53 protein-coding genes and 1 pseudogene (2 of these 54 running past the window's edge) are annotated in these 56,034 nt (G+C 66.5%); 28 read left to right on the forward strand and 26 right to left on the reverse strand.

Going from position 1 to position 56,034, the window contains the following annotated elements:
• Positions 1-1,784 carry the 3' portion of an extracellular solute-binding protein gene (locus DTQ71_RS17120; RefSeq protein WP_109565523.1) on the forward strand. The gene continues 52 nt to the left of window position 1, outside the view, so only the last 1,784 of its 1,836 coding nucleotides appear in the window; its start codon lies beyond the left edge, outside the window; the stop codon is at positions 1,782-1,784.
• A 112-nt stretch (positions 1,785-1,896) separates the two neighbouring features.
• Here the strand turns inward: DTQ71_RS17120 and DTQ71_RS17125 are convergent, their stop codons facing one another.
• From DTQ71_RS17125 to DTQ71_RS17135, 3 genes and pseudogenes are all read right to left on the reverse strand, one after another.
• A complete protein-coding gene (locus DTQ71_RS17125) occupies positions 1,897-2,694 on the reverse strand; it encodes a DsbA family protein (protein ID WP_170125475.1) in 798 nt (265 codons plus the stop codon).
• Positions 2,691-3,122, reverse strand: coding sequence for a c-type cytochrome (locus DTQ71_RS17130; RefSeq protein ID WP_109565525.1), 432 nt, complete (start codon positions 3,120-3,122; stop codon positions 2,691-2,693). The genes DTQ71_RS17125 and DTQ71_RS17130 overlap by 4 nt, the downstream gene beginning before the upstream one ends.
• Positions 3,123-3,154: 32 nt before the next feature.
• Positions 3,155-5,602: pseudogene (locus DTQ71_RS17135) on the reverse strand (heavy metal translocating P-type ATPase).
• A gap of 530 nt (positions 5,603-6,132) precedes the next feature.
• Here DTQ71_RS17135 and DTQ71_RS17140 point away from each other — a divergent pair.
• The 4 genes from DTQ71_RS17140 to dusA all read left to right on the forward strand — a co-directional run bounded on the left by DTQ71_RS17140 (position 6,133) and on the right by dusA (position 9,477).
• Complete coding sequence (locus tag DTQ71_RS17140; protein ID WP_109565526.1) at positions 6,133-6,963, forward strand: penicillin-binding transpeptidase domain-containing protein; 831 nt, start codon at positions 6,133-6,135, stop codon at positions 6,961-6,963.
• Between the two features lie 167 nt (positions 6,964-7,130).
• Positions 7,131-7,520 carry an antitoxin Xre-like helix-turn-helix domain-containing protein gene (locus DTQ71_RS17145; protein ID WP_109565527.1) on the forward strand — a complete coding sequence of 130 codons (390 nt, stop codon included), beginning with the start codon at positions 7,131-7,133 and terminating at the stop codon, positions 7,518-7,520.
• Complete coding sequence (locus DTQ71_RS17150; RefSeq protein WP_109565528.1) at positions 7,517-8,206, forward strand: RES family NAD+ phosphorylase; 690 nt, start codon at positions 7,517-7,519, stop codon at positions 8,204-8,206. Before DTQ71_RS17145 ends, DTQ71_RS17150 begins: the two co-directional genes overlap by 4 nt.
• Before the next feature lie 281 nt (positions 8,207-8,487).
• On the forward strand, positions 8,488-9,477 hold the full coding sequence (dusA, locus tag DTQ71_RS17155) for a tRNA dihydrouridine(20/20a) synthase DusA (RefSeq protein WP_109565529.1): 990 nt from the start codon (positions 8,488-8,490) through the stop codon (positions 9,475-9,477).
• Here dusA and DTQ71_RS17160 read toward each other — a convergent pair.
• The 3 genes from DTQ71_RS17160 to ccmI are packed head-to-tail and all read right to left on the reverse strand — an operon-like array spanning position 9,474 to position 11,376.
• Entirely contained in the window at positions 9,474-9,707 is a 234-nt protein-coding gene (locus DTQ71_RS17160; RefSeq protein ID WP_109565530.1) for a DUF1289 domain-containing protein, read from the reverse strand. The genes dusA and DTQ71_RS17160 overlap by 4 nt on opposite strands.
• Positions 9,704-10,180, reverse strand: a complete 477-nt coding sequence (gene ruvX, locus DTQ71_RS17165; RefSeq protein ID WP_109565531.1) for a Holliday junction resolvase RuvX — start codon at positions 10,178-10,180, stop codon at positions 9,704-9,706. The genes DTQ71_RS17160 and ruvX overlap by 4 nt, the downstream gene beginning before the upstream one ends.
• Positions 10,177-11,376, reverse strand: coding sequence for a c-type cytochrome biogenesis protein CcmI (gene ccmI, locus DTQ71_RS17170; protein WP_170125476.1), 1,200 nt, complete (start codon positions 11,374-11,376; stop codon positions 10,177-10,179). The genes ruvX and ccmI overlap by 4 nt, the downstream gene beginning before the upstream one ends.
• 185 nt (positions 11,377-11,561) lie before the next feature.
• Here ccmI and DTQ71_RS17175 point away from each other — a divergent pair, with 185 nt between their 5' ends.
• The 8 genes from DTQ71_RS17175 to DTQ71_RS17210 all read left to right on the forward strand — a co-directional run bounded on the left by DTQ71_RS17175 (position 11,562) and on the right by DTQ71_RS17210 (position 18,980).
• The gene (locus DTQ71_RS17175) at positions 11,562-12,806 is read left to right on the forward strand and encodes a sarcosine oxidase subunit beta family protein (RefSeq protein ID WP_109565533.1); all 1,245 of its coding nucleotides are present in this window, start codon (positions 11,562-11,564) and stop codon (positions 12,804-12,806) included.
• 154 nt (positions 12,807-12,960) lie between these two features.
• Entirely contained in the window at positions 12,961-13,143 is a 183-nt protein-coding gene (locus DTQ71_RS17180; RefSeq protein WP_109565534.1) for a hypothetical protein, read from the forward strand.
• 36 nt (positions 13,144-13,179) lie between these two features.
• Positions 13,180-13,488: a sarcosine oxidase subunit delta gene (locus DTQ71_RS17185; protein ID WP_109565535.1), complete on the forward strand. Its 309-nt coding sequence runs from the start codon at positions 13,180-13,182 to the stop codon at positions 13,486-13,488.
• Positions 13,485-16,433 (forward strand): sarcosine oxidase subunit alpha family protein, encoded by a 2,949-nt coding sequence (locus DTQ71_RS17190; RefSeq protein WP_109565536.1) that lies wholly within the window; start codon positions 13,485-13,487, stop codon positions 16,431-16,433. Before DTQ71_RS17185 ends, DTQ71_RS17190 begins: the two co-directional genes overlap by 4 nt.
• Complete coding sequence (locus DTQ71_RS17195) at positions 16,426-16,914, forward strand: sarcosine oxidase subunit gamma (protein WP_109565537.1); 489 nt, start codon at positions 16,426-16,428, stop codon at positions 16,912-16,914. Before DTQ71_RS17190 ends, DTQ71_RS17195 begins: the two co-directional genes overlap by 8 nt.
• A gap of 59 nt (positions 16,915-16,973) precedes the next feature.
• Complete coding sequence (locus DTQ71_RS17200; RefSeq protein WP_109565538.1) at positions 16,974-17,573, forward strand: superoxide dismutase; 600 nt, start codon at positions 16,974-16,976, stop codon at positions 17,571-17,573.
• 733 nt (positions 17,574-18,306) lie between these two features.
• Positions 18,307-18,528 carry a hypothetical protein gene (locus tag DTQ71_RS17205; protein ID WP_109565593.1) on the forward strand — a complete coding sequence of 74 codons (222 nt, stop codon included), beginning with the start codon at positions 18,307-18,309 and terminating at the stop codon, positions 18,526-18,528.
• Complete coding sequence (locus DTQ71_RS17210) at positions 18,525-18,980, forward strand: host attachment family protein (RefSeq protein ID WP_109565539.1); 456 nt, start codon at positions 18,525-18,527, stop codon at positions 18,978-18,980. The genes DTQ71_RS17205 and DTQ71_RS17210 overlap by 4 nt, the downstream gene beginning before the upstream one ends.
• On the opposite strand, the gene DTQ71_RS17215 is transcribed toward DTQ71_RS17210, so the two are convergent.
• Positions 18,977-19,510, reverse strand: coding sequence for an LOG family protein (locus DTQ71_RS17215; RefSeq protein ID WP_109565540.1), 534 nt, complete (start codon positions 19,508-19,510; stop codon positions 18,977-18,979). The two genes, DTQ71_RS17210 and DTQ71_RS17215, sit on opposite strands and share 4 nt — an antisense overlap.
• Before the next feature lie 99 nt (positions 19,511-19,609).
• On the opposite strand from DTQ71_RS17215, the gene DTQ71_RS17220 reads away from it, so the two are divergent.
• Both DTQ71_RS17220 and DTQ71_RS17225 read left to right on the forward strand, forming a co-directional pair.
• Positions 19,610-21,166 (forward strand): LysM peptidoglycan-binding domain-containing protein, encoded by a 1,557-nt coding sequence (locus DTQ71_RS17220; protein WP_109565541.1) that lies wholly within the window; start codon positions 19,610-19,612, stop codon positions 21,164-21,166.
• A gap of 54 nt (positions 21,167-21,220) precedes the next feature.
• On the forward strand, positions 21,221-23,029 hold the full coding sequence (locus DTQ71_RS17225; protein WP_109565542.1) for an ABCB family ABC transporter ATP-binding protein/permease: 1,809 nt from the start codon (positions 21,221-21,223) through the stop codon (positions 23,027-23,029).
• Between the two features lie 248 nt (positions 23,030-23,277).
• Here DTQ71_RS17225 and DTQ71_RS17230 read toward each other — a convergent pair whose 3' ends face one another.
• From DTQ71_RS17230 to DTQ71_RS17270, 9 genes are all read right to left on the reverse strand, one after another.
• Positions 23,278-23,643: a hypothetical protein gene (locus DTQ71_RS17230; RefSeq protein ID WP_109565543.1), complete on the reverse strand. Its 366-nt coding sequence runs from the start codon at positions 23,641-23,643 to the stop codon at positions 23,278-23,280.
• Positions 23,640-24,026, reverse strand: coding sequence for a response regulator (locus DTQ71_RS17235; protein WP_109565544.1), 387 nt, complete (start codon positions 24,024-24,026; stop codon positions 23,640-23,642). The genes DTQ71_RS17230 and DTQ71_RS17235 overlap by 4 nt, the downstream gene beginning before the upstream one ends.
• Entirely contained in the window at positions 24,017-24,856 is an 840-nt protein-coding gene (locus DTQ71_RS17240) for a CheR family methyltransferase (protein ID WP_109565545.1), read from the reverse strand. The genes DTQ71_RS17235 and DTQ71_RS17240 overlap by 10 nt, the downstream gene beginning before the upstream one ends.
• A complete protein-coding gene (locus DTQ71_RS17245) occupies positions 24,853-25,356 on the reverse strand; it encodes a chemotaxis protein CheW (RefSeq protein WP_245947634.1) in 504 nt (167 codons plus the stop codon). Before DTQ71_RS17245 ends, DTQ71_RS17240 begins: the two co-directional genes overlap by 4 nt.
• Complete coding sequence (locus DTQ71_RS17250; RefSeq protein WP_170125477.1) at positions 25,353-27,548, reverse strand: chemotaxis protein CheA; 2,196 nt, start codon at positions 27,546-27,548, stop codon at positions 25,353-25,355. The genes DTQ71_RS17245 and DTQ71_RS17250 overlap by 4 nt, the downstream gene beginning before the upstream one ends.
• Before the next feature lie 8 nt (positions 27,549-27,556).
• Complete coding sequence (locus DTQ71_RS17255) at positions 27,557-27,928, reverse strand: response regulator (RefSeq protein ID WP_109565547.1); 372 nt, start codon at positions 27,926-27,928, stop codon at positions 27,557-27,559.
• Positions 27,928-28,245, reverse strand: a complete 318-nt coding sequence (locus tag DTQ71_RS17260; RefSeq protein ID WP_109565548.1) for an STAS domain-containing protein — start codon at positions 28,243-28,245, stop codon at positions 27,928-27,930. Before DTQ71_RS17260 ends, DTQ71_RS17255 begins: the two co-directional genes overlap by 1 nt.
• Before the next feature lie 65 nt (positions 28,246-28,310).
• A complete protein-coding gene (locus tag DTQ71_RS17265) occupies positions 28,311-29,267 on the reverse strand; it encodes a glucokinase (protein WP_109565549.1) in 957 nt (318 codons plus the stop codon).
• Positions 29,268-29,396: 129 nt separating this feature from the next.
• Complete coding sequence (locus DTQ71_RS17270) at positions 29,397-30,428, reverse strand: LacI family DNA-binding transcriptional regulator (RefSeq protein ID WP_109565550.1); 1,032 nt, start codon at positions 30,426-30,428, stop codon at positions 29,397-29,399.
• 217 nt (positions 30,429-30,645) lie between these two features.
• Between DTQ71_RS17270 and DTQ71_RS17275 the strand changes: the two genes are divergently transcribed.
• The 6 genes from DTQ71_RS17275 to DTQ71_RS17300 all read left to right on the forward strand — a co-directional run bounded on the left by DTQ71_RS17275 (position 30,646) and on the right by DTQ71_RS17300 (position 38,772).
• Entirely contained in the window at positions 30,646-32,001 is a 1,356-nt protein-coding gene (locus tag DTQ71_RS17275) for an ABC transporter substrate-binding protein (RefSeq protein WP_109565551.1), read from the forward strand.
• A 105-nt stretch (positions 32,002-32,106) separates the two neighbouring features.
• A complete protein-coding gene (locus DTQ71_RS17280) occupies positions 32,107-33,084 on the forward strand; it encodes a carbohydrate ABC transporter permease (protein WP_109565595.1) in 978 nt (325 codons plus the stop codon).
• A gap of 1 nt (position 33,085) precedes the next feature.
• Positions 33,086-34,228 carry a carbohydrate ABC transporter permease gene (locus tag DTQ71_RS17285; protein WP_109565552.1) on the forward strand — a complete coding sequence of 381 codons (1,143 nt, stop codon included), beginning with the start codon at positions 33,086-33,088 and terminating at the stop codon, positions 34,226-34,228.
• Positions 34,229-34,236: 8 nt separating this feature from the next.
• Positions 34,237-35,895 (forward strand): alpha-glucosidase, encoded by a 1,659-nt coding sequence (locus tag DTQ71_RS17290; protein ID WP_109565553.1) that lies wholly within the window; start codon positions 34,237-34,239, stop codon positions 35,893-35,895.
• Between the two features lie 63 nt (positions 35,896-35,958).
• The gene (locus tag DTQ71_RS17295) at positions 35,959-37,077 is read left to right on the forward strand and encodes an ABC transporter ATP-binding protein (protein WP_109565554.1); all 1,119 of its coding nucleotides are present in this window, start codon (positions 35,959-35,961) and stop codon (positions 37,075-37,077) included.
• Positions 37,078-37,143: 66 nt separating this feature from the next.
• Entirely contained in the window at positions 37,144-38,772 is a 1,629-nt protein-coding gene (locus tag DTQ71_RS17300) for a hypothetical protein (RefSeq protein ID WP_109565555.1), read from the forward strand.
• Here DTQ71_RS17300 and hpt read toward each other — a convergent pair whose 3' ends face one another.
• A complete protein-coding gene (gene hpt / locus DTQ71_RS17305; protein WP_109565596.1) occupies positions 38,773-39,306 on the reverse strand; it encodes a hypoxanthine phosphoribosyltransferase in 534 nt (177 codons plus the stop codon).
• A gap of 70 nt (positions 39,307-39,376) precedes the next feature.
• Here hpt and DTQ71_RS17310 point away from each other — a divergent pair, with 70 nt between their 5' ends.
• Complete coding sequence (locus tag DTQ71_RS17310; protein ID WP_109565556.1) at positions 39,377-39,820, forward strand: type II toxin-antitoxin system RatA family toxin; 444 nt, start codon at positions 39,377-39,379, stop codon at positions 39,818-39,820.
• Here the strand turns inward: DTQ71_RS17310 and DTQ71_RS17315 are convergent.
• The 3 genes from DTQ71_RS17315 to DTQ71_RS17325 are packed head-to-tail and all read right to left on the reverse strand — an operon-like array spanning position 39,811 to position 41,872.
• Positions 39,811-40,272, reverse strand: a complete 462-nt coding sequence (locus DTQ71_RS17315) for a CinA family protein (RefSeq protein WP_109565557.1) — start codon at positions 40,270-40,272, stop codon at positions 39,811-39,813. The genes DTQ71_RS17310 and DTQ71_RS17315 overlap by 10 nt on opposite strands.
• On the reverse strand, positions 40,269-40,751 hold the full coding sequence (locus DTQ71_RS17320) for a phosphatidylglycerophosphatase A family protein (RefSeq protein ID WP_109565558.1): 483 nt from the start codon (positions 40,749-40,751) through the stop codon (positions 40,269-40,271). The genes DTQ71_RS17315 and DTQ71_RS17320 overlap by 4 nt, the downstream gene beginning before the upstream one ends.
• A complete protein-coding gene (locus tag DTQ71_RS17325) occupies positions 40,748-41,872 on the reverse strand; it encodes a bifunctional 2-C-methyl-D-erythritol 4-phosphate cytidylyltransferase/2-C-methyl-D-erythritol 2,4-cyclodiphosphate synthase (RefSeq protein ID WP_109565559.1) in 1,125 nt (374 codons plus the stop codon). Before DTQ71_RS17325 ends, DTQ71_RS17320 begins: the two co-directional genes overlap by 4 nt.
• Before the next feature lie 249 nt (positions 41,873-42,121).
• Here DTQ71_RS17325 and dusB point away from each other — a divergent pair, with 249 nt between their 5' ends.
• From dusB to ntrX, 5 genes are all read left to right on the forward strand, one after another.
• The gene (gene dusB, locus DTQ71_RS17330) at positions 42,122-43,072 is read left to right on the forward strand and encodes a tRNA dihydrouridine synthase DusB (protein WP_109565560.1); all 951 of its coding nucleotides are present in this window, start codon (positions 42,122-42,124) and stop codon (positions 43,070-43,072) included.
• Complete coding sequence (locus DTQ71_RS17335) at positions 43,069-44,148, forward strand: two-component system sensor histidine kinase NtrB (protein WP_109565561.1); 1,080 nt, start codon at positions 43,069-43,071, stop codon at positions 44,146-44,148. The genes dusB and DTQ71_RS17335 overlap by 4 nt, the downstream gene beginning before the upstream one ends.
• A 17-nt stretch (positions 44,149-44,165) precedes the next feature.
• Positions 44,166-45,533, forward strand: coding sequence for a response regulator (locus DTQ71_RS17340; protein ID WP_109565562.1), 1,368 nt, complete (start codon positions 44,166-44,168; stop codon positions 45,531-45,533).
• Positions 45,534-45,638: 105 nt separating this feature from the next.
• Positions 45,639-47,828, forward strand: a complete 2,190-nt coding sequence (locus DTQ71_RS17345) for a sensor histidine kinase NtrY-like (protein WP_407066413.1) — start codon at positions 45,639-45,641, stop codon at positions 47,826-47,828.
• Positions 47,829-47,830: 2 nt separating this feature from the next.
• Positions 47,831-49,234 (forward strand): nitrogen assimilation response regulator NtrX, encoded by a 1,404-nt coding sequence (gene ntrX, locus DTQ71_RS17350; protein ID WP_109565564.1) that lies wholly within the window; start codon positions 47,831-47,833, stop codon positions 49,232-49,234.
• On the opposite strand, the gene choV is transcribed toward ntrX, so the two are convergent.
• The 4 genes from choV to DTQ71_RS17370 all read right to left on the reverse strand — a co-directional run bounded on the left by choV (position 49,231) and on the right by DTQ71_RS17370 (position 52,372).
• Positions 49,231-50,277 carry a choline ABC transporter ATP-binding protein gene (gene choV / locus DTQ71_RS17355; RefSeq protein WP_109565565.1) on the reverse strand — a complete coding sequence of 349 codons (1,047 nt, stop codon included), beginning with the start codon at positions 50,275-50,277 and terminating at the stop codon, positions 49,231-49,233. The genes ntrX and choV overlap by 4 nt on opposite strands.
• Positions 50,274-51,113, reverse strand: a complete 840-nt coding sequence (gene choW, locus DTQ71_RS17360) for a choline ABC transporter permease subunit (RefSeq protein WP_109565566.1) — start codon at positions 51,111-51,113, stop codon at positions 50,274-50,276. Before choW ends, choV begins: the two co-directional genes overlap by 4 nt.
• Before the next feature lie 32 nt (positions 51,114-51,145).
• Positions 51,146-52,066: a choline ABC transporter substrate-binding protein gene (locus tag DTQ71_RS17365; RefSeq protein WP_109565567.1), complete on the reverse strand. Its 921-nt coding sequence runs from the start codon at positions 52,064-52,066 to the stop codon at positions 51,146-51,148.
• Between the two features lie 114 nt (positions 52,067-52,180).
• Positions 52,181-52,372, reverse strand: coding sequence for a hypothetical protein (locus tag DTQ71_RS17370; RefSeq protein WP_342768137.1), 192 nt, complete (start codon positions 52,370-52,372; stop codon positions 52,181-52,183).
• A gap of 231 nt (positions 52,373-52,603) precedes the next feature.
• Between DTQ71_RS17370 and DTQ71_RS17375 the strand changes: the two genes are divergently transcribed.
• A complete protein-coding gene (locus tag DTQ71_RS17375; protein ID WP_109565597.1) occupies positions 52,604-54,208 on the forward strand; it encodes an ABC transporter permease in 1,605 nt (534 codons plus the stop codon).
• A gap of 149 nt (positions 54,209-54,357) precedes the next feature.
• On the opposite strand, the gene DTQ71_RS17380 is transcribed toward DTQ71_RS17375, so the two are convergent.
• Together DTQ71_RS17380 and DTQ71_RS17385 are read right to left on the reverse strand one after the other, a co-directional pair.
• A complete protein-coding gene (locus DTQ71_RS17380) occupies positions 54,358-55,368 on the reverse strand; it encodes an extracellular solute-binding protein (RefSeq protein ID WP_109565569.1) in 1,011 nt (336 codons plus the stop codon).
• Positions 55,369-55,622: 254 nt separating this feature from the next.
• A protein-coding gene (locus tag DTQ71_RS17385; protein WP_109565570.1) for a FecCD family ABC transporter permease crosses the window boundary here: on the reverse strand, positions 55,623-56,034 show its 3' portion. Its footprint extends 629 nt past the window's final position; the window shows 412 of its 1,041 coding nt (coding positions 630-1,041); its start codon lies beyond the right edge, outside the window — the gene reads right to left on this strand; it ends in the stop codon at positions 55,623-55,625.

A 56,034-nucleotide genomic window follows, 5' to 3' on the forward strand; every position in this document is an offset into this window, starting at 1 on the left:
GGGCGGAGGTCACGGTCAGCCACGGCTACTCCGCCTTCGGCGGTCTGAAATACGGGCCCGATTTCACGCATTTCGACTATGCCAACCCGGACGCGCCCCAGGGCGGCACCATGAGCCAGCGCCAGCTCTACGGCACGCCGACCTTCAACAGTCTGAACGCTTTCATCATCAAGGGCGACAGCGCGCCCGAGGTCACCCACCACGTCTATGACACCCTGATGGTGCGGGCCAATGACGAGCCGGACGCGGTCTATGGCCTGATTGCGGAGACGATCGAATATACCGACGACCTGTCCTACATCGCCTTCGAGATGCGCCCCGAGGCGCGGTTCCATGACGGCTCTCCGGTCGAAGCCTCCGACGTGGTTTTCACGATCGACGCCCTCAAGACGGACGGGCATCCTTACTACCGCAACCTGCTGGGCAACGTGGAAGCCGTGGTCGCCGAGGGACCCCATCGCGTGCGCTTCGACCTCGCTCCGGGCGCGGGCAGCGCCCTGCCGGCCGATATCGCGACCCTGCCGGTGCTGCCGGAGCATTTCTACGACGAGAACCCGTTCACCGAGACCTGGCTCACCGCGCCGCTGGGCTCGGGGCCCTATGTTCTCGATAGAGTCGACGCGCCCCGGACGGTCCGGTTCTGCAAGGATCCGGACTACTGGGCCGAGGACTTGCCCGTGAACGCGGGCAAGAACAATTTCGAGTGTATCGCTTACGAATATTTCGCCGACGATCTCGTCGGGCTGGAGGCCTTTTCCGCCGGCGAATACATGTTCCGGGTCGAGTATCGCTCCGCCTCCTGGGCCGAGGGCTACGACTTTCCGGCGGTGCGGAATGGCTGGGTCAAGAAGATGGAACTGCCCGACGGTCGCCCCGCCAACGCCCAAGGCATCTGGATGAACATGCGGCGGCCCGTGTTGCAGGACATCCGGGTGCGGCAGGCGCTGGACTATGCGTTCAACTTCGAATGGACGAACGAGACGCTGTTCTTTGGAGCCTACAAGCGCACCGACAGCTTCTTCGAGAACACGTCGATGCAGGCTGAGGGCGTGCCTGCGGGCGCGGAACTCGCCCTGCTGGAGCCGTTCCGCGACCAGCTTCCGCAGGAGGTCTTCACCGAGCCGCCGCACATCCCCTATGCCGGAACCGCGACGCTGCGCGACCGCGCGGCTCTGCGCCGGGCGGGCCAGCTTCTCGACGCGGCCGGGTGGACGGTGGGCAAGGACGGGCGGCGCCGGAACGCGGCGGGCGAGGTCCTGACCCTCGACCTGCCCGAGGACAGCCGGAGCATGCAGCGCGTGCTCGTCCCCTTTGCGGAGAACGCCGAGGCCCTCGGCATCGACCTCAGGGTGAACCTGATCGATCCCGCCACCCAGGCCGAGCGGCGCCGGCAGTTCGATTTCGATCTGGTCGTCGGCGCCTGGAGCGTGAAAGTGACCCCGGGCGCGGAGTTGCGCGCCTTCTACGGCTCAGCCGCCGCCGAGGCCGAGGGCTCAAACAATCTCAGCGGTCTCGCCGATCCCGTGGTCGATGCGCTGATCGAGGCCGTCGTCGAAGCCGAGAGCCGCGACCAGCTGGAGCTGGCCGCCCGCGCGCTGGATCGTGTGCTCCGCTCCAAGCAGATCTGGGTGCCGAACTGGCATTCCGCCACGCATCGGATCGCCGTCTGGGACATCTTTGGCATCCCCGAGACGCCTGCGCCCTACGATTTCCTGCGCAATGTCGAGTTCTGGTGGCTCGATCAGGAAAAGCTGGACGCGCTGGAGGCCCAAGGGGCGCTTTGAGCGCCGCCGTGCGGGACGCGGAGCGCGCGGGCGATGATGAGGGTGCGGCGTGGCCAGGAGCTTCGCGCCGTGGGGCGGCCGATCGCGCAGATTCCCTGGCGTCCGAGCGCCCTCACACCCGGCACACGGGCGGCGGGCCCTCCCGCCGCTCTTGGTCCAGAAGGGCAGCGAGGACGGGCTCCGAGACGGCGCCGACCACGACCGTCCGTCCCACGACCAGAGCCGGCGTCCCGACGAAGCCGAAAAGCCGCGCGAGGGCGCTCGTGATGCGCAGACGCTGCGAGACGGCGTCGCTCTCCATATCGGCCCGCAACCGATCGCCGTCCACGCCGATCTCCCGGGCCAGCGCCTGGAGGTATTCGGGCGTCGGAACGAACCGGCTCCGCATCAGCCGCCTGTGGAACGCCGCGTAAGCGCCCTGCATGTCGGCGGCGAGCGCGGCGCGGGCGGCGGCGACCGATGCCGTCCCCAGCCTCGGCCACTCATGCCAGGTGACCCGGACGCCGCTTTCGGAGCGGGCCTGGAGATCCGAGAGACGCTCGGTCAGAACGCGGCAGAACGGGCAATTGTAGTCCGAGAAGGCCGCGATCGGCACGGCCCCGGCGGGGGACGGACCGCCGAACAGGCTTCCGCAAAGATTGGCGCGCAGTTCCGCCGGGGGGAGGGGGCTGTCTGCCGCGCCTGGCGCCTCCAACCCGATAAAGGGCTGTGCGATGCCGCTGGTCTCGCCTGCCGCGATGCGGCGGAAGCCTGGGGGATCGTCCAAAGGTTCGAAATCGAAAACGCCGACGAAATGAGGCGCGATCCTCGGCCAAGCCCACCAGGCCCCGACCGCCGCCGCCGCGATTGCGAGCAGCGCGCCACGACGGGGCAGGGGGCGCGGCGTGTCTCCCGCCGGGTCCACGCTCATTGGGACGCTTCGTCTTGTGCGGTGACAAAGCGCTGATGGGCCCGCTCGCGCTCCGGCCATTGCGTCTTGATCCATTCGAGAACGTCGCGGAGTTCGGCTTCGGAATAGCTCTCGCCGAAGCCGGGCATGTTGCTCTGGTAGCCGCCGCCGACAACCGCCGCCGTGCCGCGCATGGTGATCTCCAGAAGGACGCGGTCGGAATGGTGCCATGTATGGCCCGTCGCATCGTGGGGCGGAGCCGGCAGCTTTCCGTCGGGGCCGGGAAAGCGCCAGTCCGGTTGCCCTGCGAGATCAGCGCCGTGGCAGGCGGCGCAGGCCTCGGCGTAGATCGCTTCGCCGCGGGCAAGGTCGGCGGTGGGGAGCGGGGGGCCATCGGCCCCGCGCGTCGCGCCGCTCCAAAACCAGACCGCCGTGGCCGCCCCGGCCAGGAGGCCGAGCGCCGCAAGAGACTATCGTTGATTCACAGTTTCATTGCCCGTAGCCGCAAGGAATTTCCGATCACCGACACCGAGGAGAGGCTCATGGCCGCCGCCGCGATCATCGGCGACAGAAGGACGCCGAAGATCGGGAACAGGATGCCTGCCGCCACCGGGACGCCGGCCGTGTTGTAGATGAAGGCGAAAAACAGGCTCTCGCATATATTGCGCATCGTGGCCTGCGCCAGCAAGCGGGCGCGGAGGATGCCGCGCAGATCGCCCTTCACCAGCGTCACGCCTACGCTTTCGACTGCGACATCCGCGCCGGTGCCCATGGCGATGCCCACATCGGCGGCGGCAAGCGCTGGCGCGTCGTTGACGCCGTCCCCGGCCATGGCCACCGAAAGGCCCTTGTCCTTCAGACCCGTGATCAGGTCCGCCTTGTCCTCTGGCGACACGCCTGCGCGCAGCTCGTCGATGCCCAGTTCGCGGGCGACCGCTTCGGCGGTGCGCTGGCTGTCGCCGGTGACCAAGACGATGCGCAGACCAGCGGCGTGCAGGTCGCGGATCGCGTCGGGTGTCGTCTCCTTGATGCGATCTGCGACGGCGACGATCCCCGCCAGTAGGCCCTCGACGGAGAGCAGCATCGCCGTCTTCCCCGCGTCTTGAAGATCTGAGACCTGCGCCGCCGCCGCGGCCATGTCGATGCCGAGCTCTTCCATCAGCCGTGCGTTGCCCAGGGCGACCGCGGCGCCGTCGACCGTGCCGCGCACGCCTTTGCCTGTCACGGCATCGAAGTCGCGCGCGTCGAGCCGGGGCGCGCCGCGGTCTTCGGCGCCCGCCAGGATCGCTTCGGCCAGCGGATGCTCCGAGCCCCGCTCCAACGCCGCCGCGATGGCTAGGATGCGGGCTTCGTCCTGCGCGCCGAAGGCCACCACGTCGGTCAGGCTGGGTCGTCCCTCGGTCAGCGTGCCGGTCTTGTCGAGCACCAGCACATCGACCTTGGCGAAGCGCTCCAGCGCCTGCGCGTCGCGGATCAGCACGCCCGCCCGTGCCCCGCGCCCCGTGGCCACCATGATCGACATGGGCGTGGCCAGCCCAAGCGCGCAGGAGCAGGCGATGATGAGCACGCTGACAGCCGCGACGACGGCATAGCCGAGCGCGGGCGACGGCCCGAAGGCCAGCCAGAGGACGAAGGCCAGAGCGGCGATGCCGATCACGGTCGGGAGGAAATAGCCGGCCACCCGGTCGGCCAGCGCCTGGATTGGCGCGCGCGACCGCTGCGCCTGCGCCACCATCGACACGATGCGGCTGAGCACCGTATCGCTTCCCACCGCCTCGGCTGTCATCACGAAGGAGCCGGCCTTGTTCAGCGTGCCGCCGGTCACGGCATCGCCCGATGTCTTTTCGACCGGGACCGGCTCCCCCGTGATCATGCTTTCGTCGACCGAGAATCGGCGCTCGGCGACGGTGCCATCAACGGGAGCGGCCTCTCCGGGCCGCACGCGCAGGCGGTCGCCGGCTTTGACGGCCTCCAGAGGCACGTCTTCCTCGCCCGTCTCGGTCACGCGCCGCGCGGTCTTGGGCGCAAGGTCCATGAGCGCCCGGATCGCGTCGCCGGTGCGGTCGCGGGCGGTGAGTTCCATGACCTGGCCGACCAGCACCAGGATCAGGATGACCGCCGAAGCCTAGAAATGGAGCGGCGGGCCGTGATGCCCCTGCAATTCCGCCGGAAAGATGCCGGGCAGCAGCAGCGACACCAAGCTGAAGCCATAGGCGGCGCCGGTCCCGATCGCGATAAGGGTCCACATGTTGAGATTGCCGGTCACGATCGAGGTCCAGCCGCGCTTGAAGAACGGCTGGGCCACCCAGACCACGACCGGCGTGGCCAGCAGGAATTGCAGCCATCGCACCGTTGCGCCCCCGAACCACTCGGCCCAGGGCTGGCCCATCATGCCGGCCATCTCCAGCAGCAGAACGGCAAGCGCCAGGGGGCCGCCGATCCAGAGCCGTCTGCGAAAATCGACGAGCTCGGGGTTCGGGCCCGCATCGGCCGTTGGCAGCATCGGCTCCCGCGCCATGCCGCAGATCGGGAAGTCGCCCGGTCCCTCCTGCACGATCTCGGGATCCATCGGGCAAGTGTAGAGCGTCCCCTCGGGCATCGGTTCGGGCGCGGGCCGGTCGCCGAGATAGTCTTCGGGCGCAGCCTCGAACTTCTCCCGGCAGCGGCCAGAGCAGAAGTAGAACCGGTCGCCCGCATGCTTGGTCATATGGCGCGCGGTGGCGCGGGTGACGGTCATGCCGCAGACCGGGTCCTCCGCCTCAATATAAGCGCCTGGATCGGCGGCGAACTTCTCCCGGCAGCCGTCGCTACAGAAATGATAGAGATGGCCGCCATGGTCGAGGCGCGGCTTGCCGGCCTCTGGGTCGACGATCATACCGCAAACGGGGTCGCGGGTGATGACCTCGGCCTCTTGCGGTCTCTCGGGCATGGGTATCACCCTTCCATCGGTAAGATGGTAGGGCTTCGAGTTACTGGAAGGTCAAGGGTGTCTCGGCTCTCGGTCCAGCCGATCGGCGTCCTGTCCCTCGAACGGGCTTCAAGGCGGAAGCTTCGCGCTGCCCTCCGGCGACGTCAGGACCGGCAGCGGGCCACCCTGGACATCCGCTCCTTCGATTTCTGGGTGCCGAGTGATGTTAGCAACGGGCGCAATGCCGCCTGTCAAAGGGACGTGGACGCCTTGATCTGACGGCTAGCCCGACGTGACGCAACCGTCCGAGGGCAGCGAAAGATGGCCCGCGCCCGCCGGACCCGCCTGGGCTTGGCGGCTGGGCCGACCCGACTGCGGTGCGGAGCCTCAGGGACCGAAGACGCCCTGAGCGCCTGGGCAATCCTGGACGGGGTCAAGGCCCGGCCCTCCCTTTCTGGTGAAGCGATCCAGATGCCGTTTGCATCCGTCTGACACGAGCGGGTAAGGCCGGCAGACTAACCGGGCAGAATGCCCCTATTGCATTGGGAAAAATGACATTGAAAGCAGGACGACATATCCTCATCGCCGCTCTCTTGGTGATTTCGGCGCAGGCCGCGTTTGCGGAGACGCGCAGTCTCGATCCGGACGCCCTCAGCCCCGCTCTCGAAGGGCGAACCTCGGATTTCCTGGCGGTCGATCTTGGCGATGGCACGCGTTGCGAGCTTGCCGGGAGCGATCTGACGCGCCGCCACGCCCCGTGGTCGACGTTCAAGATTCCGAATTTCGTCAACGCGCTTGAGACGGGCGTGGCGTTGGGCCCGGACCATTGGCGGGACTGGGATCAGGATCGTCGCCCGGCGGCCGCATACTGGCCCCGGGCCTGGCGCCAAGGTCAGACGCTTGCGGCCGCGTTTCAGCGATCGGCCGCGTGGTATTTCCAGGACGTGGCCCTGGATGTCGGCGAAGGCCGGTATCGGCAGATCCTCGAAGCCTGGGCGTATGGGAACGCCAACGCTCCCGATGGCGATGACGGCTTTTGGCTGGGCGGTCCGCTGACGGTCTCCGTCGAAGAGCAAGTGGCCTTCGTCGGTGCGCTTCTCTCTGGCGAGATCGACGTGGCCCCCGCAACGCTAGACGCCTTGTTCAGCGTCAGCGCGGATGGCGCGCTTGGGGCGCATGTGGTGCATGGAAAGACGGGCTCTGGACCGGTCGAGCCGGGCCGCTTCGATGGGGCGTTCGAGGGGTGGTATGTGGGCTGGCTGGCGCGCCAGGGCGCGGCGCCGGTCGCGCTCGCGCACTATGTCCGGGCGCAGACCTTTTCAGATCTCCGGACCTTTCGGAGGGACCACGCCCTCGTGCTCCTGGAGGCCTGTGGATTCTGACGCGATCCGTGCCCTTGGCCGGGCTGCCCCTGATATCCGCCTGGAAAGGCGGTTGTCGGAAGCTCGGCCAACCTATCCTCGGATGGCCCTTGGTAAGATCATGTGGCCTTGCATATGGGATCATATGACCTTACTGTGACCTCTGATCCACGAAGGAGCGACAAGCCATGGAAAGCCCCGTCCTGGACCGTGCCGCACCGGACCGGCAGGGGGTTGCCCTGAAGGCCTTCGCGCGGATCGTGGGGGCATGGTCGCTCACCCTGCGGGAAGCGGCCGCGCTTGCGGACATGTCGGAATCCACCTGGAAGCGCGCGAAGAAGCCCGGTTTCTCGGGGGATCTGACGCGGGATCAGATGCTGCGTCTGAGCGCGCTCATCGGCCTCTACAAGTCGCTCGAACTCTATTTTGACGCGCCGATCTCGCGGGACTGGGTGAAACTACCCAACCAGGGCCCCGAGTTCGACGGCGCGCGCCCGGTGGACGCGATGATCGAAGGCGGCTTGCCGAAGATCCTTCGTGTGCGGGCCTATGTGGATGCGCTCAGGGGCGGCGTGTGAGGACCAGGTCGGTCAATGACCGTGCCCTTGTCCGGCTGATCTCCGAGGCCCACCACAAGCCTCCGGTGCTGAGGGGCCTCGTCGACAGCGACGAAGAGGCGGAGATCCTCGCCGAGATCGAAGGGGAAACCAGCGCGCGCCTGATCGCCGAGGCTCAGGGCAGCCCCGCGTTGGATCGCCGGGAACTGGCCTTCGCCCGGCGATCCCATGACCTGAGCCTCTACGGGCAGAGCCATATCAACGCCGCCTTCAGCTACACGCGGCCCTCGGGAAACCGGTTCAACACCGGCGCGCGCGGCGCGTGGTATTGCGCCTGGGGCATGCTGACCAGCGCGCAAGAGGTCGGATTTCATCGGACCCGCGAGCTGGGCTTCATCGGCCGCTACGAGGATGAGGCGCGCTACGTCGAGCTGCTGGCCGACTTTATCGGCGATTTCCCGGACCTGCGGGGCGCGGCGCATCCCGCGCTCGACCCGGACCCCGCGCGGGGCTACCCGGCCGGACAGCGCCTTGCCGCGGATTTGAGGGCCGAGGGGCATCGCGGGCTGGTTTACCCATCCGTGCGCCATCCGGGCGGGCGGTGCTTCGTCGCCTTCGATCCAGGGATCATCCAGAATGTTCGCCCGGGCGCGCGGTGGAAGCTCGTCTGGCGCGGGGCGCCCGACTTCACGATCGAGGGGCTGTGACGGCGGTCGTTGCCGTCCTGCTGAGCATCGGGCATCAAGCGATCCGCTACTCAGGGGCGAGGTGGCCGCGTCCCTCCTCTCCCGGCGCGCGCTTGAGCCGGGACGGCGGGGCGGTTTTGTTGCCGCACGGATATCGGGTATAGGATGGCTGGCGAGGGTGGCCATTTCGGCGCGCGGCTCATATGTGCCAGCACGCGGCTTTAAGGGGTGATCTCTGAAGATTTCGGCGCGCGTTCCAGCGTCGCAGCCCCCCGCCGCCAGCAATTTGAAGATACGCAAGAATGGATATCAGCCAAAACGCTCGACTGTCTGTGGCCCCGATGATGGACTGGACCGACCGGCATTGCCGCGCGTTCCATCGCGTGCTCTCGGCGCAGGCGCTGCTTTACACCGAGATGGTGACAAGCGCGGCGCTGGTCCGCGGCGGCGCCGCGCGGCTGCTGGATTACGGCGAAGCGGAGCACCCCGTGGCGCTGCAACTCGGTGGCTCGGATCCGGGCGAGTTGGCGGAGGCGACCGCGATGGCCGTCGCGCGGGGCTATGACGAGGTGAACCTCAATGTCGGCTGCCCCTCGGACCGGGTGCAGTCGGGCTGCTTCGGCGCGGTCCTGATGGAGCGGCCGGGACTGGTGGCGGAGTGTCTCCGGGCGATGGGCGACGCGGCCGGCCCCGTGCCCGTCACCGTCAAGTGCCGCATCGGCGTCGACGACCAAGATCCGGAGACCGTGCTGCCCGATTTCGTCGCACGCGTCGCCGACGCGGGGGTCACGCGCCTGACGATCCATGCGCGCAAGGCTTGGTTGCAGGGCCTTTCGCCCAAGCAGAACCGGGAGGTGCCGCCGCTCGATTACAGTCTCGTGCATCGGATCAAGGCGCGCTTTCCGGAGATGCACCTGTCGATCAATGGCGGGATCGCGACCCTGGATGCGGCGATGGAACAGCTCGACGTGATGGACGGCGTTATGGTGGGGCGGGCCGCCTATCACGATCCCGCCGCGATCCTGCTCCGGGCGGATTCTCGGATCTTCGGCGCGGTGGATCCCTGCGCCTCCCGCGTGGAGGCAGTGATGCGGATGGTGCCCCATATCGAGGCACATCTGGCGGAGGGCGGCAAGCTGGGTCAGGTCACGCGGCACATGCTGGGCCTGTTCTCGGGCCTGCCCGGGGCGCGCGGATGGCGCCGGACGCTCTCGGAAGGCGCGACGCGGCCCGGTGCGGGTCTCGACGTGCTCTATGCCGCGTTGGAGCAGGTGACGGAGCGCGCGGCCTAGCCTTGCCGGAGGCGAGCGGCGCGTCCGCCGCGACGCACGCGGTGGCGGGCTTCGCGGGCGGGCAACTCCGCCATGATCGCGCGCCGCGTCTCGGGCGTCATCCGGGACCAGGCGGTGATCTCGTCGATCGAGCGCAGGCAGCCGGTGCAGAGCCGCGTCTCGGGATGAACAACGCAGATCTTCACACAGGGGCTCTCGATCTCGGCCCGGCTCCAGATTTCGTCGCTCACGACGTGCTCCTCAGATGGTTCAGGCGGTCCAGGACGCCTTGCAGGATGTAGCCGGCGGCGACGTGGTCGATGACCTCGGCCCGGCGTTTGCGGGAAGTGTCGGCGGCCAGCAGCGCGCGCTCGGCCGCGACCGTCGAGAGGCGCTCATCCCAGAAGACGAGCGGCGTGTCGATACGGCGCGCGAGATTGCGCGCGAAGGCGCGTGAGGCCTGGACCCGTGGCCCTTCGCTCCCGTCCATGTTGAGCGGCAGGCCCAGTACGATCCCGGTCACGGAGCGCTTCTCCAGGATCTCCTCCAGCGCGACCGCATCGGCGGTGAACTTCGTGCGCCGGATCGTTGTGAGCGGCGTCGCGACCGAACGCAGCCCGTCCGAGACGGCGACGCCGATCGTCTTGGTCCCCAGATCCAGCCCGGCCAGCGCACCGACCGGGGGCAGGGCGGCGGCAAAGGCCTCCACGCTGTCGCAGATCACGGGGTGAAGCCCGCCCGGTCGGCGGCCTGCGCGAGCATGTCCAGGGCGCCTTGGTTGCCCTCGAAGACCAGAATGGCCTCGTTATAGACCGCAACCGCGGCATTGAGGTTGCCCGAGACGCCATAGGCGGTGATCAGGCGCGCCCAGTCTTCGACCGGCCCCCCATCGGAGGCAAGGCGCGCCGCAAGGCCGGAAATCATGCCCTCGATCATTTGGACGCGCTCTTCCATCGTCATCTCGCCGGCCGCCTCGATATCTTCGGCACTGGGGCCGCGCGGACGGGGGAGTTGGTCAAGAGGGGTCGGATCGCCCGCCGCCTGGGAGATCGCTTCGATCCGTGCGTAGATGACCGGCAGCCAGGGCGCGTCGGGCGTGCTGTCGGCCACCAGGCGGCGCCAGACCGGCCAGGCCAGATCCGGCCGGCCGCCCTGCGCATACATGCTGCCCAGATAGAACCGGGCCAGTCCATGGGAGCTGTCCCGGGTGAGCGCCGCCTCTAGGGCCCGCTCGGCCTCGGGCGAAACATAGCCTCCCGCCGCCAGGATCATCAGTTCGGCGAGCGATGCGTAGTCGTTGGCCGTCGCTTCGTCGCCGAGGATCTCGATCACCCGCGTCTGGGCGCGCCACGCCGCCTCCATGTCGCCCAACCCCGCCTCGGTCTGGGCGGCCAGCCGCCAGCCGCGCAGATCGTCCGGCCGCTCCTTGAGCACGTCACGCAATTGCTGCGCCATCGCGGTGACGTCCGGGCGGGAGGTGTCGATCTGGTTGGGAACCTCTGCCTCCGCCGCGGCCTGGCCGGCCCGGGCGGCGCGGTTCTCCTCGATGGCGCTGATCCGGGTCTGGAGCGGCATGTCGCCATAGCCCGGCGCGCCGATCGTCAGATAAGTCGCCAGCGTCACCGCCACGACCAGCACGACGGCGAGGCCCGCGCCGATCCAGCCATTGCCGTGAAAACCGGCCGTCGCCGCCTGCGCCGCCTTGTCCGCGGCCAGCAGACGCCGTGCCACCTCGGCGCGGGCGGCCTCGGCCTCGGCCTCGGTCAACGTGCCGCGCGCCCGGTCCCGGTCCAGCTCCGCAAGCTGGTCGCGATAGACTTCGACATCCGGTGCGGCCACTTCCGGCGGTGTGCGGAATGCCGCGATCACGATAGCGGTGCAGCCGGCCGTCAGGGCGATGGCCGCGATCCAAAATAGCATGAGACCCCTCCGTTTCGCGCCGGACCCTAGACTGGGCGGAAGATGGCCGAAAGGCCGGATGACGCGCCTGTGAGGCAGGAAGCGACGCCATGTCGCAAAGCGCATCGGGAGTGCCGCTTGAACCCGCTCCAACCGTGGTGTCCAGAGGTTAGGCCGGGGCAGGGGACCCCTCTGACAGGACGACCATGAGACGCTTCTCCGCATTCGCCATCGCGCGCGAGGCCCTGCGCTATCACCAGGGTTGGGGCCGCACCTGGGCCAAGCGCCCGCCCAAGCCCCGCTACGATGTCGTCATCGTCGGCGCGGGCGGGCATGGGCTGGCGACCGCCTATTACCTGGGCAAGAATTTCGGGATCACGAATGTTGCGATCCTCGAAAAGGGTTGGCTGGGCGGCGGCAATACGGGCCGCAACACCACGATCATCCGCTCGAACTATCTTCAGGACCCGTCGGCCGCGATCTACGAAAAGTCGCGCAGCCTCTATGAGACGCTGAGCCAGGACTTGAACTACAACCTGATGTTTAGCCCCCGCGGCGTCATCATGCTGGCGCAGACCCATCACGAAGTCCGGGGCTACAAGCGCACGGCCCATGCCAATTCGCTCCAAGGCGTTGAGACGGAATGGATCGGCCCCGCCCGCGTCAAGCAGCTCTGCCCGATCATGAACATCAATGGGCCGCGCTATCCGGTGCTGGGCGGCCTCTGGCAGGCGCGGGGCGGCACGGCGCGGCACGATGCCGTGGCCTGGGGGCTGGCGCGGGCCTGCACCGACATGGGCATGGACATCATCCAGAAATGCGAGGTGACCGGCATCCGGCGCGAGGGCAGCAAGGTTGCCGGCGTCGACACAACCCAGGGCCCCATCGACTGCGACAAGCTGGGCGTGGTCGTCGCGGGCCACTCGGGCGTGCTGGCCGAGATGGCGGGCTTCCGGTTGCCGCTCGAGTCGGTGGCGCTCCAGGCCCTCGTGAGCGAGCCGATCAAGCCCTGCATGGACGTGGTCGTGATGGCCAACACCGTCCACGGCTACATGAGCCAGTCCGACAAGGGCGAGATGGTGATCGGCGGCGGCACGGACGGTTTCAACAACTACACCCAGCGCGGCAGCTTCCATCACATCGAGGAGACGGTCCGCGCCCTCTGCGAGACCTTCCCCATCGTCTCTAGGCTCAAGATGCTGCGCCAATGGGGCGGGATCGTCGACGTGACCGGCGACCGCTCCCCGATCATGTCCAAGACGCCGGTCGAGGGCATGTTCATCAATTGCGGCTGGGGCACCGGGGGGTTCAAGGCGATCCCGGGCTCCGGCTGGGGCATGGCGGAACTGATGGCCAAGGGACACTCGCCTCTGACCGATTCGTTCGGGATGGAGCGCTTCCGGGAAGGCCGGTTCATCGACGAAAGCGTTGCCGCGGGGGTGGCACACTGATGACGCATGAAAGACAGGCATCGGCGGTTTTTCGCCGCCTCTTCCTGGGGCGCGCCGCGCGTTTGACAAGAAAGTCCCTTTATTTCGGGGGGTCTCACGCGATTGGGAATGCGATAGAATTGTTTCGTGATCGAAACGTAACATTTATAGCATCATGGCATATTTCCCGTCTCCCATACGCATTCGCGGCCTCGCCCTCGTCGTTTTCGGCACCCTTGCCGCCGCGCTCCTCGTTGCGCTCGCCTTTGCGACGGGCTTGGTGGACCTTGGCCTCGGCGCTCCGACCGTTCGGATCGATGCGCCCGGCCCGTCGGAGTGGCCCAGATACCCGGAGTGATCGCCCCCGCGTCACCGGCCTGACCGGAGGCGCGCCATGCTGATCCTGACCTGCCCCTATTGCGGCATCGACGCCGACGAGACCGAGCTTGCGCCCGGAGGCGAGGCCCATCTCAAACGCGAGGGCCCCGATAGCTCCGACGACGCGTTCGAGGCCTATCTCTTTGCCCGCGACAACGTCCGGGGCATTCATCTAGAACGCTGGCGCCACGCTTATGGCTGCGGCAAGTGGTTCCTTGCCGCGCGCGACACGGCGACGCTCGAAGTGCTGGGCACCTATTCGGCCCAGACCTCCGAGCCGCCGGCCGAGATCCGCACCCGCATTCAGGAAAGACAAGCCCGATGAGCATGCGTCTGGCGACGGGCGGCCGGGTCATCGACCGGACCCGCCCGATCGAGTTCACGTTCGACGGTCGCGTGATGCGCGGCTATGAGGGCGACACGGTCGCCTCGGCTCTGCTGGCCAATGGTCAGCTGCTGATGGGCCGCAGCTTCAAATATCACCGGCCCCGCTCCGTCGTCGCCTCCGGCGCGGAAGAGCCCAATGCGTTGATGACGATCGGCAAAGGCGGGCGGGAGACGCCAAATGTCCGCGCCACCGAGCAATTGCTGGAGGAGGGGCTGGAGGTCCGTTCCCAGAACGCCTGGCCCTCGCTCGGCCTCGATATCGGCCGGATCAACGATTTTGGCGCGCGGTTCCTGCCCGCCGGGTTCTACTACAAGACGTTCATACACCCGCGCCCGTTCTGGAAGCATGTGTTCGAGCCCTTCATCCGCAAGGCGGCCGGCCTCGGCCCCGCGCCGACGCGGCCCGATGAGGACCGCTACGAATTTACTTATGATTTCTGCGACGTGCTCGTTGTCGGGGGCGGCATTGCCGGTCTGATCGCGGCGCGCGACGCCGCCGCCGATGGCGCCCGGGTGATGCTGGTGGAGCGTGGGCCGCATTTCGGCGGCCGGGCCGTGATCGACGGGGATGTCATCGACGGGCAGCCGGCCGAAGATTGGGTGAAGGCCGTCGTGCAAGAGCTTGCCGCCATGGAGAATGTTACGCTCCTGACCCGCTGCGAGGGTTCGGGCGTCTACGACCATGGCTATGTGCTCTGCGACGAGGCCGTCTCCGGTCCCGTGCGGCAGCGGCTTCGCCGCGTGCGCGCCGGTCACGTGATTGCCGCCACGGGCGCTCTGGAGCGACCCTTGTCTTTTGCTGGTAACGATTTGCCGGGTGTTCTGCTTGCGTCCGCGCTTCGCGACTACGTGGTCGCGCATGGGGTTTCGGTCGGGGACCGGACGGTTATCGTCACGAATAACGACGATGCCTATCGCACCGCCAAAGTGCTGATCGAGGCGGGTCTGCGCGTTCCGGCCATTCTCGATGCCCGGACCGAGGTCGACAGTCCGTTGGTAAGCGAAGTCAAAGCTCTAGGCGTCGATGTTCATCTCGGCCGCGCACTTGCCAAGGTCCTCGGCCCCAGTCACGTCTCGGGCGTGGCCGTCTGTCTCCAGGCCGGCGAAGGCGCCGTCATGCAGGAGATCAGCTGCGATTGCGTTGCGATGTCAGGCGGATGGTCCCCGGTCGTGCATCTGTGGTCGCACTGCGGCGGTAAACTTTTCTGGGACGAGGAGCGGGCGATGTTCCGCCCCGATCCGAACCGCCCGCCGACCGGCGCGGATGGCAAAGGCTTCGTCACCTGCGTCGGCGCCGCGTCGGGCGCTCTGACCACGGCCGAGGTGGTGGCGTCGGCCAGCAACGGGACGCCCCCTGAGGTGGAACCTGAGACGACGACACCGATCGCGCCGGTCTGGATTATGCCGCACGGGGCCGGAGCGAAGCTGCGCGCCAAGATGTGGCTGGACTTCCAGAACGACGTGAAGGTGTCGGATGTCCGTCTCGCCGCCCAGGAAGGCTTCGAAAGCGTCGAACACGCCAAGCGCTACACGACGCTGGGCATGGCGACGGATCAGGGGAAACTGAGCAACATCAACGGACTAGCGGTGTTGTCCGAACGCCTGGACACGCCGATCCCGCAGGTCGGCACCACCACCTTCCGGCCGCCCTACACACCGATCACGCTGGGGGCGCTGGCCGGGGAGGCGAAGGGCGATCTGTTCCAGCCGCTGCGCCAGACGCCCATGCATGACTGGCATGTCGAGGCCGGGGCCTACATGGAGCCCGTGGGCCATTGGCGCCGGCCCTATTGCTATCCGAAAGGGCGCGAGAGCCACGCCCAGGCCGTCGAGCGTGAGGTGAAGACCGTCCGCGAAGCGCTTGGAATGCTTGATGCTTCGACGCTTGGGAAGCTGCTGGTCCGGGGACCGGACGCGGGCCGTTTCCTGGACATGCTCTACACGAACATGATGAGCAACCTGAAGCCTGGGCGCTGCCGCTACGGTCTGATGTGCGACGAGAACGGCTTTCTGATCGATGACGGGGTGGTCGCGCGCATCGATGAGCAGACCTGGCTGTGCCACACGACGACCGGCGGGGCTGATCGCATCCACGCGTGGATGGAGGATTGGCTGCAATGCGAGTGGTGGGACTGGAAGGTCCACGTCGTGAACCTCACGGAGCAGTTCGCGCAGATCGCCGTCGTCGGACCGAACGCCCGTAAGGTTCTGGAAAAGCTGGGCGGGATGGATCTCAGCGCCGAGGCGCTGCCCTTCATGGCCTGGGCCGAGGACGAATTGGGCGGTTTTCCGGTTCGCGTCTTCCGCATCAGCTTCTCGGGCGAACTCTCCTACGAGATCGCCGTGGCCGCAGGGCAGGGCCGCGCGCTTTGGGATCGGTTGATGGCCGAAGGGCAGCCGTTCGGGATGACGCCCTACGGGACCGAGGCGCTGCACGTGCTGCGGGCCGAAAAGGGCTTCATCATGATCGGCGACGAAACCGATGGGACGGTCGTGCCGCAGGATCTCGGGCTCGATTGGGCGATCTCCAAGAAGAAAACGGACTACCTGGGCAAGCGCGGCCAGATGCGGCCGGAGTTTCACAAACCGGATCGCTGGAAACTGGTCGGGCTGGAGACGCTCGACGGCTCCGTCCTGGAGGAAGGCGCCTATGCGGTCGCGCGGGGCACGAATGCCAACGGGCAGCAGAATGTGGAGGGGCGCGTGACCTCGACCTACTACTCGCCCACACTGGGCCGCGGCATCGCCATGGGGCTGGTCGCGCGGGGTCCGCAGCGGATGGGCGACATCCTCCGCTTCACCCGTATCGGGAAGGAGCCGCAGGAGGCCCGGATCGTCTCGCCGGTGTTCTACGATCCCGAGGGGGAGAAGCAAAATGTCTGACATTACGGTTTCCACCCCGGGCCCGATCGGCATGATCACCTTGCGAGGTGCCATGGAGGTGCTCGGCTCAGTCGTAACGAAAGTGACGGGATGTGCCTTGCCCGAGAGGCGAAAGTTCTCTGTCTCGGGGGCTTACGCTGCGTTGTGGATGTCGCCGGACGAGCTTCTGTTGGTCTGTGACCACGATGAGGCCGACGAGATCGCAAAACGCCTGACAACCGAGCTCGGCGCGGCCTTTGCGACGGTTGCCGTCGTCAGCGACGCGCGCGCCGTCTTCGACCTGGCCGGACCGGAGGCGCACCGAGCCCTGGCCAAGCTCTGCCCCGTCGACTTCCCGCGCCTCGCCGAAAACGAAGTCCGCCGGACCCGGATGGCGCAGGTGCCGGCGGCGCTCTGGCGGCATGGAGAGGGGTGGCGCGTGGTCTGCTTCCGCTCGGTCGCGGGCTATGCGGAGCGGCTGCTGACCAACGCCGCCGCTTGACGATCCCGCCTCAGCGCCTCACTTCACGGGGAGCGAAAACCGAACCACAGGGGGCCATCATGGCATTCGACCTTCCCGATCTTCCCTACGCGCATGACGCGCTCGCCTCCAAGGGCATGTCCAAGGAAACGCTGGAATATCACCACGACCTCCACCACAAGGCCTATGTCGACAACGGCAACAAGCTGATTGCCGGCACCGAGTGGGAGGGCAAGTCCCTGGAGGAGATCATCAAGGGCACCTACGATGCCGGTGCCGTTGCCCAGTCGGGGATCTTCAACAACATCAGCCAGTTGTGGAACCACAACCAGTTCTGGGAGATGATGACGCCCAACACCACCGCCATGCCCGGCGAGCTGGAGAAGGCCATCACCGAGAGCTTCGGATCGGTCGACGAGTTCAAGTCGCAGTTTTCTGCGGCCGGTGCCGGGCAGTTCGGCTCGGGCTGGGCCTGGCTGGTCAAGGACGCCGATGGCAGCCTGAAGGTCACCAAGACCGAGAACGGCGTGAACCCGCTCTGCTTCGGTCAGACCGCGCTGCTGGGCTGCGACGTGTGGGAGCATTCCTACTACATCGACTACCGCAACAAGCGGCCGGCCTACCTGACGAACTTCCTCGAGAACCTCGTCAACTGGGAAAACGTCGCTTCCCGGATGTGAGCCGGGAGGGAATTTGGTGGCGCCGGGGTGACCGGCGCCACTTTTTTCGATAGCATCGCGTCGATCCGGCGGGAGAGGTCGGAATTCTTCTTCTGCGAATGGGTTCTCGCACAAGAAGTCCCTCGTCCTCGCGGCCGGTCTGGCCCTCACCGCCCTCGTCGGCAGCGCGGCCAGCCTGTTCGCTTTCAAGGAGGTCGGGGCCGGCATCATAGGGACGTTGTCCAGTTCGATCGACCTGTCCGGCGCCTTTTAGGCCGGATCTACTAATCTCTCTGGGAACGACTTCATATTGCCCGGATCGGCCACCCTCGTGGCAACCGACGATGCGACGGTCAGTTCGCTCGGCTTCTTCGGCTCCGGGCCGGGCTCCTTCGGCTCGGGCACAAACGCGTCCAGGGTTTACAGCGGCGACGACTTCCTTGTGAACGGGTTCGGAGGCACGCTCTACCTGTCGCCGTCCCCCGTGTCCGGCTCTGCGCTGAGCGGAACGTTCACCCTCGCCGGGCAGAGCCTCGCGAGTATCGGCGTCACCCCCGGGCAGCTATGTCTACAGCCTTCCGAACGATACGGTGACAGTGCATTTCGGCCCCGCCGCTTTCATCCCTCTCCCGGCGAGTCTTCTCGCGGCCGCGTCGCCGGACCTGACCGTTTCACCGCGACAGCCGGGCCTGCGCGCAGGAACACGATCGGGTTCGAGGCGTTTTGTCTCCGAACCGAGAAGGAGGCGCGACCGATGGCCGACAGACACCGCTCCCAGGACGGACGACGCGAGACGGACCAGTTTATCGAGGACATGCCTGACACGCCCGATCAGCAGGGCCGCTCTGGCGGGCAGGTCGCCCGCGACGTGGGCACCGAGGACAGCCTGAAGCGCGCGAGTGCGCAGGGCGTCAAGGGCATGACCCGCGTCACGAAGTCCAAGGAACGCGACGAGGACGGGGAGAATGGCCAATGACCGGCATTCCTCATGATGCGCTGGTCGTCGTGACCGATAGCGAGAAGGTTCTGTTCCTGCGCAACCGGACGGACGCCCAGGATCCCAACCTTGCTGTGACCGGCAAGGAGGAGGAGCCCAACCCTCCTGATCGTGCGCAGACCGAGAACCTGCGCGGCCGCCAGTCGGAAAGCACGGGTTCCGGGGTCTATGCGTATGACGAGACCGACTTCCACGAGCTTCAAAAGGAGCGCTTCGCGGCGGATCTGGCCGAAAAGCTCTATGCCTTGGCCCATGTGGGGGCATTCGAGCGCCTGATTCTCGTCGCGCCGCCGACTATCTTGGGCGTGATCCGGGACGAGATGCACAAGGAAGTCGAGGACAAGCTGATCGCGACCATCGACAAGACGCTGACCAACCATCCGCGCGACAAGATCGAGAAGATCGTCGCCGAGACGCTGAAGACGGCTTAAGCCAGCAGATCCAGGGCGGCCCCGGCGTCCGGGGCCGTCTTCACGAAGTCCAGCAGGCTGCGATCCGCAAATCCCTGGTCGACGATGGCGTCGAGCAACCCGCTCAGCCGGTCCCAGTATCCATCGACGTTCAGGACCACGATCGGCTGGGCGTGCAGCCCGAGCTGGCGCCAGGTGAGGACCTCGAAGAACTCGTCCAGCGTGCCCGCGCCACCCGGCAGCACGACGACCGCGTCCGCGTTCATCAGCATGACCTTTTTGCGCTCATGCATGGTCTCGGTGACGACGAAGCGGGTCAGATCCCGTTTGCCGACCTCCAGCTGCAACAGATGGACCGGGATGACGCCGAATGTCTCCCCTCCGGCCTCCTGAACGGCGCGGGCGACCCGGCCCATCAGCCCCACATCGCCCGCGCCGTAAACAAGGCGCCAGTCGCGCTCCGCGATGCCGCGTCCCAGCTCTTGGGCCGCCTCGGCATAGGCAGGGCGCGCGCCGTCTCGGCTGCCGCAATAGACGCAAATCGATTTCATCGGAGCTCCGCTTATCCGGCTCGAGTCAGTGTTTTGACCTCGAACCCGACCATTGATAGAGGTTCGCCCAGCCCGCGCAAGCGCGGCAGGGGAATCACGATGAACAGCAATGCCGTCCTCGGGGGAGTCGTCGCAACGTGCCTGGTTGCCGGCATTGTCGGCTATGGGCTCCTGACGCGTGGGACCGATGTCATCGCCGTGACCGCGAACGCGCCCGGCGATACTTCCGTGCAGACGCAAGAGGCGCCGGACGAGGCCGCCTCCGTGCCGGCGGTTCCGCCCGCCGAGGTGCCGGTCCAGCCTGCCGCCGCCGAGATCGCCGCCGCCGCGCCCGAGGCGCAGACCACCCCCGAGATGCCCCGCGCGCCAGAGGCGCTCCTGCCCGAGATGGGCCTTGTCCGCGTCGATGCGCAGGGCGGGGCGCTGGTCGCCGGCACCGGGTCCGCTTTGGCCGAAGTGACGGTCCGCCTGGATGGGGTTGCGATTGCCTCCGCCCGAACCGATCGCAGCGGCGGCTTCGTGACGATGTTCGATCTGCCCCTCTCGGTTGAGCCCCAGCTCTTGACGTTGGAAATGGAGACGGCGGATGGGGGCGTCGCTCGCGCCGCCGAAAGCGTGATCGTCGCGCCTGCGCGCCCGGAACCGGCGAGACCCGGCGCGCTGCCCGTCGCCGAGCGGGATACGGCCCGTCCCGCGCAAGAGCAGGAGGTGGCGCAGCAGGCAGAAATTCCGCAAGCAGGGCCGGAACCGCGCGTCGAGACGGCGCAGGGGACCGACCCGGCGCTCGCGACGCCGTCCGACCTGCCATCGGTCGCCGCGGGCAACACGTTTGCCGCACGGACGGAACCGGCGGATCCGGTCGAGTTGGCTTCGGTCGCTCAAACTGGGACCGCCCCGCTCCCCGGGACGGCGCCAAGCGATACGCCGCGCGCGGGCAACGACCGGACGGCCTCCGAGCGCGCCACGCCGCCCGCACCCGCTACGCCGGAGCGGACCGTCGCGCCGGAGCCGACGGCACGTCCTGAGACCGCAACGGAAATCGCCGCCGCCTCTCCGGTGCCCGGCGGGGACGCGCCCGAAATCGCGGCCCGCGAAGCAAGCCCCCCGGAGGCGCCCGCCGCCGCCCCGCGTCTGATCCGAACCGGGCCCCAGGGCCTGTCGGTGATCCCACCCACGACCGCAGCGCAGCCCGAGGTCACCCAAGCGCTTGGCATCGAGGTGATCGCCTATGACGCGGTGGGCGACGTGCAGTTGGCGGGCCGCGCCCAAACAGATGCCGAGCTGCGCATCTATCTCAACAATCAGGCGGTTCAGACTGTGCGCGTCGGACCCGACGGGAAATGGTCCGCGCCGCTCAACGAGGTGGCGAGCGGCGTCTACACGCTGCGCATCGATGAGGTCGATGCTCAAGGCGCAGTGACCGCCCGGGTCGAGACTCCGTTTCAACGGACCGCGCCCGAGATCGCCGCGCAGGCCCGCCGGGATGGCGCGACCGCGATCACGGTCCAGACCGGCTTCACCCTTTGGGCCCTGTCCGAGGGGTATTTCGGTGACGGCGTGCAATATGTCCAACTCTTCGAGGCCAATCGCGACCAGATCCGCGACCCGGACCTGATTTACCCAGGGCAGGTCTTCCGCCTCCCCGAGGTGGAGTAACGATTCTGCCCAATGCCGTCCCGACATGGCCGTCCCGGCCTGAAAGCCTTGCCCATGGCCTCTGATCCCGACGTAACGGGCCCGACCTCCGGCTGGGCGATCATCCGCAAGGTGGCGCCCTATCTCTGGCCCGACGAGGAAACCTGGGTGAAGCATCGCGTCGTCGCGGCCTTGGGCATGCTGGTGCTGGCCAAGGTCGTCGCCGTCTCGACCCCGTTCTTCTACAAGGCCGCCGTCGACACGCTGGCCCCGGACACGGTGACCCCGGCCTGGGCACTCGGTACGGGCGCCATCGCGCTGACCGTGGTCTATGGGCTCGCCCGCGCGCTCAATATCGGCTTCCAGCAGTTGCGCGACGTGATTTTCGCGCGCGTCGGACAAAGGGCGCTGCGCCGCCTCGCGGCCGAGACCTTCTCGCATATCCACCGCTTGTCGATGCGCTACCACATCACCCGCAAGACCGGGGGGCTGAGCCGCATCATCGAGCGCGGGGTGAAAGGCGTGGAGTTCCTGCTGCGCTTCCTGCTCTTCTCCATCGGCCCTTTGGTCCTGGAGCTCTTGATGATCTGCGTTATCCTTTGGATTGCGTTCGATTTCCGATACATGGCCATCGTTCTTGTAACGATCGCGGCCTATGTGGCCTTTACCTTCAAGGTCACGGAATGGCGCGTCCGCATCCGTCGTGAGATGAACGAGCAGGACGCGGACGCCAACCAAAAGGCCATCGACAGCCTGCTGAACTTCGAGACGGTCAAGTATTTCGGGGCCGAACGTCGGGAGGCGGCGCGCTATGACAGCGCCATGGCGCTCTACGAGAAAGCGGCGCTGAAGACCTCCTACACGCTGGCCTTCTTGAATTTCGGGCAGGCGGTGATCATCACGACGGGTCTCGTATCGGTGATGGTGCTCGCCGCGATGGGGGTCCAGGACGGGACGTTGACCGTCGGCGATTTCGTCATGGTCAATGCCTATATGATCCAGATCACGATGCCGCTGAACTTTCTCGGCACGGTCTATCGCGAGATCCGGCAGGCCCTTGTCGATATGGGCGAGATGTTCGGTCTCTTGGAGCAGCCCTCCGAAGTGCAGGACGCCCAGGATGCCGCGCCGCTGGTGGTTCGCGGTGGCCGGGTAGAGTTGCGCGACGTGTATTTCGGCTATGATCCGGCCCGACCGATTCTGCGCGGCATTTCGATTTCGGTTGCCGAAGGGGAGAGCGTGGCGCTCGTCGGCCCGTCCGGTTCGGGCAAGTCGACCATCGGCCGGCTCCTATTCCGGTTCTACGACGTGGATGACGGCGCGATCCTGATTGACGGGCAGGATGTGCGGGCCGTCACGCAAGAAAGCCTTCATGCGCAGATTGGAGTGGTGCCGCAGGACACGGTCCTGTTCAACGACACCATCCGCTACAATATCGCGTATGGGCGGCCTGACGCCTCCGATGCCGAGGTGCGCGCCGCGGCGGCGGCCGCGAAGATCGACCGATTTATCGAGACGCTACCCGAAGGCTACGAGACGGCGGTCGGCGAGCGGGGTTTGAAGCTTTCTGGTGGTGAGAAACAGCGGGTGGGCATCGCCCGGACTTTGTTGAAGGATCCACCGATCTTGCTTTTGGACGAGGCCACTTCGGCCTTGGACACGGAGACCGAGCAGGAAATCCAGTCTGAACTGCGTGCGATGTCGCAGGGACGGACGGTGTTGATGATCGCGCATCGGCTCTCGACGGTGGTCGATGCGGATCGGATCGTGGTCCTGGAAAATGGCCGGGTCGTGGAAGAGGGCACCCATGAGGCGCTTCTGGCGCGCGGCGAACGCTATGCGAGCCTGTGGACCCGCCAGCAAGCCGACGAAGACGCCGCCTAACGCGGTATGCCAGGGAGGCGTCGGGAGAGGCTGTCGTCAAACGGGTGAGCGCTGCCTAGATCCCATCGGTATCGCGCCTGATATGATGGCGCTGTTCGGGGCACATGCAAACGGCCTCTGTCCGACGTGGATAATGGGCCCTGAAACGCGGGCCCTCCGTGCATCTCCACGGGTGGCCTAAAGACTCCGAATGGGTTCGCGGTCATGGCTCGGGCCACCCTCTGTTCTTGTATTCCCGATCGCTCCGTTCACCAAAGTTCAATGTCCTCCGGCCCCAGGGCTGCCGGGCCCGTACTCTGTCGCGCGTCCTCCGCCAGAGGAACCAGGCTTTGTGTGAGCCGCGTCCGCACCGATCCCTGCCTGATCGCAGCGAGCGCCTTGGTCGCCTGTGTCCGATCCGCTGGCGCCGGTCGGGCGAGCACGTCGAGGATGCGCGCGAGGTCTTCTAATGTCTGATGCGTGGCGTCGATGGCCTGCAGTTCCGTAACCAACGCGTCTCGATCGACTTCGCCGCGCGCGAAGGCGACCAAGCCGCCTTCGAGCTGTGCCAGGGCATGGCCGAGTCGCCGACATTCCGAGGCGATCGCCGAATCCAGGCTCGGCGGAACTTTCATAGGCGCCCAACCACCGCTTCAATCGTCGCCTTGATATCTGCCACGGTGAAAGGTTTGGGGAGAAAATTGTTCATTCCCAGAGATTTGCCCGTCTTGATGACCTTCTCGTCACTGCGCCCGGTGATAAGGATGAAGCCAATGCGCTTTGTGACCGGATCGTGCCGAAGATGCTGCAGCAACTGCAACCCATTCATCTCAGGCATATAGAGGTCCGAGAGCACGAGATGGGGGGGATTGGTCCGCGCCTTCTGGATCGCGTTCTTCCCATCGGTCGCATATTCGACATTCCGGATCCCCAGACTGTCGAGCGCCTGAAGCAGCAAGCCGCGGCTGGTGGACATATCGTCAACGACGAGGATCTTGAGGCTTTCCCTCAACGACATGGGACTATCTCCGCAAAGGATGATGATTTTCCGGCGTAGCTCGTCTGTCCGATCAACCGGAGATCGCTGTCTTCGATCAGCAGCCTTTCGGAATGGCCGAGGCAGAGCAGGCCGTCCGGCGCCAGTCGGTCGATTAGATCCGCCTGCACCGTGCGCTGAATGTCGGCGGCAAAGTAAATCGTTACGTTCCGACAAAAGATGATGTCGAACGGGCGTGGGACGGGCAGGGGCTCGATCAAGCTGTGCCGAAGATAGGTGATGCCCGCTTGAAGGTCGGAGATATCCACGCGAGGCGTGTCGCCCCGGGTGCCGAGTGCGGCGGCCGCTCCGTCTTGCAGGGCGACAATGAGCGAGGGATCGCCAAACTGGCTCTTGGCGATAGACAGTGAGATGTAGTCGATATCCGTCGCGAGAATCCGTGCATGTGCGATCCAAGCCGGGCCGAAAACGCATCGGCAGATCATCGCCATCGAGAGCGTCTCCTCGCCGGTAGAGCAGCCTGCGGACCAGATGCGCAGAGGGTCTGACCGGCCACGGTCCAGGGCTTTGAGTGCCCGGGCGAGGAGAGCAAAGTGGTGCGGCTCCCTAAAAACGCTTGTGACGTTCGTCGTCAGCGCAGAGATCAGATACTGTCGCTCCTCCACGGCTGCCGGATCAGAGCCTTCGACGAGCGAGGCATAGACCTCGAAGTCTTGCGCCCCCGTCGCGCGCAGCCTCTTTTGCAAGCGCGAGGCGACAAAGGACTGCTTTCCCTCCTGCAAGTCCAACCCGGCCTCGGCGAGCGCGAGTGAACTCAGCCTGCGAAACGCGCTATCTGGAAGAGAGATCATTGTACCCCTTCCTCGGCCATGCCCGGCAGGCGGGGCAGGACCCGCTCCATCGACAAGATTTGCACCATGGCGTCATCGACGACGAACAGGCGCTCTGCCATGCCGGTCTCGTCCTCCGATGCGACCTTCGGCACGTCCTGCAACTGGTCGGGGACAGGATGGACGATATCGGAAACCGCCTCGACCAGGAGGCCATGGACGCGGCTTCCCTGCTGGATGACGATGATGACGTTGCGCGGATTGTCCTCGGTGCGCGGCGCGCCCAAGCGCATGGCGAGATCCATGACCGGCAGAACGGATCCGCGCAGGTTGACCATGCCCCGCATATAGGGCGGCGCATGAGGCAAGGGGGTCGGCGCGCTCCAACTGCGGATCTCACGGACGGCCATGATATCCACGGCGAATGCGCGGCCGCCGCATCGGAAGGTCAGTAATTCCATCCCGGCGCCATAGGGCGGTGCATCCGACGTGATTTGAGAGGCGAGAGGCGCTGCGGTCATGATAGATGCCCCTCGAATGCGGCAGGCCCGCGGATCGCGTCTGAGGCCAGGGCCAAACCGCCGGGATCGACGATCAGGGCGACCTGCCCATCCCCAAGTATGGTTGCAGCCGAAACGCACGGCACGCGACCGAAGCTATCGCCCAGGCCTTTGATGACGACTTGACGCTGTGCCTCGATGGCATCGACGCGCAGCGCGTAAGCGTCCAGGTCGTCGGGTTTTACGAAGAGAAGAGCGCTGTCGTCATCGGCGCGTCTATCGATTTGCGCCGGAGCGGCGAAGCCCATCCCTTCCGCCAGGTCCAGCAGGGGAACGAAGCGGTCTTGCAGCATCACCACGCTGCGCATGGGGGAGATCGGCTCGATCCGGGCGGAGTCCATGGTCTGCGTCTCGACGATGGCCGCAAGAGGGACGACCATGCGCTGCTGCGCGGAGCGTACGATCATTCCGTCGAGGATTGCGAGGGTCAGGGGAAGACTGATTGAAAAGGTGCATCCCTTGCCGGGCTCGGAATGGGTCGCGATGGTGCCGTTCAGATCGCGGATGGCCCGCTGCACGACGTCCATTCCGACACCGCGGCCGGATAGGTTGGAAATGCTCGCTGCGGTGGAGAAGCCCGGAAGAAAGAGCAGGCGGTCGATTTCAGCCGGTTCGAGAGGCCGGTCGGCGGGGATGAGGCCGCGTTCGATCGCGCGCGCGCGCACCCGCTCCCGGTCGATGCCTTTGCCGTCATCGGTGATTTCGATCACCACCCGATCGGACTGCTGGCGCGCAGAGAGACGGACCGTGCCGGTCGCGGGCTTGCCTGCGGCAATACGATCTGCGGGGGACTCGACACCGTGGTCGATGGAATTGCGGATCATGTGTGTCAGCGGGTCGGACAACCGCTCGACCACGGTCTTGTCGATTTCAGTGGACTCGCCCTCGGTCTCCAGCCGGACATCCTTGCCCGTCATCTGCGCCGCCTCGCGGACGATGCGGGTCATGCGTTGGAAGAGCGAGCGCACCGGCTGTGCTCGGATGGCCATCACGCTGTCTTGGATGTCCCGGGTCAGCTGTTGGAGATCGTCGAGACCGGACGCCGAGTCGGAATTCGAACCCAGCCCGTCCTTCAAAACGCTCTGAGACAGCATCGCCTGACAGATCACGAGTTCCCCGACGAGGTTCACCAATCGGTCGATTCGGTCCAGGTCCACCCGGATGGTTGCCGAAAGCCCGCCTTTTGGGCCCGCGGGAGCGGGGGCCGCGGGTTTGCTGTCTTGGGCCGCGGGCCGCTGTGGCGGCGGCTCGGGGGCGGGCGGGGTCGGTTCCGGGTCGGCGGTGAGCTCCGCTGAGTCTGGGGTCTCTGGCGCCTCAGCTTCCGCACTCGGGGCAGGGTCCGGGTCGGGCACCTCGGGCTCCCGGTAGGTCATCGTGATGACGCAGAGATCCTGGGCGAATTCGAAGACGCTCTCGATCTCGGTCTCGGTCAGATCGGGCGCGGAGGGGTAGAGGTCGATGATCCAGCGGACACGCGGCTGGCTCGGGTCCAATTCCTCCAGCGGCGGCAGATCGCTTTCGATCAGGCGCGGCTCCAGCCGCCCCATCACATGGAGCGCACGGAACAGATACAAGGGTTCGTTGCCGCTGGAGAAGAGATCGGGCAGGGGCTCGAACTGGATCTCCCAATAGCCGCCGGCCTTCGATCTTGGCGCGGTGGGGGCGTCCGGTGCGTCGCCGTCTTCCTCGAACATGTTGAGGTCCAACGGCGTGACTTCGAACGCGTCGTCCAGTGGGGGCAGATCCGCGAGGCCGAAATCGACGTCCTCTTCAGCGCTGCCGGCGCTTGCGCGCGCGGCGAGCTCGGCGAGGTCGTCCGGGATCGTGGCGTCGCCCTCTTCCCCCTCGATCGCCTTGGCCACAAGATCCCCCAGCCGGTCGGACGCACGCAGCAAGGTGGCGACGACGACGGCGTCGATCTCGACCGATCCGCTGCGCAGCCCGTCCAATGCGGTCTCGAATTCGTGGGAGAAAGAAATGAGCGCCGTGAGGTGGAAGGCCCCGGCGCCCCCCTTGATCGAATGCACGGCGCGAAAGACCGCATCGACCGTGTCGGCGTCTTGCTCTCCGGCCTCCAGCCGAAGCAGACCGCCCTCGAGCTGCTCCAGCAACTCGGTGCATTCTTCGAAGAAGGTCGCGCGGATTTCGTCCATGCTCGACATCAGCGCAGCCCCGTCACGGTGCGCAGGGCCACCACGAGGCGCGCGGGGTCGAAGGGTTTGACGATCCAGCCGGTTGCGCCGGCGTTGCGCGCACGTTGCTTGAGCTCTTTCGCGCCCTCGGTCGTCAGAACCAGGATGGGAATACCTGCGAAGACGTCCAGCGCCCGGACCGCCTCGATAAAGCCGAAGCCGTCGAGCCGGGGCATGTTCACATCGGTCAGGATGGCATCGGGCTGTGGGTCCATCGCCTTGAGAATCTCCAGCCCCTCCAGCCCGTCCACGGCCATGGTCGACTCGATCCCCTCCCGCTCCAGCGTGAGGCGGACCATGTCGCGGATCGTGCGGCTGTCATCGATTGCGAGGACGTGCATCAGACACCCCCCACCGGCTGCGCGCCCTTGGTCAGGCGGTCGACCGTGCATCCGAGATCGGCGAGGCAGCGCGTGAAAGCCGCGGAGGGGCACCTGATCTCGACCGAACCGCCCTGGCTGCGCACATGGTCGGTACCTGCGAGGAGCACCTGCAAGGCCGGCGTGGTCACGATCTCCACCGCGGTTGCATCGACGGTGACATCGCCGCTTTGGGCAAGGAACCAGTCGCGCAATCGGCGGGCGGATCCGAGGTCCTGACGCGGCGCAAGGGTCAGCGCCGTGTCCTCTGCGGTTGGGGGAGCGGGGGAAGTCGACACCTTCGGATACTCCGGTCTGGGATACTCGTCCCAGCCGGCATATCCGCCCGGCTCCTAACAAACGGTTACGAGGCGGCGCGCAGCTTCGAAAGATAGGCCGCGCAGCCCGTCAGTGCCGCGAAATCGTCGATGATCAGCGAGACGGGAAAGTTCGCCATGAAGCCGGCGAAGCGGCCCTTGTCACGGAACGCTTCGGGGAACCCCTTCTCCTGAAGGTAAGGCCCGACCGAGCGGGAGACGCCCCCGACGAGATAGACGCCCCCCAGAGGCAAATGGATCAGCGCGAGGTTGCCGACGACCGTTCCGGCGGTGCGGATGAACTGGCGGAGGGTCGCTTCGGCCCGGGGATCGGTGTCGATCCGCGACATGATTTCGGCGGCGGTGAACTCGGCGCTCTCGCCCGCCTCGTGAGAGAGCCAATGGTAGATCCGCTCCAGCCCGCGGCCCGACAACACGTCCTCGATCGCCGGAAAACCGTGGGCGGTGGAGACGAAGGTGCAAAGACGCAGTTCAGCCTCGGTGCGCACAGGCATGTTGGCATGGCCGGCTTCGCAGGCGGGGACGATGCGGCCCGCCGGGGTGTCATGGACCGGCGAGGCGTTGAACCCCGTCCCGATCCCGACGACGAGCCGAGGACCGGCGACCGAGGGGCCCTCGACGACCGTCTCATAGGCGGCTTCCGGCAGATGGCCCAAGGCATGGCCCTGCGCCTGGAGGTCGTTCAGAATCGCGCAGGTCGTCGCGCCGGTCGCATCGGCCAGGCGAGCCTCGTCGATCGACCAGTCGAGATTGGTCAGGCTGCCGACGCCATTGGCTACGGGGCCCGCGATGCAGACGCAGGCGCCGTCGGGGGCCGGACCGCCTTGTTCGGCGCGGTAATGGGCCAGGGCAGGGGCCAAATTGACGAAATCGCGGTTGGCGTATTTCCGCACGGTGTCCTGCAGGACCTCGCGGCCGCGGCTCAGCGCGACGCGGGTATTGGTGCCTCCGACATCGGCCAGCAGGTAGAGTTCGTCGGTCATGGCACACTCCGTAGTTGGGCCAGGCGGAAACGGCCGCGCGAGATCGCGGAAACCGGGCGCCGCGCGTGGGGGGTATTCCAAAACGTGCCGCAGCTTGTCCAGCACAGAGCGACGGGACGGCGGCAGGTCTCACGCATTCGGGGCCGGTCCGGTCGAGGCGCCGATCACCAGTTCGCATTCCCAAATATCCTGGATCGGAGCCAGGCCGGGCCGGGTGATCTGCTCGATCAGGATCTCGGCACATCGCCGCCCGGCCGCCCGCACCGAAGAGCGCGTGGCCGTGAAGAGCGGCGCGTCCTGTGGCCCGTTGGCGAGATAGCTGAGCACGTCGTCATGGGTCACGAGGGAGACGTCCTGGCCCAGACGCAAGCCCAGCTCATGCGTCGCGCGGCGCACGCCGATGGCCATCGTCAGGGAGGAGACCAGAAAGGCGGTCGGCGGGTTGGGGCCTTCCAACATGCGGCGTGCCGCTCCGTGGCCGTTGGTCTCGGACATATCCCCGGCAAAGAGCAGATCCGGGTCGACGCTCACCCCGCGCCCGGACATCGCCGAGGCGAAGCCATCCCGCCGCCGGCAGGCGAAGTCCATGTCGAGATTGCCGTTCAACAGGGCGATCCGCCGATGCCCCAGGTCCAGCAGCAAATCCGTCGCTTTGTGAAACGCTCGGATGTTATCGATATCGACGAAGTTGAACGGCGCGTGCTCGCCCGGCAACCGGCCATGCACGACGAACGGCAGCCCCAGCTCCTGCAAGAGAGGAATACGCTGGTCGCCGATCCGTGGTCCGTGGACGATGACGCCGTCGACGCTGCGGGTCTGGGCCATCTGACGATAGACCCGGTCCTCGCTGCCATCCGTCACGATCGAGAGGGTCAGGTCGTAGTTCTCGCTCGAATAGACCTCGCCTGCACCGGATATGAAATCGGCGAAGACCGGGTTGACGACCTCTTGGTTCAGGGCGGTCGGGATGACGTGGCCGATGGCCATGGCCCGTCCGCTCGCAAGCGCGGCCGCCCTTCGATTCGGGCGATAGCCGTGACGTTTCGCCGCCTCCGTCACGCGGCGCCGCGTTTCTTCCCGCACTTCCGGATAGCCGCCCAAGGCGCGGCTGACCGTGGTCGGCGACAAGCCAAGCAACCCAGCGAATTCCTTTAGATTCAAGATTTGCTCCCTCCGGGGCCTCCCCGCGCTCCGCTCCCGCTCCGAAAAAACACCCTCGCGTATTCCTGAGGTGGGCCTCGGACATTGACTTTCGTCAGCATCGGGCCGATTGCTGGACTTGTCAAAGCGGTTTGGAAAGAGAATCCGGGCCGCAATGCGAAACGCCGGAGGGAACCGGCATCACAACGTGGCCCGACGAGGCCGCACGGGAGGACTTATGAAGAAGCTTGCCAGCAGCACCGCCATCGCGGTGCTTCTTTCGAGTGCCGCCTATGCCGACGGCCATACCGCCGCCTTCACGCCGGGCGAGGGACCGTTCGACTGGGACAGCTACAATGCCTTCGCCGAAGCGACCGATCTCACCGGGCAGACCGTCACCGTGACCGGGCCCTGGACCGGCGACGAGGCCGCCAAGTTCGACATCGTGATGGCGTTCTTCGCCGATGCGACCGGCGCGGAGGTCAACTATTCCGGCTCCGACAGCTTTGAGCAGGACATCGTGATCTCCTCGCGCGCGGGCTCCGCGCCGAACCTCGCGGTGTTCCCGCAGCCCGGTCTCGCCGCCGACATGGCCTCGCAAGGGCTGCTGACGCCGCTGCCCGACGGCACGGCCGACTGGGTCGCCGAGAACTTCGCCGCGGGCCAGTCCTGGGTCGATCTCGGCACCTATGCCGGTGAGGACGGTGAGGACGACCTCTATGGCATGTTCTACCGCGTCGATCTGAAATCGCTGGTCTGGTATTCGCCCGCCGCCTTCGACGAGATGGGCTATGACATCCCGACCACAATGGAAGAGCTCAAGGAGCTGACCGACCAGATCGTCGCCGACGGCGAGACGCCCTGGTGCATCGGCCTGGGCTCGGGCGCGGCGACCGGCTGGCCCGCGACCGACTGGGTCGAGGACATGATGCTGCGGACGCAGCCGCCCTCTGTCTATGACGCCTGGGTCTCCAACGAGCTGCCCTTCGACGCGCCCGAGGTGGTCGCGGCCATCGAGGAATTCGGCTATTTCGCGCGGAACGACGACTACGTCAGCGGCGGCTCGCAGGCTGTGGCCTCGACCGACTTCCGCGACAGCCCGACGGGCCTCTTCGCGATCCCGCCTGCCTGCTATATGCACCGCCAGGCCTCGTTCATCCCGGCCTTCTTCCCGGAAGGGACGGTCGTCGGCGAGGATGTCGATTTCTTCTACTTCCCCGCCTATGCCGACAAGGATCTGGGCGCGCCGGTTCTGGGCGCCGGGACGCTCTTCGCCATCACCAACCCCTCCGAGGGCGCCGAGGCGATGATCGAATTCCTCAAGCTGCCCATCGCCCATGAGCTCTGGATGGCCCAAGGCGGCTTCCTGACGGCGCATGCGGGCGTCAACACCGACGCCTATTCCGAGGATAGCCTGCGCGCGCAAGGCCAGATCCTGCTGGACGCGACGACCTTCCGCTTCGACGCGTCCGACCTGATGCCGGGTGAGATCGGCGCCGGGGCGTTCTGGACGGGCATGGTCGACTACGTCACCGGCGCCTCGGCCGAAGAGGTCGCCGCCGGTGTCCAGGAGCGCTGGCAGTCGCTGAACTGACGGCTTTGACCCGCGCCTTACTGGGGCGGGTCGATCCATGAGCGGGGGCCGGGTGGAGGAGCCCGGTCCCCGCTTTTCCCGACAGCGCGCATGGGAGGAATGTTCATGTCACCGCTTTTGCAAGGCATCCTGACGGTCATCATCGGCGTCGGTGGGTGCATCGGCTACTTCTGGTCGTCGAACTATGTCCTCGACAAGTACATCTTCCCCCCCAAGGGCAAGGATGCCGGGCGCAACATCAATCGCGCCAACGCGATCCGGCCCTGGCTCTTCATGCTCCCCGCGATCCTGGCTCTGGGCCTCTACCTGGTCTATCCGGTCTTCGGGTCGTTCTGGCGCTCGCTGTTCAACCGGGCCGGCGACGAGTTCGTCGGGCTCGGGAACTACGGCCTCCTCTTCGGAGACGGGGAATTCCGGCAGGCGTTGTTCAACAACTTCCTCTGGGTGCTTTTCGTGCCAGCGGCCTCGACCTTCCTGGGCCTGCTGGTGGCGCAGCTCACCGACCGTCTGAGCTGGGGCAACATCGCGAAGTCACTGATCTTTATGCCGATGGCGATCTCTTTCGTGGGCGCGTCGCTGATCTGGAAATTCGTCTACGCGGTCGATCCCGAAATCGGGATCATCAACGCCCTCCGCGCCTCGATGGGGTTCGAGGCGCTCGACCCGCTTCAGGTCGGGTTCTGGAACAACTTTCTGCTGATGTTCATCCTGGTCTGGATCCAGACCGGCTTCGCCATGGTGATCCTCAGCGCGGCGTTGCGCGGCATCCCGGAAGAGACAATCGAAGCGGCGATCATCGACGGGGCCAGCCCGACGCAGATCTTCTTCCGCATCAAGATCCCGCAGATCATGGGCACCATCGTGGTCGTCTGGACCACCATCACCATTCTGGTGCTGAAGGTCTTCGACATCGTCTACACGATGACCGGCGGCAATTTCGGCACGCAGATCCTGCCCAGTTACATGATGGAATACATGTTCCGCGACGACGGGCGCGCGACGGCTGTGGCCTTCGTCATCATGGTGATCGTGCTGCCCGTGATGATCTGGAACATCATGCAAGCCCGCAAGGAGGTGCGTTGACATGGCCGCTAACGATGACGGAATCGCCGGCGAAACCTCCGGCCTGAAGATCGTCACCAATCTCTCGGTCGTCTTCCTGGTCGTCCTCTGGCTGATCCCGACGATCGGCCTGTTAGTCTCGTCCTTCCGCGACCGGGACGCGATCAGCTCCTCGGGCTGGTGGAACGCGCCCTTCGCGACCGAGCAGAACTTTGCCGCCTCCGCCGAGGGGGAGTTCCGGCAGACGCCGGAAGGCTGGGTGCTGGAGGGCAATGTCTTCGGCGAGGACGGCTCGGGCGAGGTCATCTCCTTCGGCGGCCGCCGGTCGGAGCCCAACGCCTTCGCGCCCGGCACCACGGGCGAACTGGTGCGCGGCCGGACCCTGACCGTCGAGACGAACGGCGATTACGTCTATGTCGACCCCGACGAAGAGCAGCCGAGCCGCAACCCGACCGTCTATTTCGGGACCAAGGTGCCGCCCAGCTTCTCGACCGAGAACTACGAGACGATCCTCGCCTCGGCCGGGATGGACGTGGCCTTCATCAACACGCTGACCGTGACGATCCCGGCGACTATCATCCCGATCCTCGTGGCGGCCTTCGCGGCCTATGCGCTGGCCTGGATGGACTTCCCCGGGCGCGGGGTTCTGATCGCCGTCGTGGTCGGGCTGCTTGTCGTGCCGCTCCAACTCGCGCTCGTCCCGATGCTGACCTTCCATAACACCATCGGGATCGGTCAGAGCTTCTACGGGATATGGTTCGCGCATACCGCGTTCGGCTTGCCATTGGCGGTCTACCTGCTCAGGAACTACATGGTCGGCCTGCCGCGCGACATCATCGAGAGCGCCAAGGTCGACGGCGCGACGGACTTCCAGGTCTTCACCAAGATCGTCCTGCCGCTGAGCTTCCCGGCGCTGGCCTCCTTCGCGATCTTCCAGTTCCTGTGGACCTGGAACGATCTGCTGGTGGCTAAGGTGTTCCTGCCCTCCAACTCGGAATCCTGGGTCATGACGGTGAAGATCGCCGACGACCTGCTGGGCTCGCGGGGCGGTGACTGGGGCATCCTCGCGGCGGCGGCCTTCGTGTCGATCGCGGTGCCGCTCTTGGTGTTCTTCACGATGCAACGCTACCTCGTGCGCGGCCTGCTGGCCGGTTCCGTGAAATAGGCCGACACATGAGCGCAATCGCGACCCAGCTCTCCTCCGACACCGATCTCGACTGGTGGCGGGGGGGAGTGATCTACCAGATCTATCCGAGGTCCTTCCAGGACAGCTCCGGTGACGGGATCGGCGACCTGAACGGCATCACCGAGCGGCTGCCCTATGTCGCGTCGCTCGGAGTGGACGGAATCTGGATCAGCCCGTTCTTCACCTCGCCGATGCGCGATTTCGGCTACGATGTTTCGGACTACCGTGACGTCGACCCGATGTTCGGCACGCTGGAGGATTTCGACCTGCTGGTGGCGACCGCCCACCGTCTGGGTCTGCGCGTGATGATCGACCTGGTGCTGTCCCATTCCTCGGACCTGCATCCGTGGTTCCAGGAAAGCCGGATGAACCGGCATAACGACAAGGCCGATTGGTATGTCTGGGCCGATCCGAAGCCGGACGGCACGCCGCCGAACAACTGGCTCAGCATCTTCGGCGGCACGGCCTGGCACTGGGATCCGCGCCGGCTCCAGTATTACTTGCACAATTTTCTATCGACCCAGCCCGATCTGAACTTCCACAACATTGACGTGCAGAACGCGCTGCTGGATATCACCCGCTTCTGGCTGGATCGCGGGGTCGACGGCTTCCGGCTCGACACGATCAACTTCTACTTCGCGGACAAGCATCTGCGCGACAATCCGGCCTTGCCGCCGGAAAAGCGCAACGCCTCGATCGCGCCCGCCGTGAACCCCTATAACCACCAGGAACATCTCTATTCCAAGACGCAGCCCGAAAACCTGCTCTTTCTCAAGCGGTTCCGCGAGTTGCTCGACGAGTATCCCGGCACTGCCGCCGTTGGCGAGGTCGGGGATGCGCAATATGGGCTGAAAATCCTGGGGGATTACACCCGGGAGGGGCAGGGCGTGCATATGTGCTACGCCTTCGAGTTCCTGTCGGGCGACGGAATGAAAGCGTCCCGCGTGGTCGAGACCTTTGAGCGGCTGGAGCGGGAGGCCCCGGATGGCTGGGCCTGCTGGGCGCTCTCGAACCATGACGTGACCCGGCACGTGACCCGCTGGAACCTCGATGACCAGGGCGCGCGCTGCTATGCGACGCTGATGCAGTGCTTGCGCGGCTCGCTCTGCCTCTACCAGGGCGAAGAGCTGGGCTTGACCGAAGCGCGCGTGGCCTACGAAGACCTGCGCGACCCCTACGGCATTGAGTTCTGGCCGGAATATGTCGGCCGCGACGGCTGCCGGACCCCGATGGTCTGGGAGGCGTCGAACCTCAATGGCGGCTTCAGCCGCGCCAAGCCGTGGCTGCCGGTCTGTCCCGAACATCTCGGCCGGGCCGTGGGCCTGCAGGAGCATCGCGAGAATGCGATCTTGCACCATTACCGCCGTGTCATCGCGATGCGCGCGGGCTCGCCCGCGCTCCGTTCGGGCACGCAATCGGAGATGACCGCCGAGGGAGACCTGCTGCATTTCATCCGCGAGAAGGGTGGCGAGCGCTGGTTCTGCGCCTTCAACCTGGGAGGCGAGGCGGTCAGCGTGCATCCGCCCGAGGGCGAATGGAGTTTCGTCGAGGGCGTCGGCGGAACCGACCCGGGCCGGGCCATAACCATCGGCGGGGGCATGCGGCTGGGTCCATGGCATTACACGCTTCTGCGCAGCGTGACCTGAATATTCCACGCGGCCGGGGGAAGGCGCCGGCCACGTGACAGAAAAAGAGGGAGGAGACGCCAGATGGCGAACCTGAAACTGACCGACGTGAGCAAGGTCTATGGCGGCGAGGTGGAAGTCCTCAAGGACATCGACCTCGATATCAAGCAAGGCGAACTCATCGTGTTCGTCGGGCCGTCGGGCTGCGGCAAGTCCACGCTCCTGCGGATGATCGCGGGTCTGGAAAAGATTTCGGGCGGGACGCTCGAAATCGACGGCGAAGTCGTCAACGACGTGCCGCCCTCCGAGCGCGGCATCGCGATGGTGTTCCAATCCTACGCGCTCTATCCGCATATGACCGTGCGGGACAACATGGCCTTCGCGCTCAAGATCGCGGGTAAGTCGAAGGAAGAGATCGACGAGCGCGTGAACGCGGCCGCGAAAAAGCTGCAACTGACCGAATATCTCGACCGCCTGCCCAAGGCCCTGTCCGGCGGCCAGCGGCAGCGCGTGGCCATCGGCCGCTCGATTGTGCGCGACCCGAAGGTCTATCTCTTCGACGAGCCGCTCTCGAACCTCGACGCCGCGCTCCGCGTCGCCACCCGCATCGAGATCGCCCAGCTCAAGGAGCAGATGCCCGACTCGACCATGATCTACGTCACCCACGACCAGGTCGAGGCGATGACGCTGGCCAGCCGGATCGTCGTTCTGGATGCGCTCAAGAACAACGGCCACAAATATTCCATCGGCCAGGTCGGCACGCCGCTGGAGCTCTACGAGACGCCCAACAGCGAATTCGTCGCCCGCTTCATCGGCTCGCCTGCCATGAACCTGTTGGCCGGCGAGATCGTCGGCACCGGCGAGACCACCACGATCAAGACCGAGAAGGGCAGCGGGACGATCACCTCCAACGTGCCCTCCAAGCCCGAGGACATGGGCGCTAAGGTCAATATCGGCATTCGTCCCGAGGACGCGGTCGCCGCCGAGGGCGACGACTACGCCTATTCGGGCGTGGTCGAGGTCGAGGAGCGGCTGGGCGAGGTGACCTTGCTCTACTTCAAGCGCGATGCGCCCGAGCATGACCCGGTGATCGCCAAGCTGCCCGGAATCCAGCCCAACCTCCGCAATCAGCGTTTCGCGCTGACAGCCGATCCGTCGAAAGTACACGTTTTTCGAAACGGAGTGTCGCTGCTCTATAGATGATCGGCCCCGTTTAGGCCCAACTTGTCGGGCAGCTTGAGACTGGATCTATCCGTTTCGAGGTGCCCGATGTCGTTTCTTCGCTTTTTCTACGCGGCTTTCCTGCGTCTGGGAGGGCTCGGCCTCATCGCTGTCGGAGCGATGGGCATCCTGCTGCCGGGCTTTGCTGCGGGGGAAGGGCTGGAGGTCATCGGTGCGCTGCCGGTCGAAGCGGATCTGGGCGCCATGGCCCTGGGGCTGTTCCTGCTGATCCCCTGGTGGCTGCCGCGCGGTCTGCGTCAGCCCTTCCGTCTGGGCCACGTCCTCTGGGCGGTGCCGCTGGCGGGGGCGAGTTGGCTCGCCAGCACGATCCTGGTCTCGATCCTGCGCACGGTCGAGCCGCTGATCTCCGGCGCGCCGCCGATCCCGCCCGAGGCGGATCATGCCTGGGCCGCCGGCGCTTTGCTGGGCGCTCTGCTGGTGCTGATCCTGTCCGCGAAAGGGCGTCCAGACGCGGCGATGGAGGCGGCCCCGGTCCCTCCGGCGGCGCAGATCCCCGAGATCGACGCCGCGGAGACCTCCGTCTTTCTCAGCACCCATCGGGCCCTGCTGGCCTTTGCCGGGATCGCGCTCGCGATGTCGGCCTTCATGTTGGGCCGTCTGGTCTACGAGCCCGGACCGGTCCGTGTCCTCTACGGGATCATCGACCTGGAGCTGGTCGCGCTGGCCCTCTGCGCCGCCGGCATCCTGACGGGCGGAACGCTGCTTTTTGCCCGCACGATGCCGCGCTTCGTTTATCGGCCGACCCGGTGGTTCCATTTCTTCGGCGTGGGTGTCTGGTTGATCCTCCTGAGCGCGCCCCTGGTTGCCGCAATCGGGGCCGCGCCGTTCGGGTTCGCCCTGGCCGAGCAACAATTCGTGCTGGCGCCCGAGCAGGTGGCGGATGTGATCGCCGTCGCCGTCTCCGAGGCGCGCGGGCAGGTCATGGCGACGATCCTCGGCGCGATCGCCAGCCTCGGCCTGATCGCATCGACGGCCTTCGTCATCAGCCGGCCTCTGCCGAGCACTCTGGTCGAGGCGCCGCTGCCTCCCTATTCCGCCACGACCGCCGTGCCTACAGTGCCGGAGGTGCCCAAGAAGGACATGCGTCGCGGCACCCTGCCGGAGCCGAAACTGCCCGCCACCGGGGCCCTGATGAAGCTCTATGTCGCGGCCGATTGGCTCGTGCTGCGCCTGCTTGGCGCGGGGCTGCTCGGCACGGGCTATCTGCTCTGGCAGATGATCCAGGCCGACCGGCAGCTGCCGCAACTGGCGCTGAGCTACGGCTTCGATCCGCTCCACGCGCTGATCGGCTATTGCGCGTTTGGCGCGCTGATGGCGGTGCCGTTCCTGCTGCCGCGGGCCATCGTCGCGCCGCGCCATGTGATCGGCGGGCTGATCAAGGCGGCGTTGCTGCTGGTGGCGGGCTATGTCCTGCGGCCCGTGCTGCCGACCGCGATCAACCTGCTGGTCGACGACAAGTATCACGCGACGCTGAACTATGTCGGGCCGATCGCCTTCAATGCCGTGATCGGCGTGGCCGTCCTTTCGGCGCTGCTGATCAGCTTCTTCAAACAGATGGGCAAGACGCCGAAGACGGACTATCTGGGCAAGCCGGTGATCGAGATGACGCCCGCCGATCTCCAGCGCCTGCGCCGAGCGCGGATGGAGTTGAACTGATCAGGGGAAGCGCACCTTGCCGATGAAGGGCAGGTTGCGGTTCCGCTGGGCGTAGTCGATGCCGTAGCCCACGACGAACTCGTCCGGGATCTCGAAGCCGGTCCAGGTCGCCTTCACGTCCACCTCCCGCCGGGACGGTTTGTCGAGCAGGGCGATGGTCTCCAGCCGTCTGGGCTGGCGCGAGGTGAGCAGGTGCAGGACGTGGTGCAGGGTAAAGCCGGTATCGACGATGTCCTCGACCACCAGCACATCGCGCCCGCCGATCTCGCCACGTAGGTCCTTGAGGATGCGCACCTCGCGGCTCGATTCCATCCCGTCGCCGTAGGAGGACGCCTCCAGGAAGTCGACCTCAACGGGCAGGTCCAACTCCCGGACGAGGTCGGCGATGAAGACGAAGCTGCCCCGCAGCAGGCCCACCACGACCAGCTTGTCGGTGCCCTCGAACCGCTTCTCGATCTCGCGGGCCAGGTCCTCGATCCGCGCGGCGATGGCCTTGGCGGAGATCATCGAGTCGATCACGTAGTCTGCGGCCATCTTGCCCCCCCCGGACCCCTGCGGCATGTGGGGCGTTAACACGCCGGAGACGACCGACCAAGAGGCCCCCATGCCCCGCCATTCCGAGACCCGAGACCTGCCCTACACGCCGGAGCAGATGTACGACCTCGTGGCGGATGTCGCCTCCTACCCGAAATTCCTGCCCTGGACGGCCGCCGCGCGCATCCGCTCCCGCAAGGGCGGGCCAGAGGGAGAGGTGATGCTCGCGGACCTCATCATCTCCTTCAAGGTCTTCCGGGAGGGCTTCGGCTCCCGGGTGACGCTCTGGCCGTCGGAGAAACGGATCGAGACGGAATATCTGGACGGGCCGTTTCGCCACCTTCAGTCGGAATGGACCTTCGCGCCGACCGAGACCGGCTGCCGGGTGCATTTCTGGGTCGATTTCGAGTTCCGCAACGCCATCATCGGCCGCGTCGTCGGCGCCGTCTTCAATGAGGCGATGCAACGGGTCGTGGCGGCCTTCGAGCGGCGGGCGCGCACCCTCTACGGCTGAAGCGCGCTCAGGATCAGCGCCAGCGCATGGTCCCGCGCCGCCGCGCGCACCTTGGCCCGCCCCGGGGCGCCGAACTCGACCGTTTCAGTTCGGGTGCCCGCCGCCGTCGCCAGTCCGAAGCAGACGCGGCCCTCGGGCTTGTGCTCCGAACCGCCGGGCCCGGCGATGCCGGTGATCGAGACGGCGATGTCGGCGCCCGAGCGGGCGCGGGCGCCGTCCGCCATCTCGCGCGCCACCTCCTCCGAGACGGCGCCGACGGCCTTCAGGGTTTCGGTCCGCACGCCCAGCAGGTCCGTCTTGGCGGCGTTGGAATAGGTCACGACGCCCCAGAGGAAGACATCGGAACTCCCGGCCACATCGGTCAGCGCGGCGGCGACCATGCCGCCGGTGCAGCTTTCGGCGGTGGCCACCGTGCGGCCCCGCGCCGCCTTGAGGATCGCGCGCGCCGTCATGCGTGGGCCAGCGCGGCGAGGACGATCACTCCGATCGCCGCCATCGCGCCCGCGACGGCATCGTCCAGCATGACGCCCCATTCGTCCGGCCTCCGGTCGGCCCAGCCCACGGGACCCGGCTTCCAGATGTCGAAGAGGCGGAACAGCAGGAAGGCCGCGATCCAGCCGGGCCAGAGGCGCTCGACCGGGACGCCAGCGTTCTGTGCGCCCCAGGCGAGCGGGATCAGCGCGATCCAGACGCCCAAAAGCTCGTCTATGACGATCTCGGAGGGGTCGTGCTCCTCCCGGCCCTCGGTCACCTTGCGCGTGGCCCAGAGGCCAAGCGGCAGCATGAACGCCGTCGCCACGGTGAAGAACAGCGCCCCGCCCTGCATCGCGAGCCAGGCCAGCGGCAGCGCCGCCAAGGTGCCCCAGGTCCCCGGAGCGGGCCGCAGATGGCCCGCGCCCAGAACCGTCGCGACCACCCCCGCGAGCGTCATAGCGTCACCAGCGCCACCGTTGCCTGGCAGGCGATGCCCTCGCCGCGTCCGGCAAAGCCCAGCCGTTCGGTCGTCGTCGCCTTGACCGAGACGCGCCCGATCTCGACCCCCGCAAGTTCGGCCACGCGGGCGCGCATCGCATCGGCATGCGGCCCGATCTTGGGGCGCTCGCAGATCAGCGTGCAGTCGAGATTGGCGATGGAGAAGCCCCGCGCCCGGGCAAGATCGGCCGCATGGCGCAGGAACTGCCCGCTCTCCGCGCCCTTCCATTGCGGGTCCGACGGCGGGAAGTGCCGCCCGATATCGCCCTCGGCCAAGGCGCCATAGATCGCGTCGGCCAGCGTGTGTAGCCCCACATCGGCGTCGGAATGGCCCTGGAGGCCGCGATCATGCGGCACCGCGACCCCGCACAGCATCACGTGATCCCCGGGCCCGAAGCGATGCACGTCGAAGCCGTTGCCCACCCTGATATCCATCTGCGCTCCCATCAGCCGTTCGGCGCGGGCGAAATCCTCCGGCCGTGTGATCTTGAGGTTGATCTCGTCGCCCTGAACCACGGCGACCTCGATCCCCGCGGCGCGCGCGACCTCGACATCGTCCGCCGCCTCGCCCGCATAGGCCGCATGGGCCGCCCGCAGCGCGGCCGTCCGAAATCCTTGCGGTGTCTGTGCGCGCAAAAGCCCCCTCCGGTCCTGGAGCCCGGTGACGCGGGTATCTCCCCGCCAAAGCGCATCCGTGACCGCCAAGGCCGGGGCCGCCGCGTCGAAGTCGTCCAGCGCCGCCATGACCCGCGCGATCACCGCGGCGGGCACCAGAGGCCGCGCGGCGTCATGGACCAGCACGCGGTCGGTCTCGACCGCGGCCAGCCCCGCGGCGACGGAGGCCGCCCGTGTCGCGCCCCCCGGGATCAGCCGGACGCCTGGGCAGGCGCGAGCGGCCAGTTCGACATCGTCAGGGTGAATCACCAGCACGGCATCGGCGACATGCCCCTCGAAGGCCGCAAGACTGTGGGCTACGATAGCTTTGCCCCGCAACGCTCTGAATTGCTTTGGAATGCCGCCACCCGCGCGCGTCCCGCGCCCGGCGGCGACGATCATGACGGTGGTCTCGGTGTCGGCCATCGCGGCGGCGCCTCGGGTTGGGGGGCTCTGCCGGTCCTAGACCCGCGAACGCGGGGTGACAACCGGACGGGCAGTGCACTGGCATTTCGCACAATTATGAGGCATATGGCGAAAGAAGCGTCGCCGCCTTCGTTCATTGCCTGCATTTGAGGATCGGAAGGCGCTATTGCGTTCTCGAACCGCACAGGGATTCAGCACGTGCCCGTCCGTCCCGCATCAAGCCTTGACCCGCGCCTTGCCGCACTCGGGATGACCGAACCCGTGGCGCTTGCGCCGATGGCCGGCATCACGGATTTGCCGATGCGGGATCTGGTGCGCGGTTTTGGCGCGGGGCTGGTGGTCTCCGAGATGGTGGCCTCGCGCGAGATGGTGCACGCCAAACGCTCGGTCCGTGATCGGGCGGAGATCGGCGCGGGCGCGGCGGGGACGTCGGTCCAGATCGCCGGGCGCGAGGCCTACTGGATGGCCGAGGCCGCGCGCGTGCTTGAGGGGCAGGGCGCCCGGATCATCGACATCAATATGGGCTGCCCCGCCAAGAAGGTTGTGGGCGGGGCCTCCGGCTCGGCGCTTTTGCGGGATCACGACCATGCGTTGACGCTGATCGAGGCCGTGGTCGAGGCGGTTTCGGTTCCGGTGACGCTCAAGACGCGCCTGGGATGGGACGACTCGCGGCGCGACACCGCGCGCCTCGCTAGCCGCGCGGAGGCGGCAGGGATCGCAATGTTCACGGTTCATGGGCGGACCCGCTGCCAGTTCTACAAGGGCGCGGCCGACTGGGCCGCCGTGCGCGAGATTGTCGAGGCGGTGGAGGTTCCAGTCCTGGTGAACGGCGATATCGTCGACACTGCCACCGCCCGTCAGGCGTTGGAGCAGTCCGGGGCCGCGGGCGTGATGGTCGGCCGCGGCATTCAGGGACGGCCTTGGACGATCGCGGCAATCGCGGCGGGTCTCGCCGGGCGGGCCCCGGTTCTCGCCCCGTCCGGACCGGCCCTGGTCGAACTGGTCCGCCGGCATTACGACGCGATGCTCGATTTCTACGGGCCGCACGGCGCCCGCGCCGCCCGCAAACATCTGGGCTGGTATATGGACGACGCGGGGACGCCTCCGGCGCTGCGCCGCCGGATCCTGACCGGAGCGCCCGCAGAGGTCAGCGCCATGTTGGCCGACGCGCTGGCCGGGCCGCAGAGGCAGGCCGCATGACCGATCCCGGAGCGGTTTGGCACGCGCTCGCCATCCCGGCGTTGATCGTCGACGAGGACGACCGCGTCGTTCTGGTGAACGGTCCGGGGGAGGGGTTTCTCAACCGTTCCCAACGGACCCTGGAAGGCTCGGAGATCGTCCGCCTGATGGAGGTGGAGGGCGGCCTGGAGGCGGCGACGGCGCGTGTGCGACGCCGTGGGGCGCCACTGACCTTGCATGACAGCATCGTCAAGCTCGGCCCTGGGCCCGCGCTGCGCTGCGACCTGCATCTGTCGATGCTGGACGAGGGCGTGCTGATCCTGATCGCGCCGCGGGACATCTCGGGGCGGGTCGATCGCGGCCGCTCCTCGACCTCGGCGGCGCGGAGTGCGATCGGCATGGCCGAGATGCTCGCCCATGAGATCAAGAACCCGCTGGCGGGGATCACGGGCGCCGCGCAGCTCCTCTCGATGAACCTGGAGGGCGGGGATCTCGAGCTCACCGACCTGATCGTGGGCGAGACGCGCCGGATCGTGAAGCTGCTCGACCAGGTCGAGCAGTTCGGCAACCTTCGTCCGCCACAGCGCAAGCCAGTGAATCTGCATGACGTTCTGGATCGGGCGCGGCGCTCCGCCATGGTCGGCTTCGCGGCGCATATGACCATCAGCGAGGATTTCGATCCCTCGCTGCCGCCGACCCTGGCCGATCCCGATCAGTTGCAACAGGTCTTCCTGAACCTGCTCAAGAACGCGGCCCAGGTCGGCAAGCAGGGCGGCAATATCACGATCCGCACCTTCTACGAGTTTTCGCTGAGGGTCCGGCGTCCGGACGGATCGGGCGGGGCGGTGCCGCTTCAGGTCGAGATCGTCGATGACGGCCCGGGCGTCCCGCCCGAGATGATCGGCAACCTCTTCGAACCCTTCGTGTCCGGCCGCGAGAACGGAACCGGCCTCGGCTTGGCCCTGGTGGCGAAGATCGTTCACGAACATGGCGGCTGGATCACGGTCGACAGTGTGCCGGGACGCACCGCCTTCCGGCTGTCCCTGCCCATGGCCCCCGCGCGCGACCAGACTGAACCCCATGGCCCAACCGATTGATATAAAGGAGTTTCGTGATGGACGGTACAATCCTCGTAGCTGATGACGACAGGACCATCCGGACCGTCCTGACCCAGGCGCTGACCCGGGCCGGATGCAAGGTCCACGCGACCTCCAGCCTGATGACCCTGATGCGATGGGTCGATGAGGGCAAAGGCGATCTGGTGATCTCGGACGTCATCATGCCCGACGGCAACGGGTTGGACATGCTGCCCAAGATCGGCAAGGCGCGCCCGGGCCTGCCGGTGATCGTGATCTCGGCGCAGAACACGATCATGACGGCGATCCAGGCGACCGAGGCCGACGCCTACGATTACCTGCCCAAACCCTTCGATCTACCCGACTTGATGAAGCGGGCGTCCCGCGCCTTAGACCGGAAGGCGGCCCCGGCGGCGCCGGCTCCGGACCAGGACCTGGACCGAGCCAACGAAGAGCTGCCGATGATCGGGCGGACGCCGGCGATGCAGGCGCTCTATCGCCTCGTGGCGCGGGTCATGAACACCAACCTGCCGGTCCTGATCACGGGCGAGAGCGGGACTGGCAAGTCCCTGATCGCCCGGGCAATCCATGATCTCTCCGATCGTCGGACCCTGCCGTTCGTGACCGCGACCGGGACCGATCTGATGGGCGCCGATGGGCCTGCGGACCTGGTCGGCCGGGCCAAGGGCGGCTCGATCCTCTTCGACGAGGTGGGCGATTTCGACGCGGAGGCCCAGGCCCGGGTCGTGCGCATGCTGGACGCGCTCGGCGGGTCCGGTCCGCGGGTCATGGCGACCTCGCAGACCGACCTGGAAGCGCGCCTCGATGACGGGTTCCGCTCCGACCTCTATTACCGTCTGTCCGGCGCACAGATCGACGTGCCGGCCCTGCGCGAACGGGTCGACGATATCCCGTTGTTGGCCAACCACTTCCTCGGCCGGGCCGAGCGAGAGGGCGGCAACCTCCGGCATTTCAGCACCGAGGCGATGTCGCTCATCCGATCCCACCCCTGGCCGGGCAATGTCCGCCAACTCGAGAACATCGTGCGCCGCCTCGTGGCGACCAGCCCCGCCGAGGAGATCACGCGGGCCGAGGTCGAAGGCGTCACCGGGAACGCCCCCACCGCCGCCGGGCCACGGGCCGCGCTATCCGGCGATAACCTGTCGGAAGCCGTCGAGAAGCACCTCAAGCGCTATTTCGACCTGCATGGCGGAGAATTGCCCGCACCGGGCCTCTACCAGCGCGTTCTGCGCGACGTCGAAGCGCCTTTGATCGAGATCGCGCTCGATGCGACCGGGGGCAACCAGGCCAAATGTGCCGATCTGCTGGGCATCAATCGGAATACACTCCGCAAAAAAATTACAGACCTCGATATTCTCGTGACACGACGCCGCAAGTTGATGTAGAATCATCACAGGCGTGGCAGATCGGAGACAAATCCGGCATAAGATCGCGCGGTAGGACATTGATTCGAGGCAATCTTGCGGTCTTCGGCACCATCCGAGGCGCATCTGCGGACGTTCCTTTGGAGCGGACGAAAGCAGCTGCAGGAATGGGCGACGCCCATTCTGGTGGTCCTGGGTCCCGTGCTGGTCGTTGTCACGTTCGTGGCGCTCGGCCTGCGGGGGGAGGGGGCGGCCGCCACGGCTCTGCGCGCGGTGCTGCTGGCCGATCTCGTCTATATCCTCGCCATTGCCGCGCTGGTGGTGCATCGCGTCACCGGCATGGTTGCCGCGCGCCGTGCGCGTTCGGCCGGGTCGCAGCTGCATTTGCGGCTCACCGGCATCTTCACCGGCATGGCTCTGATCCCGACGGTCCTGGTCGCGGTCTTCGCCACCATCACGATCAATATGGGGCTGGAGGGATGGTTCTCGGACCGCGTTCGCGACGCGCTCGGCAACTCTGTCGCCGCCGCAGAGGCCTATGCACAGGAACATCGCGATGACCTTATCGAGGATGCGCGCGCGCTCGCGGGCTTTCTGAACGCCGCGAAGCGACAGACTTTCTTCCTCGACGATGGAGACCTGCGGCAGCTGTTAGGCCAGGGGCAGGACCTCGTGCAGCGCGGCCTGCAAGAGGCTTTCGTCATCGATGGCGCGGGCGAGATCCGTGCCCGGGGCGACCGCTCCTACCTCTTCGATTTCGAGCAGGTGACACCCGACGCGCTGGCCCACGCCGAGGCGGGCGAAGTCGTGCTCATGGAAGACAAGACAATCAATGAGTTCCGGGCCCTTCTTCGTCTAGCGGCCTACCCGGATCGCTATCTCTACGTCACCCGCGCCGTCGACGGGGAGATCCTGGCGCTGCTCGACGAAACGCAAGCGACGGCGCAGCTTTACCGGCAGTTGGAGGAAGATCGCGGGCGGCTGCTGTTCGAGTTCGGGCTGCTCTATCTCGGCTTCGCGCTGATCCTGATCCTGGCGGCGACCTGGGCGGGCCTGTGGATCGCCGAGCGCCTCTCGCGGCCCGTGGGTCAACTGGCCGGGGCGGCGCAGCGTGTGGGCCAAGGGGATCTCAACGTGCGCGTCGCCGAGGAGGAAGGCGAGGACGAGATCGCCATGCTCGGCCGTATCTTCAACCAGATGACGCGGCAGCTGAAGGGGCAGCGCGACGCGCTGATCGACACCAATCAGCAGACGGAACAGCGTCGGCGCCTGTTCGACAGCGTTCTCAGCTCCGTCACGGCGGGCGTGATCGGGCTGGATGCCGAGGGTCGGATCGACTTCACCAACCGCTCGGCCCAGCGGCTGCTCCATTTCGACGGGGCAGCGCAATACGGCCTTTTGCTAAGCCAGTCCGTGCCCGAATTCGCGCCCTTGCTCGACAAGCTGCGCGCCGGGCGAGCCAACACCGTGCAGGAGGAACTGCCGCTCGTGCGCGAGGGTAAGCTCGAAACCCTGCTGGTCCGTATCGCAACCCGGACCGGCACGGATGGCGCGCTGGAGGGCTATGTGGTGGCCTTCGACGACGTGACGGACCTCGTCAGCGCGCAGCGCATGGCGGCCTGGGGCGATGTCGCCCGACGCATCGCCCATGAGATCAAGAACCCGCTCACGCCGATCCAGCTCTCGGCGGAGCGCCTGAAGCGCCGGTTCGGGCGGGAATTGGAGGCCGAGAGCGCCGCGAAGCTGGGTGAGTTGACCGACGTGATCGTGCGGCAAACCAATGACTTGCGGCGCATCGTTGACGAGTTCAGCAAATTCGCTCGTATGCCCGAGCCCGAACGCCGGCGCGCCGATATCGCCCAACTCGCGCGCGATACGGTGACGCTGCAACGCGCGGCGCTCGATCCGATCATGATCGAAGCGGACATTCCGGACACTAAGATCTTGGCCGAGGTCGACGAGACGCTGCTGGGGCAGGCCTTTACGAACTTGGTGAAGAACGCCGGGGAAGCCATTGAATCCAGAGGCGACGGTGACTTCGAGCGCATCATCCGCGTGACCCTGACTCAGGCGGATGGCGTGGCCGAACTGCGCATTGCGGATACGGGTATCGGGCTGCCGGAAAACCGCGCACGCCTGTTCGAGCCCTATGTCACCACGCGGGAAAAGGGGACGGGCCTCGGCCTACCTATCGTCAAGAAGATCGTGGAAGAGCACGGCGGAACATTGGAACTGCGCGACGCTCCCGCCGGGGCGGACGGGCATAAAGGCGCGGAGGCGGTGCTCCGCCTGCCGCTTATCGAGGAGGTACAATAATAATGAGCGACATTCTGATCACGGACGACGAGTCCGACATCCGGAGCCTGATCTCGGACATCCTTGAGGACGAGGGCTATAGCTGCCGGACCGCTGGCACGTCCGAGGAATGCATGCAGGCCATCGAGGACGAGGCCCCCGGGCTGATGATCCTCGATATCTGGCTCAAGGACAGCGACATGGACGGGATCGACATTCTGAAATCCGTCCGCCGCTCCCACCCGGATGTGCCGATCATCATCATCTCGGGCCACGGCAACATCGAAATCGCAGTCGCCGCGATCAAACAGGGGGCCTACGACTATATCGAAAAGCCCTTCAACATCGACCAGCTCATGGTCGTTGTCAGCCGTGCGATGGAGACCTCGCGCCTTCGGCACGAGAACAGCCAGCTGCGCCGCAAGGACGCCGTGGCGGCCGAGATGATCGGTCAATCCGCGGCCTATAAGACCCTGACATCGCAGTTGAAGAAGGTGATGAACTCCAATGGCCGCGTGATGCTGACCGGGCCTGCCGGCTCTGGCAAGGAGGTCGCGGCGCGCTACGTACACGCCCATTCAAACCGCGCAAACGGCCCCTTCGTCACCGTCTCCTCGGCCAGCATCGAACCCGAGCGGATGGAGGCCGTCCTCTTTGGCAGCGAGAGTGCCGAGAAGGGTATCGAGCCCGGCTTGTTGGAGCAGGCGCATGAAGGGGTGATCTATTTCGACGAGGTCGCGGACATGCCGCTCGGCACCCAGTCCAAGATCCTTCGCGTGCTGGTCGAACAGGCCTTCCAGCGCGTCGGCGGCAGTGAAAAGGTCAAGGTGGATTTGCGGGTGATCTCTTCGACCAATCGCGACCTCCAGGCCGAGATCCGGGCCGGCCGCTTCCGCGAAGAGCTGTTCCACCGGCTCAACGTCGTTCCGATCGCCGTGCCCTCGCTGGAGGACCGGCGCGACGACATTCCGGTCCTGGCCGACCACTTCATCCAGGTGCTCAACAAGACCCAAGGTCTGCCTCTGCGCGAATTGTCCGACGAAACGAGCGCTTTGCTTCAGACGATGCGCTGGCCCGGGAATGTCAGACAATTGCGGAACGTCATCGAGCGCGTGCTGATCCTGGGCGACGGGACCGGCCCGATCGAGCCTTCCGAGTTGCCCAACCCCAGCGACAGCAATGGCGACGGCAACGAGATGACGCTCAGCGGCAGCCTCGCCTCGCTGCCGCTGCGCGAGGCGCGGGAGCTGTTCGAGCGGCAATATCTGATGACGCAGATCAACCGGTTCGGCGGCAACATCTCCCGCACGGCGTCCTTCGTCGGGATGGAGCGATCGGCCCTGCATCGCAAGCTGAAGTCGCTCGGCGTGGTGACCTCGGCGCGCGGCGGCTCTCGGATCGCGCGGGTGGACGAGAACGCCGCTTAGCTCACTTCGGACGAGGATTGATCCGTGCCGCGCGGCTCCAAAAGGCCGCGCAGCACGTCGTCGCGGCGGATTGCGCCCACGGGCGCGCCGTCGCGGGTGACGGCCACGGGGCCGGGCGCCTGGATCAGCTGGCGCATGACCTCTTCGAGCGGCGCGTCGTGGGGCAGGGTGGCGACCGCCTCGATCGGCGCGCCCATCACATCCTCGGCCCGCAACACGCCCAGCGGGTTCATGTTCGAGACGAAATCGGCCACATAGGCATTGGCCGGCGCGGCGATGATGTCCTGCGGGGTGCCGCATTGGACGATCCGGCCACCCTCCATGATGGCGATGCGGTTGCCGATCTTGAACGCTTCGTCCAGGTCGTGGCTGACGAAGATGATCGTGCGTTTGAGCTTGGCCTGAAGCTCCAGCAACTCATCCTGAAGCCGGCTGCGAATCAGCGGGTCGAGCGCGCTGAAAGGTTCGTCCATCAGAAGGATCGGCGCCTGGGTGACGAAGGCCCGCGCGAGGCCCACGCGTTGCTGCATCCCGCCGGACAGCTCGCCCACAAGCGCGTCGGCCCGATCGCTGAGACCGACCAGCTCCAGCTGCTCGTCGACCTGGGCGCGGGCTTCGCTGGCCTTCATTCCCGCCAATTCCAGCGGCAGGACGACATTGTCGCGGACGCTGCGCCAGGGCAGCAAGCCGAACTGTTGGAACACCATCGCGATCCGGCTTTGTCGCAGGGATCGCAACGTCTTGGCATCGGCATGGGTCACGGACACCATCCCGCTGCCATCGTTCACCAGCACTTCGCCCCGCACCACCGGGTTCAGTCCGTTGACCGCACGCAAGAGCGTCGACTTGCCGGAGCCCGAAAGCCCCATCAGCACGAGGATCTCGCCTTCTTCAACCTCCAGCGTGCAATCGTGGACGCCGAGCACTTGACCGGTCGCGGCATTGATCTCCGCCCGTTCCCGGCCCTCATCCATGAGCGGCAAGGCCCGCTCGGGATGGTCGCCGAAAACGATGGAGACCGCGTCGAACCGAACGGCTGTCATTTGTCACTCCCCCGGCCGAGCATCCGGTCCAGCATGATCGCGACCACGACGATGACGAAGCCGCTTTCGAAGCCCAGCGCCGTGTTGACCTGATTGAGCGCCCGCACGACCGGCACGCCCAGCCCATCCGCGCCGACCAGCGCGGCGATGACCACCATCGAGAGCGACAGCATGATCGTTTGCGTCAGCCCGACCATGATCTGCGGCAACGCATAGGGCAGTTCGACCTTCCAGAGCACTTGGTTCGGCCGCGCACCGAAAGCGCGCGCGGCTTCCAGCAGCGGTGTCGGGGTAGATGAGACGCCCAGATAGGTCAGGCGAATCGGCGCGGGCAGCACGAAGATCACCGTCGCGATCAGGCCCGGCACCATGCCGATGCCGAAAAACACGATGGCCGGGATGAGATAGACGAAAGTCGGCAGCGTCTGCATCAGGTCGAGCACCGGCCGCATCGCCGCGTAGAGCCGGGGCCGATGCGCCGCCGCGATCCCGATCGGCACGCCGACCGCCATACATACGAGACAAGCCGACAGTACCAGGGTGAGGCTCTCGGTCGTCTCCTCCCAGTAGCCCTGGTTGAGAATGAACAGGAAGCCAAGTGCGATCAGCAGGCAGGTCTTCCAGTTCCGCCGCAGCACCCAGGTCAGCGCGACGAAAGCGGCGACGACGATCAGCGGATGCGGCGTTTGCAGCACCCAAAGGATCGCGTCGATCATCGCCTCCATGCCCACCGAGAGCGCATCGAAGGCCCAGTAGAAATTGTCCTGGAGCCAGTCGAAGACGTCGGCGGCGAGACGGCCGACCGGCAGCTTATGATCCGTGAGCCACTCGAGCATGGGGGCGGGGGCGCGAGCGCCCCCTCCTCAACTTACTGGAGCGCGGCGGAGACGGCCTCCATCGCGTCGCCCCCATCGAGGGTCGTCACCCCCTCCAGCCAGTTGTCGAGCGCCGACATATTGCCCTGAAGCCAGGCTTTGGCGGCCTCCTCCGGGTCGGCGCCGTCATTGAGGATCGCGCCCATGATCTGGTTCTCCATCGAGAGAGAGAAGACCATGTTTTGAAGCAGTTGGCCGACATTCGGGCATTCCTCGACATAGCCCGCGCGGGTGTTGGTGAACACCGTCGCCCCGCCCAGGTTGGGCCCGAAGAAATCGTCGCCGCCCTCCAGATAGGTGAGGTCGAAATTGGCGTTCATCGGATGCGGCTCCCAGCCGAGGAAGACGATGGGCTGGTCCCGGCGGGTCAGCCGTTCGACCTGGGCCAGCATCCCTTGCTCGGAACTCTCGACGACTTCGAAATCCGAAAGACCGAAGGCGTTCTGGTCGATCATCGACTGGATCAGCCGGTTGCCGTCATTGCCCGGCTCGATGCCGTAGATCTTGCCATCGAGCGCGTCGACATGCGCCTCGATATCGGCGAAGGAGGCGATCCCGAGGGCATTGGCGGCTTCGTTCACGGCGAGCGTGTATTTCGCACCTTCCAGGTTCGCGACCACGGTGTCGACGGTCCCGGCCTCCCGGTAGGGGGCGATGTCGCCTTCCATCGTGGGCATCCAGTTGCCGAGGAAGACGTCGATATCCCCATTGGCCATCGACGTGTAGGTCACGGGCACCGAGAGCACCTTCACATCCGTCTCATAGCCCAGCGCGTCCAGTACGACCGAGGCCGTGGCGGTGGTCGCGGTGATATCCGTCCAGCCGACATCGGCGAAGGTCACGGTCTCGCACGCGGCCTGGGCGGCGCCGGTGGTGATCGCGAGGATCGAGGCGGTAAGGGTCAGCTTGGTCATTCGATGCTCTCCGTGCGGTCTTGACGTTTTTTAGACCGCATGCGCCGGAGGGGCGCAAGCAACAAGGCAGCCGGGCCGCCGTATCGCGGGCCGGGTGCGGGGGCGAACCCCGCCCTACGAGGCATCGCGCACGGGCTTCGGCGCCGGCACGCCCTTCTTGAGGCACCGCTTCAGATAGGCCGCGCGCCAGTGCCGGTAGCGGCCCATCAGCGCCTGTTGCGCAAAGACGAGAGCGACGAACGCGGCCCCTTCCTTCGGTCCCGCCTTGACGGCCTTCTTCGCCATCTTCTTCTGGACCTTGGTCATCGAACACCCGATGCAATGGGTGCCCGCCGGCCCGGTCCGCTTGAATTTGCACACACCGATGCAGGGGGAGGGTGTCTTCGTCATGATCCTGAGTTAAACGCTCAGGTAGTTGAAGGGAAGCGCGACCGACGGTCGCCGCGTCCCTACCGCCTGCAAGGAGCCCGCCGCGTGACCGATTTCGCGTCCGCCCGCCACATAGACCGCACGCCGCGCAGGCTGGCCATTCCGGCGATGATCGTGGCAGGGGCCTGCCTCTTGCCGATGGTCGCCGTGGTGATCGCGGCCTTTCTCGGCGATCTCGAAACCGTGGCGCAGCTCGCGCGGACGGTGCTGCCGCGCTATGTCGGGGCCACGCTCGCCCTCGTCGCGCTGGTCGGGCTGGGCGCGGCGATGATCGGGACGGGAGCGGCGTGGCTCGTCGTGGCCTGCGACTTCCCGGGGCGCCGCTGGCTGGAGGTGGCGCTGGTGATCCCGCTGGCCTTCCCGGCCTATGTGCTGGCCTACGCCTACACCCATGTGCTGGACTTTCCGGGGCCGGTGCAGACGTTGCTGCGCGACCTGACCGGCTGGGGCCCGCGCGACTACTGGTTCCCTGAGATCCGGTCCTTGGGCGGCGCGGCCTTCGTGATGACGCTGGCGCTCTATCCCTATGTCTATCTCTTGGCGCGGGCTGCGTTTCAGCTGACCGGGCGGGGGCCGTTCGAGGTGGCGCGGAGCCTCGGCTCGGGACCCTGGGCGGCCTTTGTCCGGGTCTCGGCCCCGATGGCGCGGCCCGCGATCTTTGCCGGCACGCTGCTGGTGGCGATGGAGGTGATCGCCGATTACGGGACGGTGGCCTTCTTCGGCGTTCAGACTTTCGCGACCGGGATCTATACCTCCTGGTTCGTGCTGGCCGACCGGGCGGCGGCGGCGCAATTGGCGTTGGGGCTTTTGGCCTTCGCGCTGTTTCTGGCGCTGCTGGACCGCTGGACCCGGGCGGGCGCGCGCTATGCGCCGCGGACACGGTTCGAGAGCGGGCGCGCGGGGCTGAGCGGCTGGAGCGCGGCCGCCGCGAGCCTAGCCTGCGCGCTGCCGGTGCTGTTCGGCGCGGCGCTCCCGGCCCTGGCGCTCGCGGTGATGGCGACCGGGTCCGAACAGTCCGTCCTGAGCGGGCGCTATCTGGGATTTCTGACGAACACGGTGACGCTGGCCGGGATCGCGGCGGTCGTCACCGTCTTGGCGGCGGTCGTGCTGGGCACCTATGCGCGGATGAGTCCCAGCCGGCGCTCCGAGGGCGCCCTCGCCCTCGGCCGGTTGGGCTATGCCGTGCCGGGGGGCGTGATCGCGGTCGGGCTGCTGGTGCCGTTCGGCGCGTTTGACAACGCGGTCGACGCTTTCATGGAGGCGAATTTCGGGATCGATACAGGCCTTCTGATCACCGGGTCGATCTGGCTACTCGTCGGCGCGTACATGGTCCGTTTTCTAGCAGCGGCCATCGGCGCCTATGAGAGCGGGTTGTCCACCGTCACGCATAATGTCGACGCGGCCGCTCGGGTTCTCGGGGCGGGGCTTTGGGGCACGGTGGCGCGGGTCCATCTGCCCGTGCTGCGCCCGGCGGTGGGGACGGCAGCGCTGATCGTCTTCGTGGACGTGTCCAAGGAACTGCCCGCGACGCTGATCCTGCGGCCCTTCAATTTCGATACGCTGGCGGTGCAGGCCCATCGCCTCGCCTCGGACGAGCGGCTGTCGGGCGCGGCGGTGCCGTCGCTGATGCTCGCCGCCCTGGGGTTGATCCCAGTGATCTTGCTGATGCGACGAATGCGCCGGAGCGGTGTGGGAGGGGGCGGCGGGCTGTAGCCTGGGCGGCATCACCACGGCCGCCCTCGAACTCGCCCAACTGGCGGTGACGGGCTGGGCCTTGCCGCGGATCGCTCTCTCGCCTCAATCCAAACGAAAAAGGGCGCCGCAGCGCGACGCCCTTCGAAATCCGCGATCAGATCGCGCGATTATTCCCAACCGGCATTTGTCAGCACGCGGTTCGCCGCCTGGATGTTTTCGGCGATGGTCGACAGGTCGATCACATCGGGGCGGAAGATGCCCAGTTGCGCGACCGAATCCGACAGCGCCACGCCCGGAACGGCAGGATACTCGTCATTGCCGGCCGAGAAATACTCCTGCGCCTGCTCCGAGGCGAGGTATTCCAGGAAGGCCACCGCGTTGTCGCGGTTCGGCGCATGGGTCGCGACGCCGCCGCCCGAGATGTTCATATGCGCGCCGATATCGTTCTGGTTGGGGAAGACCCAGCCGATGCCCTCCAGCTCTTCTGCGCCCAGCCCGTCCACATCGCGCCGCAGCGCGCGGGCGAAATAATAGGTGTTCGACATCGCGATGTCGCACTCGCCCGAGGCGAGGCCGCGCAGCTGATCGGTATCGCCGCCCTGCGGGTCGCGGGCGAAATTGCCGACCACGGCGGTGGCCCAATCCTGGATCGCCTCTTCGCCGAGATGCGCGATCAGGGCGGCGACGATGTTCTGCGTATAGACGTTGGTCGCGGAGCGGATGCAGATCATGCCCTCATAGGCGGGGTCGGCGAGATCCTGGTAGGTGGCCGGCGGGTTGGCGACGTCCTCCTTGTCGTAGAAGAGGATGCGCGCCCGCTGGGAGAAGCCGAACCACTGGTTGTCATCGTCCTGGAGATAGGCGGGGATGGCGGCCTCCAGAACCTCGGACTCGACGGGCTGGAGCAGGCCCAGATCCTTAGCGCGGGTCAGGCGCACGGTGTCGACGGTCAGGAAGACATCCGCCGGGGAGTTCGCGCCCTCGGCCTCCATCCGCGCGATCAGCTCATCGGCATTGCCCTCGATCCGGTTGATCTTGATGCCGGTCATCTCCTCGAAATCGGAGTAGAGCCGCTCATCGGTGTCGTAGTGGCGCGACGAATAGAGGTTGAGCTCGCCATTGGCAAAAGCGGGCAACGCGACGGTCGCGGCGAGGGCGGCGAGAAGGGATCGGGTCATAGCAGTGTCTCCCTGATGAATATCCGACTGTTCTTGTCAGTCATGGCTGAAATACCGTCACGGCTCGAAAAGGCAACCAAAATTGTCGGATTTTTTCACGAGAGGCTAACAGTCCGTTTCGACGTGGAAATCCCGCCGTCGGGTGGTCTATGGGGGGCCCGGTCACGCGCGAGAGAAGGCGGGTCCGCGCCAATGCGCGGCCAATCCTTGTCGATCTGGTCGAGGAGGCGCCGCGCCGGCCGCCCCTCCGGGCTTCACCGACGCCGCAGCAGCCAGACGAAGAACGCGCCGCCGATCAGGCCGGTGACGATGCCGATCGGGATGTCCTCGGGCGCCATGGCCGTGCGGGCGAGGATGTCGGCCCAGACCAGGAAGATCGCGCCGACCAGGGCTGCGCCTGGCAGGACACGCGCGTAGTCTCCGCCCAGAACCAGCCGGACGATATGCGGCACCATCAGGCCGACGAAGCCGATGATACCGGAGAATGCGACCATGCAGCCGGTCAGCGCCGCGCCCACGACAAAGACCGAAAGGCGGAATCGGGCGACCGGGATGCCCAGGGTGGACGCCATCTCGTCGCCCACGGTCATCGCGTTCAGCCGCCCGGCATGGGCCATCAGCCAGGCTCCGCAGGCGGCGAGCAGTGCGGCAGGATAGAGCAGCTGG

It is taken from the genome of Jannaschia seohaensis, assembly GCF_900116765.1.
Lineage (GTDB): Bacteria > Pseudomonadota > Alphaproteobacteria > Rhodobacterales > Rhodobacteraceae > Jannaschia > Jannaschia seohaensis.

Bases quoted from the DNA above. Each gene is read 5' to 3' on its own strand.
- DTQ71_RS17125 (WP_170125475.1), bottom strand. From the start codon at position 2,694: ATGAGCGTGGACCCGGCGGGAGACACGCCGCGCCCCCTGCCCCGTCGT.
- DTQ71_RS17140 (WP_109565526.1), top strand. From the start codon at position 6,133: ATGACATTGAAAGCAGGACGACATATCCTCATCGCCGCTCTCTTGGTG.
- DTQ71_RS17145 (WP_109565527.1), top strand. From the start codon at position 7,131: ATGGAAAGCCCCGTCCTGGACCGTGCCGCACCGGACCGGCAGGGGGTT.
- dusA (WP_109565529.1), top strand. From the start codon at position 8,488: ATGGATATCAGCCAAAACGCTCGACTGTCTGTGGCCCCGATGATGGAC.
- ccmI (WP_170125476.1), bottom strand. From the start codon at position 11,376: ATGCTATTTTGGATCGCGGCCATCGCCCTGACGGCCGGCTGCACCGCT.
- DTQ71_RS17175 (WP_109565533.1), top strand. From the start codon at position 11,562: ATGAGACGCTTCTCCGCATTCGCCATCGCGCGCGAGGCCCTGCGCTAT.
- DTQ71_RS17180 (WP_109565534.1), top strand. From the start codon at position 12,961: ATGGCATATTTCCCGTCTCCCATACGCATTCGCGGCCTCGCCCTCGTC.
- DTQ71_RS17185 (WP_109565535.1), top strand. From the start codon at position 13,180: ATGCTGATCCTGACCTGCCCCTATTGCGGCATCGACGCCGACGAGACC.
- DTQ71_RS17190 (WP_109565536.1), top strand. From the start codon at position 13,485: ATGAGCATGCGTCTGGCGACGGGCGGCCGGGTCATCGACCGGACCCGC.
- DTQ71_RS17195 (WP_109565537.1), top strand. From the start codon at position 16,426: ATGTCTGACATTACGGTTTCCACCCCGGGCCCGATCGGCATGATCACC.
- DTQ71_RS17200 (WP_109565538.1), top strand. From the start codon at position 16,974: ATGGCATTCGACCTTCCCGATCTTCCCTACGCGCATGACGCGCTCGCC.
- DTQ71_RS17205 (WP_109565593.1), top strand. From the start codon at position 18,307: ATGGCCGACAGACACCGCTCCCAGGACGGACGACGCGAGACGGACCAG.
- DTQ71_RS17210 (WP_109565539.1), top strand. From the start codon at position 18,525: ATGACCGGCATTCCTCATGATGCGCTGGTCGTCGTGACCGATAGCGAG.
- DTQ71_RS17215 (WP_109565540.1), bottom strand. From the start codon at position 19,510: ATGAAATCGATTTGCGTCTATTGCGGCAGCCGAGACGGCGCGCGCCCT.
- DTQ71_RS17220 (WP_109565541.1), top strand. From the start codon at position 19,610: ATGAACAGCAATGCCGTCCTCGGGGGAGTCGTCGCAACGTGCCTGGTT.
- DTQ71_RS17225 (WP_109565542.1), top strand. From the start codon at position 21,221: ATGGCCTCTGATCCCGACGTAACGGGCCCGACCTCCGGCTGGGCGATC.
- DTQ71_RS17230 (WP_109565543.1), bottom strand. From the start codon at position 23,643: ATGAAAGTTCCGCCGAGCCTGGATTCGGCGATCGCCTCGGAATGTCGG.
- DTQ71_RS17235 (WP_109565544.1), bottom strand. From the start codon at position 24,026: ATGTCGTTGAGGGAAAGCCTCAAGATCCTCGTCGTTGACGATATGTCC.
- DTQ71_RS17240 (WP_109565545.1), bottom strand. From the start codon at position 24,856: ATGATCTCTCTTCCAGATAGCGCGTTTCGCAGGCTGAGTTCACTCGCG.
- DTQ71_RS17245 (WP_245947634.1), bottom strand. From the start codon at position 25,356: ATGACCGCAGCGCCTCTCGCCTCTCAAATCACGTCGGATGCACCGCCC.
- DTQ71_RS17250 (WP_170125477.1), bottom strand. From the start codon at position 27,548: ATGGACGAAATCCGCGCGACCTTCTTCGAAGAATGCACCGAGTTGCTG.
- DTQ71_RS17255 (WP_109565547.1), bottom strand. From the start codon at position 27,928: ATGCACGTCCTCGCAATCGATGACAGCCGCACGATCCGCGACATGGTC.
- DTQ71_RS17265 (WP_109565549.1), bottom strand. From the start codon at position 29,267: ATGACCGACGAACTCTACCTGCTGGCCGATGTCGGAGGCACCAATACC.
- DTQ71_RS17275 (WP_109565551.1), top strand. From the start codon at position 30,646: ATGAAGAAGCTTGCCAGCAGCACCGCCATCGCGGTGCTTCTTTCGAGT.
- DTQ71_RS17280 (WP_109565595.1), top strand. From the start codon at position 32,107: ATGTCACCGCTTTTGCAAGGCATCCTGACGGTCATCATCGGCGTCGGT.
- DTQ71_RS17285 (WP_109565552.1), top strand. From the start codon at position 33,086: ATGGCCGCTAACGATGACGGAATCGCCGGCGAAACCTCCGGCCTGAAG.
- DTQ71_RS17290 (WP_109565553.1), top strand. From the start codon at position 34,237: ATGAGCGCAATCGCGACCCAGCTCTCCTCCGACACCGATCTCGACTGG.
- DTQ71_RS17295 (WP_109565554.1), top strand. From the start codon at position 35,959: ATGGCGAACCTGAAACTGACCGACGTGAGCAAGGTCTATGGCGGCGAG.
- DTQ71_RS17300 (WP_109565555.1), top strand. From the start codon at position 37,144: ATGTCGTTTCTTCGCTTTTTCTACGCGGCTTTCCTGCGTCTGGGAGGG.
- hpt (WP_109565596.1), bottom strand. From the start codon at position 39,306: ATGGCCGCAGACTACGTGATCGACTCGATGATCTCCGCCAAGGCCATC.
- DTQ71_RS17310 (WP_109565556.1), top strand. From the start codon at position 39,377: ATGCCCCGCCATTCCGAGACCCGAGACCTGCCCTACACGCCGGAGCAG.
- DTQ71_RS17315 (WP_109565557.1), bottom strand. From the start codon at position 40,272: ATGACGGCGCGCGCGATCCTCAAGGCGGCGCGGGGCCGCACGGTGGCC.
- DTQ71_RS17320 (WP_109565558.1), bottom strand. From the start codon at position 40,751: ATGACGCTCGCGGGGGTGGTCGCGACGGTTCTGGGCGCGGGCCATCTG.
- DTQ71_RS17325 (WP_109565559.1), bottom strand. From the start codon at position 41,872: ATGGCCGACACCGAGACCACCGTCATGATCGTCGCCGCCGGGCGCGGG.
- dusB (WP_109565560.1), top strand. From the start codon at position 42,122: ATGACCGAACCCGTGGCGCTTGCGCCGATGGCCGGCATCACGGATTTG.
- DTQ71_RS17335 (WP_109565561.1), top strand. From the start codon at position 43,069: ATGACCGATCCCGGAGCGGTTTGGCACGCGCTCGCCATCCCGGCGTTG.
- DTQ71_RS17340 (WP_109565562.1), top strand. From the start codon at position 44,166: ATGGACGGTACAATCCTCGTAGCTGATGACGACAGGACCATCCGGACC.
- ntrX (WP_109565564.1), top strand. From the start codon at position 47,831: ATGAGCGACATTCTGATCACGGACGACGAGTCCGACATCCGGAGCCTG.
- choV (WP_109565565.1), bottom strand. From the start codon at position 50,277: ATGACAGCCGTTCGGTTCGACGCGGTCTCCATCGTTTTCGGCGACCAT.
- choW (WP_109565566.1), bottom strand. From the start codon at position 51,113: ATGCTCGAGTGGCTCACGGATCATAAGCTGCCGGTCGGCCGTCTCGCC.
- DTQ71_RS17365 (WP_109565567.1), bottom strand. From the start codon at position 52,066: ATGACCAAGCTGACCCTTACCGCCTCGATCCTCGCGATCACCACCGGC.
- DTQ71_RS17370 (WP_342768137.1), bottom strand. From the start codon at position 52,372: ATGACCAAGGTCCAGAAGAAGATGGCGAAGAAGGCCGTCAAGGCGGGA.
- DTQ71_RS17375 (WP_109565597.1), top strand. From the start codon at position 52,604: ATGATCGTGGCAGGGGCCTGCCTCTTGCCGATGGTCGCCGTGGTGATC.
- DTQ71_RS17380 (WP_109565569.1), bottom strand. From the start codon at position 55,368: ATGACCCGATCCCTTCTCGCCGCCCTCGCCGCGACCGTCGCGTTGCCC.